This is a genomic window from Bariatricus sp. HCP28S3_A7 (assembly GCF_052066375.1).
Taxonomy (GTDB): Bacteria; Bacillota; Clostridia; order Lachnospirales; family Lachnospiraceae; genus Allocoprococcus.
The window spans coordinates 1-57,671 of record NZ_JBQHSG010000004.1 but is presented as its reverse complement, the minus strand read 5'-3'; the positions used below and the strand labels follow the sequence as shown (position 1 = coordinate 57,671).

Below are 57,671 nucleotides of genomic sequence, written 5' to 3'. Positions count from 1 at the left end.
TGCTTCAGCGACAGCAGGCTTCTGCGATCATCGATGCGAGAAAAATGATCGTTGACGGAGCCGTGGGCATGGTGGAGATGGCACTTGAAAGGCTGGAAGAGAAGGATACAATAGCATTAGACGATGAAAGAAAAGCTGCGATGGTATCTAATCTGCTGGTTGTGCTTTGTGGAAATCATGATGCACAGCCGATAGTAAATACAGGAAGTCTTTACTAATATGGCAGAAACGAAAAAACAGATACCGCTTCGGGTATCACCAAAACTGTACGATGCCCTCGCAGCCTGGGCTGAAGATGATTTCCGTTCACTGAACGGGCAGATTGAATTTTTACTGACTGAATGTGTGAAGCAGCATCGAAAGGATGGCAAATATATTTCGAAGGAATTGCATGTGCGTCCACAGATCGATCTTCCGGAGAAAGAAGAATAATACATAAAAAGGCGGTGATGAGCCGTCTTTTTATGTTATGTGCAGGAGTTGTCGCCCGGAGTGGTCCGGCCGAAATAGATGAACATGCAGCGATTGAATTTGGAATCGGGGAAAACGAAGAAGCAGGCTTTACATTTCAGGCGGTTTGTGATAAGGTATGTTCGTCAGGTTCAGACAGCATTAGCTGTCTGATTAAAAGGGAAACAGGTGGAAGTCCTGTACGAACTCGTCACTGTAAACGGGGAGTGCAAGGCCAGGAATGTCACTGAGCAATCGGGAAGGCGGCCTTGGATCTGGATCCGTAAGTCAGGAGACCTGCCTGCAAAAAACGGAGTGGGAAGAACCCACAGGCCACGAGTAACTGGTCGCAACCGATAAGAGTCATATTCCACATTCTCATCATCAGGCACCGGTGAAAGACCGGCTGTTTTGGAGAGAGTGCTGTTTGCGTATGTTATTATGAAGTGTGCCTTTTACCGACGATATGGGAAAGGCACCTCTTTTTTGTTGTACGCATTATCGGGAGAACGACATAATAAGAAGGAGGAGATTCAGAATGAAGAAAAGATTACTCACAATTCTACTGGCCGTTTCCGTAATCAGCACATTAACAATAGCAGGATGTTCTGGTGGAAATGGGGAAGAAAAAGAGGAGACCAAAGAAACAGAAGATGATCAGAAAGCAGCGAATGAGGTGGCAGATTTGATAGACGCAATCTATGTTCAGGAAAGAAACGATCAGACGGATGAAGCGTGTAAGGCTGCAAAAGAAGCATGGGATGAACTGACGGATGAGCAGAAGGAACTGGTAGAAGGAGAAAATGCGGACCCGGATTATTTTGGAAAAGATACCGGAGACGCATCCGCCGACGATCCAAGGAACCAGGATGGAATCGGAGAAAATGAACTTCTGGCAGTCAGCTTCGGAACATCTTACAATGACAGCCGCGTGGAAGATATTAAAGGAATAGAAGATGCCCTGCAGGAGGCATATCCTGACTGGTCCGTAAGAAGAGCATTTACATCGCAGATTATCATCAATCACATACAGGCGAGAGACGGAGAATGTATTGACAATATGGATCAGGCTCTGGAGCGTGCAGTGAAAAATAATGTGAAGAATCTGATCGTACAGCCGACCCACTTGATGCATGGAGCAGAATATGATGAACTGGTCAAAGCAGTGGAGCGTTACCAGGACAAATTTGAATCCGTAAAGGTTGCGGAACCGCTTCTGGGTGAAGTGGGAAGCGATGCTTCGGCAATCAATTCAGATAAAGAAGCTGTTGCAAAGGCAGTGACGGCACAGGCTGTTGAAACAGCAGGATATGACAGCCTCGATGCAGCGAAGGAAGATGGTACGGCATTTGTATTTATGGGACATGGCACCTCCCATACGGCAAAAGTTTCCTACAGCCAGATGCAGACACAGATGCAGGTACTCGGCTACGACAATGTATTTATCGGGACCGTCGAAGGGGAACCGGAAGAAACTTCCTGCGAGGCAATTATTGAAGCAGTAAAAAATGCGGGATATAAAAAGGTCATTCTCCGGCCGTTGATGGTTGTGGCGGGGGATCACGCAAATAATGATATGGCCGGAGAGGATGAAGATTCATGGAAGAGTCTGTTTGAGAATTCCGGATTTTTTGAACAAGTGGATGTGCAGATTGCAGGACTTGGTGGAATCGAGGCTATTCAGCAGATTTATGTTGATCACACTGCGGCAGTCATTGATAAATAATGGGAGGATCAGAAGTATGAAGAAGAAAATAGCAGCCATGCTTGGAATGGCAATACTGGCATCCGCGTTGATGCTCGGATGTGGAAAGAAAGAAGAAGCTGCAAAGACAGATACCGAGACACTTACGGAAAATACAGCTCAGAGTGAAGAAGCCGGGGAGGCTGAACTGGAAGACGGAATTTACAGTGCAGAATTCCAAACTGACAGCAGCATGTTTCATGTAAATGAAGCCTGTGACGGAAAAGGAACTCTGACGGTTAAGGATGGTCAGATGACGATTCACATTTCACTTACATCGAAAAATATTGTCAATCTCTATCCGGGACTTGCAGAGGCTGCCGTGAAAGAAGGAGCGGAGCTTCTGATTCCTACCGAAGATACGGTTACCTATAGTGATGGAACGACGGAAGAAGTGAATGGATTTGATGTTCCGGTTCCGGCGTTGGATGAAGAATTTGACCTTGCGCTGATTGGAACGAAAGGAAAATGGTATGATCATAAAGTCAGCGTATCGAATCCGGTTCGGGAAGAATAAAATGTCAGGGTGCTGTTAAGTTACAGCGAAATCGTTGGTGGAACGGAGATCGAACCTGGAAGAAACAAATAATGTGAATAACCGGACGGTACAATTGGCAGGATGAACAAAATTGTAACGTCTGGTTTTTTATTATAAGGGAAAATAATTGATGATTGACAATATTGTTTTCAAAAAAGTGATATACTGGATAAAATAGGTTAATGGAGGGAGAAGAGATGAGAATATATGATATTTCGCAGGAAGTGTTCGGATGCAATGTATTTCCCGGAGATTCGGCTCCTGAAAAAGAGATCTTATCCGTGATAGCAAAGGATTCGCCATGCAATTTATCGGCATTTCGAATGTGTGCCCACAACGGAACACATGTGGATGCTCCATATCATTTTTTCCAGAAAGGAAGAACAATCGACCAGGTAAAACTGGAAAAATTTATCGGAAATGCCTATGTAACAGAACACACTTCTGGGAGCGGAAATTGTGTTGCTGGAAGGAATCTGTCTGGATAGGGTTCCCGAAGGATGCTATTTCCTGAATGCGACACCGATCAATCTGGGAGACGGAGATGGGGCACCTTGCCGGGCGATACTGGTGGAATTGGACTGAGTTATTTTGAAAGAAGATAAGACTCCTGCCACGCGGTAAGTACGTCGAGGTGTATTTGAAAGTTACTTTATAAAAAGAATACGAAATTTACCCATTTTTGGATTTGTGTGTTATAATAATATAAGATTCTAAATATTACAAACAGTGAACAATTAGTATTTTTTATGGAGAGGTATAAAATGGCAAGAAAACAAACTACCAAAACTGCAGTAAAGAAAAGTACACCGGCAAAAGGGACTGCCAAAAAGGCAACGGTTGAAGCTTCTTTGACAACGGAGCCGGGAGAAGAAATCGTGAAAGAAGAGATTGCTAAGGAAACTGAGAAACCGGAAGGGGCAGATGCAGTAAAGGCGGAAGCACCTGAAGAAAAGAAAACTACGAAGAGGGCAGCAGCAAAGAAAACGACTGCGATAAAGAAAACAACGACAAGAAAAACTACCAGAAAAAAAGCAGAACCTGCAGAAAAAGAGGCGGAAGAAGTGAAAGCTGAAGAGCCAAAGGCAGAGGAAGTAAAAGAAGAGAAAACGGAAGAAGTTAAGGCGGAAGCGGTAGTAGAAGTAAAAGAAGAACCGGTAGTAGAAGAAGCACCGGTGGAAGAAACCAAAGAAGAACCGGCAGCAGAAGAAGCACCGGTGGAAGAAACCAAAGAAGAACCGGCAGCAGAAGAAGCACCGGTGGAAGAAACCAAAGAAGAACCGGCAGCAGAAGAAGCACCGGCAGAGGAAACCAAAGAGGAACCGGCAACAGAAGAAGCACCGGCAGAGGAAACCAAAGAAGCACCGGCAGAAGAGGTAAAAGAAGAACCGAAACAGGAGGTATATATGAGTCCAAGAAGAAGTATCGCATTTATCGGTTCAGAATGCTATCCATTCGTGAAGACCGGAGGTTTGGGTGATGTTATGTACGCGCTCCCGAAGGCATTAGTTAAACAGAATTGTGATGTGAAGGTAATTATCCCACTTTACAAATGTATACCGCAGAAATATCAGGAGAAGATGGTATACAAAGGATCCTTCCAGATGAATCTGTGTGCAGACGGCAGATCCTATTATGTAGGTATTATGGAATATGTATGGGATGGAGTTGTGTATGATTTTATTGATAATGAAGAATTTTTCAGCAGTGGAAATCCATATACGAATCTGATTGATGATATTCCGAAATACTGCTATTTCGCCAAGGCAGCACTTGCAGCACTGAATTATCTGAACTGGGTTCCGGATATCATTCATTGTCACGACTGGCAGGCAGCTCTGGTTCCGGTATATCTTAGAACTTTATTCGAAAATACAAAGCTGACTACTGCAAAGACGATCTTAACGATCCATAATCTGCGTTTCCAGGGTATTTACAATATTCCGACGATCCGCTACTGGTCAGGACTTCCGGATTACGTATTTAACAAAGATGCACTGAAAGTAAACTACAACGATGCGAATATGTTAAAAGGAGGACTGGCTTACGCTAATATTATTACAACTGTCAGCAATACATACGCCGGTGAGATTCAGACAGCATACTACGGAGAGAAACTGGATGCGCATCTGAGACATCACTGGAGAAAATTGAGAGGTATCGTCAACGGTATCGATTATGATATCTGGAACACCAGCACAGATTCCAGATTGTATGCAAACTATGACATCACGAATGTATTAGAGAAGAAGAGGGAAAACAAGCGGAAACTGCAGGAAGAGCTGGGACTTGTTCAGGATGACCATAAGTTTGTCATTGGTCTGATTTCGAGATTGACCGATCAGAAGGGACTGGATCTTGTCAATACCATTCTTCGTCAGGTTATGGATGAACATACCCAGTTCGTTGTACTTGGTACCGGAGATGATGTATATGAGAATTCTTTCCGTTATTATGAGAATGCATATAAGGGAAATGTATGCTCCAACATCATGTATGATGAAACAAGAGCTCACAGAATTTATGCGGGTGCAGATGCTTTACTGGTACCTTCGCAGTTTGAACCTTGCGGACTTACCCAGTTAATTGCTATGCATTATGGTACAATTCCAATTGTTCGTGAGACCGGTGGACTGAAGGACACTGTTGAACCATATAACATGTTTACGAATACAGGAAACGGATTTACATTCGACCGTTATGATGCAGGCTTGTTATTGGATGCTATTAACAGAGCAAAGACATTATTCTTTACAAATCGCTGGTGCTGGGATGAGATGGTTCAGAGAGATATGGACAAGAACTTTTCATGGGAGAATTCAGCAAAACAGTATAAGGAGCTGTATCTGGAATTGACAAGATAGTATTGTGATTTCTGATAAAAAATAATGGGATACCGGTGGTATCCCATTATTTTTAGCTGACAATATTGACAAGGAATATTGCACCGCCCAAGATGGTAAGTACAATTCCGGTGGAACGATTGAGTGTTGCTGCACTTGCCTTGTTTGCAAATTTGGCAGCAATGCGTGCCCATAACAGTGTTGAGAGAATACAGAGGATCAGAGGGAGCATTTCCGGCATACCGCCGATCATAAAGTGACTTCCCGCTCCGGTTAATGCTGTAAAGGTCATAATAAATACGCTGGTACCAACAGCGGTTTTTAGTTCGTAACCCAGAACACTGGTCAGGATCAGAAGCATCATCATTCCACCGCCGGCGCCGATGAAACCGCAGATAAAGCCTACGATCATACCACTTAATACCGATTGAACAAATCGTTTTTTCGGACTGACAGATGCCATTTTTTCTTTGGTTGTCATAACCGGCTTCACGATAAATTTGATGCCGACCAGAAGTGTCATACATGTGGAAAAGCTTCCCATGGTTGAATTTGGGACTTTACTTGCCACAAAGCTTCCAACGAACGTGAAGATCAGGACGGTGATCATCATGACAAGACCGTTTTTGATATCCAGATTCTTATTTTTGCCGTAAGTATAAGCACTGACAGCACTGGCAAGGACGTCACTTGCCAGTGCGATTCCAACTGCATCATATGCAGGCATGCCCAGAAATGTAATCAGCATGGGACTTATGACAGCGGCTGCACTCATTCCGGCAAATCCGGTTCCCAGTCCTGCGCCCATTCCTGCAATAAAACAAATGACAATTTTGTAGAGTATTTCCATCGTTAGTGTACCTCCTTGATCCCGAAACGGGCATATTGTCCCTCCTGGATAGTTTAAATTAGAACTATTATATCGCCTGAAAGAGGAATGTCAATTAAATTTCTATAAAACTGACACACTTCCCTGCATTCTGTCTCTATCCGGATGTAGGAAAATAAATTACAATAGTATCATAGGAGTGAGCGTATATGATTCGAATGGAAATAGCATTGTTTCTGGTCCTGACATTCGTGGCGTTTGTCTATTTCTCGGCAGGGCAGAAACACTCGAGGCTACATCAAACATTTTCGATTCTTCTGATTGCGGTACTGGTGGAAGAGGAGACTGGAAAACCTCGGCGGTTTGATCTGGTGGCAAAGATTTATCTGGCTGCTGTTTTGCCACTGGAACCAGATTGACGGAAAGAAGAAAAAGGCGATTGGTGCAGCTCTTGTGATCGAAGTATGTGTATCCTTGCTGCAGGCGGTGAATCCGACCTGGCTTATCAGCGGAATGGGTATGACTCTGATGACGATGGCTTTCTATCTGACGCTTGAGAATCCGGACATTCTGCGTGCAGAACTGACGGAACAGAAGATGTCCATGCTTTATTTGAAAAGTCAGGTGAATCCCCATTTCCTCTATAATACACTGGACACGATCCGGATTCAGGCCCAGTTAAATGATGATAAGAAAGTAGCAGATCTTCTGATGCGGCTGGTGGATGACGAAATTATGATACGAGAAGGATTTAAACGTCTGTTTGACTGGGAAGGGCATGACTGTGAAGTTCTTGGCGAAGCAGCCGATGGAATGGAAGCGCTGGCACGGATCGATACGTTTTGTCCGGACATTGTGATCATGGATATCAATATTCCGATCATGAACGGACTGAAGGTGATCCAGCTCAGCAGAATCAAACATCCGGGCATTGCTTTTGTTATTGTGTCCGGATATGATGATTTCTCGTATTGTCAGCAGGCGCTTCGTTTTCAGATCACGGATTATATTCTGAAACCGGTTGATTACGAAGAATTTGGAATTTGTATTGATAATCTGAAGATATTGTTGTATGAAAAGCGGGTGTCGGAGGAAGGAAAGGCAGGAGTGAAGAACGAGCGTGTGATTACCGGGATCACCAGATATATGCAGGAACATCTGGCCGAAGAAGTGAGTCTTTCCGTACTGTCGGAAGAATTTCATCTGAATCCGCAGTATATCAGCCAGTTATTTAAAAACGAGATCGGAGTAGGCTTCCTCTCTTATCTGACAAACATCCGTATGGAGAAAGCGAAGAAACTCCTTGTGTCTACGCAGCTTTCCATGGTGGAGATTGCAGAACAGACCGGATATGGAGATTATCGGGTATTTACCAAGGTATTTAAAAAGACAGAAGGAATCACACCGTCCCAGTATCGGCGGGAATTCCTGGAGGAACGGTAGAATTGAGGCAATATAACAGGAAAGTTCTGGACTTTATACAATGATTCTGATAGAATAGCTACAGATTTATGAGTAGAACGGCATCGGCAGGCAGGATGTAGGATTCCTTGTTCACCGGTGCTGTGTTATGTTATGAGGGGGACATTTTTCATGTATGAAATAATGAGTGCCGATGAGGCAATTCGACTGATCCGGGACGGAGATTGTATTTGTGTAAATTCGTTTGTAGGAATTGAAAATCCTGTAGCACTTCATGAGGCACTCTTTGACAGGTACCAGAGGATGCAGTCACCCAGACATCTGACGATTGTTTCCAGTGCCGGTTTCGGTGTGTGGGATGAAAACCGTAATGCGGAAGGGTATATTCGGGAAGGTGCTGTAGACCGACTGATCTGTGGGCATTTTGGTGCTATGATGAGTACGAAGAAGCTTGTGTTGGAGGATCGGTTTGAGGCATACAATCTGCCGCTGGGCTGCATTTCTCACGCAATCCGTGCACAGGCGGGCGGACTGCCGGGAGCACTTTCCAAGGTGGGGCTGGATATTTTCGTGGATCCGAGAATGGAAGGGCCTGGAATCAATCGGATTTCGATTGATGATTCTCTGGTCAAACATGTCGAAGTGGATGGGGAGGAATTTCTCTATTATAAGCTGCCGAAACTTACAGTTGCTCTGATCAAGGGAACGGCAGCAGACCGTAAAGGAAATATTTCTTTTGATGATATGTTTATGTCCGGTGACGCATTGTCCATCTGTCAGGCGGTTAAGGCGAATCATGGAAAGGTGATCGTGCAGGTTGACCGCCTTGTAAATACACCGTCTCGTCCTCGAAATGCGATCATTCCGGGATGTCTTGTGGATGCTATTGTTGTGGCAGAACCGGAAGAACGGAATGAAGCGTATACCGCTTTGACCGGAAGCTTTGAGATTCCTTATGAAGAGTGGAATATGTGGAATGAGAAGATCGATACGGTTTCTTCGAAAGCTTCGAAGAACAACACCGTCGGAAATATCATCGGCCGGAGGGCAGCAATGGAGCTGCGCCTGGATGACATTGTGAATATCGGGATCGGTATTCCGGAAATGGTTTCCAGACATGCAAGAAAGAACGGAATGCTGGATATGGTGACATTGACGGTTGAGTCCGGAGGAATCGGTGGATTCCCGGTATCCGGGGAGGCATTTGGCGCCATGATCGGTGCAGCATCAGTTTATGATATGGCCAACCAGTTTGACCTTTATGATAATGGCGGGCTGGATGTTTGCTTCATGGGAGCATTGGAAGTGGACGGACAGGGAAATGTCAACGCACACCGTGGCCCGGGGGCCTTTGCGGGAATCGGAGGATTTGCCAATATTACAGCTAAAACACCGACAGTTGTGTTCTGCCTGACGTTTAATACCAAGGGGCTCGAGGTTTCCCAGAAGAAAGGGGTCGTTACAATTGAAAAGGAAGGTACGATCCCGAAGTTTGTAGAGGAAGTAAAAAGCATTAGTTTCTCAGCTAAGCGGGCCATTGCCAACGGTCAGAAGGTACTGTATGTCACAGAACGGTGTGTATTCCGTCTGACACCAAAAGGTCTGAAGCTGATTGAAGTATATCCTGGAGTGGATGCCGAGAAAGATATCCTTTCACATCTGCCGTTTGAGGTGGAATTATAATGCGGTTTTCGAAGAGGTACGTCGAGGCGTACTTGAACAATGCCCGTGGATTTCTCCGTATGTGTGCGCCTGAAATCCACGGGCATTATTATTATTCATCCTATCAGTACTTTTTTACCTTGAAAAGTAAAGCCATAACAACGGATGTGATCCTCCATGATGCCGCGGGAGAGCAACTGCGCTGCATACTGCTTTTCCTGAATCTGACGCAGCGCGTCATTTACGGTATCTTTGAGAGAAGCCTCGTCTTCGGGATCGTGTACCTTAAACTCCAGTATAATGGGGTAGAAACGTTCCGGTTCCGGTGCTGGCTGAATCTTATGAAGTGAGCGAAGATGGAATGGTTTATACCTTCAAACTTCGTCAGGGCGTGAAGTTTCATAACGGCGAAGAAATGAAAGCAGATGACGTAGTTGCTTCTATGAACCGCTGGCTGGAGCTTTCTGCTAAAGCAAATACACTGATCGGTGGTTCTGTATTCGAGGAAGTAGACGATTATACCGTAAAGATGACAGCAAATTTGGCATGTATTCCGCATCTGGGCGTGGAGAAAGGCAGGCATCTTCCGGTTGTTCCGGGAACCGTACCTCCACTAACAAAAATTCCGGAAGGCTGCCATTTCTGTACCAGATGCAAGGATGCGGATGAGAGATGCAGAAAGACACAGCCGCCGCTCTGCGAGGCAGAGCCGGGACATCTTGTAAAATGCTGGAAATATGCGGATGCAAAGAAGCAGGAACAGGAGGGCTAGGTATGGGGAAACATTTGCTGGAAGTAAAGAATTTGAAAAAGACATATCCGCTGCGGGGGACCTCGAATAAGCTGTTTGCACCGAAAGAGCATATGATTGCTGTCAATGATATGTCCTTCTATATTGAAGAAGGAGAAATCTATGGGCTTGTGGGAGAATCAGGATGTGGAAAATCGTCCACCGGTCGCGCTATCGTAGGACTTAATAAGATGGACAGCGGGGAAATTCTGTATAACGGAAAAAATCTCTGTCAGTTGAGTGATCGGGAATTCAGACCACTGCGAAAAGATCTGCAGATGGTGTTTCAGGATACCTTGTCCGCACTCAATCCGAGAGGACGTATCGGAGATATTCTGGAAGAGACCTTGATCATTCACGGTATGGGTGATGCTGCGAAACGCAGGGAGACGGTGCTCGAAATCCTGCAGAAAGTGGGACTGTCGGAAGAACATTATTTTCGATATCCCCATGAACTTTCCGGCGGACAGGTACAGCGTCTGGGAATTGCAGGAGCCCTGATCATTCAGCCGAAGCTGATCGTGTGTGACGAGCCGGTCTCTGCACTGGACGTGTCTATTCAGGCCCAGATCCTGAATATGCTGATGGATCTGCAGAAAGAGCTTCGAATCAGTCTGCTGTTTATCTCACATGATATTGGGGTTGTGCGGTATATATCGGACAGAGTTGGAGTCATGTATCTAGGCTCCATGATGGAGGAAGCGGGAACGGAGGAATTATTTGAAAATCCGCTTCATCCTTATACGAAAGCGCTCTTTGCGGCGGCACCGGATCCGTATATACAGAGAAGAGAAGTGGCAGCGCTTAATGGGGAGCAGCCGGTGAGGACAGAGAAGTTTGCAGGATGTGCGTTTTGCACGCGGTGTCCGTATGCGACAGAAAAATGCAGGCAGGAGGAACCGGAGCTTAGAGAGGTGGCAAGTGGACATAAGGTGGCATGCCATCTGGCGGAATAGTCCATCTTAAAAGAATAAGAACAGGAGTGTGACGAAAGTTCCACTCCTGTTTTGGATATTGGAAAGTTATGAACTTTACAACTATGGGAAAGTCTGATTTAATAAATATGAAATGCAAACGAAAGAGGGACATTAGGTATGGAAATACAAGAACTTATGAATAAGATTCGTCTCCCGGAGGAAGCGCAAGAGACAGTAGTCAGATTTCTCCTGGAGGAGGAAATGTATAATGAAAAGAAAGATCTGTTTTACAAAGATACGAGAGCATTTCTGAGAGAATGGAAAGAAAGTGAGAATCATCTGCAGTGGCTTCTCTCTTTTTATTTGAAATTGGCATTGGAAGTATATGAAGAATATAAGAGACAGGGTATAGCAGAAAAAATATTTGTGGATACGTTTTATGATATTACGATCTGGTGTGAGGAATGCAAAAGAAAATACGGTGTCTACGGAATAAATGAAGCCGGATGGATTGCATTTTCTATTAAGATGAGGCTGTTCCGTCTGGGCAGAATCCAGTTTGAACCTATGACACTTCAGGAAGATATGACAGGAAAGAGCGAAAAGCTGGAAGCTGGTACGAAAGTGCTCAATGTACATATCCCGGCAGGTGAGAAACTGGATATTACAGAGTGCAGAAAATCGTTCCGGCAGGCTGAAGAATTCTTCGGAGAAAGCTATGAAGCATATGTTTGTGATTCCTGGCTTCTTGCACCGGCGCTTAAGGAGATACTGCCGGAAACAAGTAATATTATACAGTTCCAGAATCTGTTTGAAATTGTAAATATACATCATCGTTTTCCGCAGGCAGAACAGCGTATTTTTGCGGAGGTCAGGGAAGATAAAGAGAATTATCCGGAAGTCACCGTACTTCAGAAACGGGCAAAAGAATATATCCTTTCCGGAAAGGACATCGGAATCGGAGTCGGATTTTTCCGAAGAAAATCAAGGATGGAAATGGCAGAATGATAAATTAAGCATTGGAAAAAACAGATTGACCTGCTGTAAGAGAACGGTTATAATTAACTATGTGTTAAAAAAATAACAAAGAGGAGGGCGATGAAATGAGCCGATTAGAAGGAAAAGTAGCTATCATTACTGGAGGAAATTCCGGAGTAGGTGCTGCAACAGCAAAACTTTTTGCAAAAGAAGGAGCAAAAGTTGTGATCAGTGCCCGCAGAGAAGCGCAGCTTAAAGATGTTGCCGATGCAATCCGCGAAGCAGGAGGAGAAGTGCTTCCGGTCGTGACAGACATTTCCAAAAAAGGAGATGCGGACATGCTGGTAGCAAAAGCTGTTGAGGCATATGGAAAAGTAGATATCCTGATCAATAATGCAGGAGTTCTTGAAGAAGGCCTGAAGCCGATTGATCGATTCAAAGATGAAGATCTGGACCGGATCGTAGAGATCAATCAGAAAGGAACCATGTACTGCATGCGCGCCGCTACAGCAGAAATGTCAAAGACCGGTTACGGCTCTATCGTAAATGTGGCTTCTATTGCAGGTGTAATGGGATGCGGCGGAGCAGCTTACGTATCTTCCAAAGCAGCTGTGATTGGTGTGACACGCCATACAGCTCTCCGTTTTGCGGGAACCAATATCCGTTGTAATGCAGTGTGTCCGGGTACGATCGTGACACCTATGGTTGCAGGAACCGATCCGACAACTCTTGACCCGGATATGATGGGACAGATGGCAAAACACAGTGATCTTAGAGTTCAGCCGTGTATGCCGGATGATGTTGCAAATATTCTGTTGTTCCTTGCAAGCGATGAGTCACGCGCGATTACGGGTCAGGCAATCTGGACCGATTTCGGAGGAACATTATAATCAATCTCGGACAGAGAGGCGACGGGAAATCATGAACCCCGAATTAATCAGGAAAATGCAGGAGATATCTCCGGAAGAACAGAGCTATCTGGACGGAAATGCGACTGTCAACAAAGAACTTTATACCAGTGAAATTAAATTTGAAATTGATCGTAACCGTTTCCTGAAAGAGGGACGTCTGATTACGGTGCGCCTGCACAGCCGGTTTATCGATTTCCCGGCCCATCGGCATAATTACATTGAAATTATGTATGTGTGTCAGGGAACGATCACCCATTATCTGGTGTTCCGACTGGGAGAGAATCAGGCAATTGAGAACCTCATGGAAAATATGATCAGTTCCATGCTGAATGATGAGTAGAATGAAGACAGCATCAATCAATATTCCATGGGGATCGTTTTTCTGTATCTTCTGCGCCATGTTGATTGTCTGACACAGAGTTCCTCACAGAGCTATAAGGATGTGGTTGTGCAGTCAACGTTATCTTACATCGATACCTGGTATAAGACGGCAACGCTGTCGAAAATCGCAGAAGATTTTCACCAGTCGCTCTCGGTGCTGAGTAAAATGATTAAACAGACCACAGGATTTACATTTCAGGAGCTGCTGCAGCGCAAGAGATTCCAGAAGGCAGTCATGCTGCTGGTAGAATCGGATCTTCCGATTGAAGAGATTGCGGTAGCTGTAGGATATGAGAACCAAAGCTATTTTTACCGTCAGTTCAAAGAACGGTATGGAATGACGCCGAGAAAATACAGGCTGGAGCATAAGAACGATCGTACAATAAGAATTTAGCAAAAGATAAATAAACAGAATGGGTGACAGACACCGGTTCTGTTTATTTTTTTTGCTTTGCATAATGGAAAATAAGGACAGTTTTTTGGTTAAAACAGAATCTAAAATATCAAAATGATTTTTGATATATTTACCTTAACAGGAAGGGAAAAAGAAAGGAGAAAATGAAATGACCATCCGGGACGGGAAAAAGTTATGGGATGTCCGGAGATTGTTTTCGGAAATTGTGGCAGGAATGAAAAAGTGTAAAGAGATCGGGAAAATTCCGGTAAGTATGTCCATTGATACATGGGCGGTCGATTATGTACTGTTGGATGAAAATGATCAGATCCTTGGAGACACATATGGCTATCGGGACGGTCGGACAACAGGAATGGATACGGAAGTATACAAGACCATTCCGGAGCCGGAATTATATCAGAAGACCGGAATCCAGAAACAGATCTTTAATACCGTTTACCAGCTTATGGCTGTGAAACAGAACACACCGGAACTTTTGGAAAAAGCAAAGACATTTTTGATGCTGCCGGATTATTTCCAGTTCTTATTGACCGGAAATAAATTGTCGGAGTATACGAACGGAACATCGACACAACTTGTGAATCCATTTTATAAACAATGGGATGAAGCTTTCATCCAAAGTCTTGGATATCCTTCTGAGATGTTCCTTCCATTGTCTATGCCGGGAAAGAAAAAAATCAATGTGCATGCATGCTATGCAATTTTTGAAAACGGTGAATTTGCAGACCGTGACAAACTGGAACCAAAGCATTTCCAGAAATGGGTTGATTTCGCAAAAGAGAGAGGAATGGGATTAGACTTTAACCCGACGTTTTTCTCACATGATAAGGTGAAAGACGGCCTGACGTTGTCCAGCCCGGATGAAGAGACAAGAAGATTCTGGATCGAGCATGGAAAAGCATGCGTACGTATTTCCTCATATTTTGCAGAACAGACAGGCCTTCCATGTGTTATGAATATCTGGACAGGTGACGGCTATAAGGATATCCCAGCGGACCGTATGGGACCGAGAGTGCGCTATAAAGAATCAATTGATGAGATCCTTTCTGAACCATACGATCCAAAGATGTTAAAACCATGTGTAGAGTCTAAGGTGTTTGGTATCGGAGTCGAGGCTTATACGGTGGGATCCGCAGAATATGCACTCAGCTATGCAGCGGCAAATATTGATAAATGCCTGCCGCTTATGGATAACGGACATTATCATCCGACAGAAGTTGTCTCAGATAAAATTCCGGCATTACTTACATTTTTCCCGGAGATTGCTTTGCATGTGACACGGCCGATTCGCTGGGATTCCGACCATGTGGTTCTGTTTGATGATGAGACAAAAGAAATCGCAAAAGAAATTGTCCGCTGTGAAAGAGGTATGGAACGGACTTATATCGCACTGGATTACTTTGATGCCTCTATTAACCGTATTTCTGCATGGGTAACCGGATTCAGAAGTTTCCAGAAAGCACTCTTAAATGCCCTTTGCACACCAAACGAGATGCTTAAAGAACTTCAGGATACGAATCAGATGTCTAAGAAAATGGTGCTCCAGGAAGAAATCAAGACACTTCCGCTGGGAGATGTCTGGGAAGAATACTGCAGAAGATGTGGTGTGGCATCTGAAGGCTGGTTTGAAGAAGTAGAAAAATACGAAGCAGAAGTACTCAGCAAGAGAAACTAAATTTGGAAGGAGAAAAGATTAGGAGTATTATGGATGTAAAATTTGTACAGGGATTTATTCGTATGTGTAATGACGGATGGGAGCAGGGATGGCATGAGAGAAATGGCGGAAACCTGTCTTACCGCATGAAAGAGGAAGAGGTTGAAGAAGTAAAAGAATATCTCAGTCTTGACGGAGAATGGAAAGAAATCGGAACTTCTGTGCCTGAATTGGCAGGAGAATTCTTCATGGTAACAGGAAGCGGAAAATATTTCCGCAACGTCATCCTGGATCCGGAAGACAGCATCTGTATCATAGAATTGGATGAAAAAGGTGAAAATTACAGAATCTGCTGGGGCCTGGTAAACGGAGGAAGACCGACCAGTGAACTGCCTAGCTATCTTATGAATCATGAAGTGAAAAAGTTGGCAACCAATGGTGCGCACAGAGTCATTTACCATGCACATACAACGAACGTCATTGCACTTACCCTAAAGATAAAAAAGCTTTCCGGCAATTCAGTTCAAAATAACTTTCTCGCCGGTTGTTCCAAAATAACAGCATCCCTGATAGAGGTCATTTTCATATAATCTGACAAGAATCGTCCGCATCCGCAAATCGAGCCGGTGGTAGACGACGGAGCTTACCCAGGGAAGACCGAGGATATACTCTCTTTGATTTTCCTCCAGAACCTTGAGAGAGTCTGAGAATCCTGCAGGATCTTTCAAAAGCCGCAGACCGAAATCGCAGGATGCATAGGCATCTTCAGAATTTGCAGCATATTTTGCGGAAAGTAAGTCGGAAAGTGGACCATGTGTATCGGGATCATAAGTATAGGTAGTCCAATGAATCTCCGGCAGCGTAGTTTCACTGACAATAACCTGACGGAAGCTGGTTCTTCCGTAGCTGTCCCTATCCTGAATGTAGGAGATTTTTTTGTGAATGCCTGCATTTCCGGGCTCTTCCAGAAGAAGTATGCGGTTGTCCAGCATCGATTCCCATACGATTCGCTGAATCCGTTCATAAGGTGTGGGAAAATTAAGCTTTTTGGATATCTGGGGGACGGTATATCCGTGCCCGGCCAGATGGCGGATGGCACCGTCGCTTGCTACTTCAAATGTGAAATTGGATAGTGCTTTTTGAAAATAATTTTCTTTGGACATAGACAGCCCCCTGATTCTTAAATAGACTGTATGATGAATTCATTTCAGTGGTGCTTTGTATTATGATACAGTATAACATTTGCGGGAGGTACAGTCAATGTTCCCGCGGGTGGAATCCATAAGAATCAGGGGATACGACTGTATAGAAATTGGCGTTGTACGAGTGAAAAAAAGGTGATAAAATAACGGATAATATGAACCGTTATATGACGGGATACCGAGGAAGTATGAAAGGAGACTTGGCGTGTGAAGAATAGGAAATATAAATCATGGAAGCAGAGGGTGACGGCGTTTGTATTGGGATTTCTGGTATTGCCGGCAGTACTGATGCTTCAGTCGCTGATGAATATCATGTCATATCAGATTCTGGGAACAGCTCCGACACTTGCAGTTAATGCAGTGCCGATCACATTGATCTTGATCATGCTGATCGGAATCTGGTATCGGTTCGAGACAGGATACCGGTTTTCCCCGGTGCAGGATGTAGGGAAAGTTCGAAGAGCACCGCTTTACCTGGCGGCAGTCGGAATCGGGGTCCAGGGAATCAGCAGCCTTATGATGATTGCCATACAAATTCTCCTTCCAAAGGCGTTGGAAGATTATGAACAATTGCTCGGAAATTCGGGAATGGGAACGATGTCTCTTGCGATTATATTTTATACAGTTCTTCTGGCTCCGATTGTGGAGGAACTGATTTTCCGCGGACTGATCCACCATTATTTTGAAAAAGCAGGACTGGCGTTCTGGATTGCGAATCTTCTGCAGGCGGTACTGTTTGGTATTTATCATCTGAATCTGGCGCAGGGAATCTGTGCCGGAGTAATCGGATTATTGATCGGTTATGTGGTAAGAAAATATGATACATTAGCGGCAGGTATCGCACTTCATATCGTTTTTAATATGTGGGGATATGCACTGATGCTCTTTTCTGTCCCGGACAGGCTGAGCGGAATCCTTCTTATTCTGGAGCTGATGCTTGCAGGATATGGACTGGGGGGAATAATCCAGATGCAAAAAAAATGGTAAATGTGCTGTAGGTTTTATGCGATTTCGACATTTGCTTATGCATAATGTCGAAATCGTTATTTATTTAACAATGTGTATTGACAAAAGAAGCGGAATCCAATATAATAGCATCATAAGGATTGTTAATTAATTAACAATAAGCGAACTACTATGATTCCATTATTTCATTACAGGAGGATTCAAAATGGCAAATCAGGAAACCAACATCCCAACCATAATCGACAACCCGGAAGCGCTGGAAGCGAAAATGAAAGCGATGAAGGAAGCACAGAAAGTCTTTGCTACTTATACACAGGAGCAGGTAGACAAGATTTTCAAGGCTGCGGCTACAGCAGCAGATAAGGCCCGTATCCCACTTGCAAAAATGGCAGTTGCAGAGACCGGAATGGGTATCGTAGAAGACAAAGTAATCAAGAATCATTATGCATCAGAGTATATTTACAACGCTTATAAAAATACAAAGACCTGCGGTGTGATCGAAGAAGATCCGATATACGGAATTAAAAAAATTGCAGAACCGATCGGCCTTGTAGCCGCAGTTATTCCGACCACAAACCCGACTTCAACAGCAATCTTTAAGACATTGATCGCATTGAAGACAAGAAATGCAATCATTATCAGCCCGCATCCGCGTGCAAAAGCATCTACGATTGCTGCTGCAAAGCTTGTTCTGGAAGCGGCAGTAAAAGCAGGTGCACCGGAAGGAATCATCGGCTGGATCGACGTTCCGAGTCTGGAACTTACCAATATGGTTATGCGGGATGCTGATATCATTCTTGCTACAGGTGGTCCGGGAATGGTTAAGGCTGCTTACTCTTCAGGAAAACCGGCACTTGGTGTCGGAGCAGGAAATACTCCGGTTATTATTGATGAGACAGCAGATATCCGTCTGGCAGTGAACTCCATCATCCATTCCAAAACATTTGACAATGGTATGATCTGTGCTTCTGAGCAGTCAGTGACGGTACTGGAGAGCATTTACAAACAGGTCAGAGATGAGTTTGAATACAGAGGATGCTACTTCCTGAAAGGCGACGAGATCGAGAAGGTTAGAAAAACGATCATCATCAACGGCGCACTGAATGCGAAAATCGTTGGTCAGAAGGCTGCCAAGATTGCAGAGATGGCCGGCGTGACTGTTCCGGCAGAGACGAAGATCCTGATCGGTGAAGTGGAATCTGTAGATATCAGTGAAGAATTTGCACATGAAAAACTGTCTCCGGTACTTGCAATGTACAAGGCAAAAACATTTGACGAAGCACTTGCCAAGGCAGAACAGCTTGTTGCAGACGGCGGATATGGACATACATCTTCTCTGTACATTAATACGAACGAAAAAGAAAAAATGGCAAAACATGCTGCAGCAATGAAGACATGCCGTATTCTTGTGAATACTCCTTCTTCTCATGGCGGTATCGGAGACCTTTACAACTTCAAGCTGGCTCCATCTCTGACACTTGGATGTGGTTCATGGGGAGGAAACTCTGTTTCTGAAAACGTTGGAGTAAAACACTTAATCAATGTCAAGACCGTTGCTGAAAGGAGAGAAAACATGCTCTGGATGAGAACACCTGAAAAAGTTTACTTCAAGAAAGGATGTATGCCGGTTGCCCTGGATGAACTCGGAACCGTTATGGGCAAGAAACGCTGCTTCATCGTAACAGACTCTTTCCTTTACAAAAACGGATATACAAAACAGATTGAAGATAAATTAGACCAGATGGGAATTGTTCATACATGCTTCTCTGATGTAGAACCGGATCCGTCCCTTGCATCCGCTAAAGCCGGTGCAGCAGCAATGCGTGCATTTGAGCCGGACTGCATTATTGCACTTGGTGGTGGTTCCGCTATGGATGCCGGAAAAGTTATGTGGGTTCTTTATGAAAATCCGGATGCAGACTTCGACGATATGGCAATGGACTTCATGGACATCCGCAAGAGAATCTACACCTTCCCGAAGATGGGTAAAAAAGCATATTTCGTTGCGATCCCGACTTCTTCAGGTACCGGTTCAGAAGTAACACCATTTGCAATCATCACAGATAAAGAGACCGGAATCAAATGGCCGCTTGCTGACTACGAACTGATGCCGAACATGGCAATCGTTGACACAGACAATATGATGAGTGCTCCGAAAGGACTTACCTGTGCGTCCGGTATCGACGTAATGACACATGCAATCGAAGCTTATGTTTCTATTATGGCTTCCGATTATACAGACAGCCTTGCACTGAAGGCAATCAAGCTCGTGTTTGATTACCTGCCGCGCGCATACAAAGACGGAAATGATGTGGAAGCAAGAGATCATATGGCAAATGCATCCTGCATGGCCGGTATGGCATTTGCAAATGCATTCCTTGGTGTAAACCACTCACTTGCTCACAAATTAGGTGCATTCCATCACCTGCCGCATGGTATTGCAAATGCGCTGGTACTTACAGAAGTAATGCGTTATAATAGTGCTGAGGTACCGACAAAGATGGGTACATTCTCTCAGTATCAGTATCCGCACACACTGGCGCGTTATGCTGAAATCGGACGTTTTGTAGGTCTGACCGGAAAGAACGATCAGGAAGTATTTGAAAAACTTCTTGCTAAACTGGAAGACCTGATGAGAACGATCGAGATCAAACCGACGATCAAGGATTACGGTGTAGATGAGAAATATTTCCTGGATACTCTGGATGACATGGTAGAGCAGGCATTTAACGACCAGTGTACAGGTGCGAACCCGAGATACCCGCTGATGTCAGAGCTGAAAGAAATCTATCTGAAAGCTTACTATGGTACAGAAAACAAATAGGTAAATGCAGATATTTTTAGACGTATAAATCAGTTTAAAAGAAAGGATGTCTACCATGAATGTAATGAATAAAGATGTAGTTGTAACCCGTCCGTATAAGGTTGTTTATAGAGAAGGGGATCAGATCATAAAAGTGTTCACACCGGAACACGGAAAAGCAAATGTATTTAACGAAGCTCTGTGCCAGGCACGTGTGGAAGAAAGCGGACTGAACATTCCAAAGGTTCTGGAAGTAACCCAGATTGACGGAGAGTGGGCTCTTAAGATTGAATATGTAGAAGGAAAGACCATGGAAGAGATCATGGAAAATGATCCGGTCAATATGGAAAAATACATGGAGCAGTTTGTGGATCTTCAGCTTACCATGCATGCAAAAAAAGCTCCGCGTCTGACGCTTCAGAAGGATAAATTCGCACGTAAGATTGAAACTCTGAAAGAAACTGTTGATGCTACAACACGTTATGAGCTTCAGACCAGACTGGATTCTATGCCGAAGCATACCAAGCTCTGCCACGGCGATTTTAACCCGAGCAACGTAATTGTAGCAGAAGACGGAACCATGACCATCGTAGACTGGTCACATGCTACACAGGGAAATGCAAGTGGGGATGCTGCGATCACGTATCTGCAGTTTGCATTAAAGAATCAGAAACTTGCAGATCTGTATCTGGATCTGTTCTGCAAGAAGAGTGATACAGCAAAACAGTATGTACAGAAATGGCTTCCGATTGCGGCAGCAGTACAGCTTACGAAGGGAATTGAAGAAGAGAAAGCATTCCTTTCAAGATGGATCGATGTAATTGACTTCCAGTAGGAATTCTTGTTATATCAAAAAACGCTCAGACCATATGGTCTGGGCGTTTTTTTATAATGTAGAGAGGGAAATTCAAGTACGCCTCGGCTGCCTTCTTTGGAGTATTACATTTCTAAATCAGGATTGTAACTGCCGGAGCCTCTGGAGCATTTCCAGATCTTCGGCAGTTACTTTCAGGTTGGAAGCAAAGCTCTTACCGTCAGGGCAGGTGACCTGGATTTCCAGGATCGTACCCTCCTGGATGGCATTTTGGGATACGGCTTTTATAAAATTCGGAAACTTTGGATGACGGGCAGTGAACTCGTTCCAGAGTTTTTTAATTTGAAATAAATTCATAGGATTCATATGATTCATACTCCTTTAAACTGGTTTCATGTAATTTGCAGGATAAAGTATAGCACGGCTGAAAAAAGCTTACAACGAATTAATCATATTTTGTCAGCTGTTTTTCTCGATAGTCTTTCGGGGAGATTCCGTACTCTTTCTTAAATGCCCGGAAAAAGCTGGAGTAGTCCCCGAATCCGTAAGCCTGATAAACTTCAGAAATATTAGCATTTCCAAGGATGGCTTCCTTGCAGAGGGCAAGCCTTTTTTTCGTGATATACTGGTGGATCGACATGCCGATCCTGTCTTTGAAAACATGTGCGATATGATATTTACTTACATAAAACTCCTCAGCCAGCTTTTCAAGAGGCAGATCCTCATCCAGATGCTCTTCGATGTAGGCTGTGAGCTGCCGGTAAAGATCCCGCTCTTCACCCGGTGAGCTAGGAACATTTCTCGCATAGATCAGACGGTTGAGAAAAAGCACCAGATCGTTGACGCACAACGTAATCTGCGCAGCACGGCCGAACCGTTCGGAGTGCATTTCTTCGATCAGCCTGAGAATCAGCGACTGAATGGTGTTGAATGTAATCCGGTCGTTGTGGAAAAGATAAGTTTTGGAAGTTTCAACATATTGCATCAGATAGACATAGTCTGGTGAAAGCTGCAGCAGATGGCTGCAGTATTCCTGGCTGATCCAGAACACAAACCGCCGATAGGGAACTTTGTGGCTTTGGATGATCGGGCGGTGTGGAAGATGGGGCGGAATCAGCATAATATCGCCATATTTGATGGGAAATGTTTCCTGATCGATCTGGATACTGACATCTCCTTCCAGGAAAAAATAGAATTCATAATAATCGTGTGAGTGCAGGGCTACTTTTTCCAGGTTCTGGTCATTATAATAATAGATTTCAAAATCCTGTGCTACCATATACTGCCTGGTACTGAAAGCGGTCTGTAAATTCTTTCTCATGACAGTCTCCTTTCCGAATGAGAAGTACTGTATTTAGTCTAACATGAAACCGCAACTTTTGCAATGCATAGGGCAACCTCATCAATGGTATTTTGCGGAGAAAAAGATATAATAGAATCAACAGATAAAACACGATTCAGAAAAGGAAGGTATGAAAATTATGGAAATGACACTGAGATGGTACGGAAGCAAGTTTGACACGGTTACGCTTCAGCAGATCCGCCAGATTCCGGGTGTTACGGGCGTAATCACGACGCTTTACGATACGGCACCGGGGGAAGTGTGGAGCCGTGAGAGAATCCGTGCGATGAAAGAAGAAGTGGAAGATGCCGGACTTCATATTGCAGGAATTGAAAGTGTAAATATTCATGATGCAATTAAGACAGGTGCACCGGAAAGAGATCAGTACATTGCAAATTATATCGAGACGTTGGAGAATCTCGGAAAAGAAGATCTTCATCTGGTATGTTATAACTTCATGCCGGTATTTGACTGGACCAGAACCGAACTCGCAAGAGTACGTCCGGATGGTTCTACCGTGCTTGCCTACACACAGGAAGCAGTAGATGCACTGGATCCGGAGAAGATGTTTGAATCCATCGCAGGTGATATGAACGGAACTGTAATGCCGGGATGGGAACCGGAGAGAATGGAACATGTGAAAGAGCTGTTCGAACTTTACAAGGATGTAGACGATGAGAAATTATTTGAAAACCTGAAATATTTCCTGGAAAAGATCATGCCGGTGTGTGACAAATACGATATCAATATGGCAATTCATCCGGACGATCCGGCATGGAGTGTGTTCGGCCTTCCGCGTATCATCATCAACAAGAAGAATATCCTTCGCATGATGGAAATGGTTGATAATCCGCATAATGGTGTAACCTTCTGCTCAGGTTCTTACGGAACCAACCTTGAGAATGATCTGCCGGATATGATCCGCTCTCTGAAAGGAAGAATTCATTTTGCGCATGTCCGCAATTTGAAATTCATCACCCCGACCAACTTTGAAGAGGCAGCTCATCTTTCGAGCGACGGAACATTTGACATGTACGAAATCATGAAAGCTCTCTACGATATCGGATTTGACGGACCGATCCGCCCGGATCACGGACGTATGATCTGGGATGAAGTGGCAATGCCGGGATACGGACTTTATGACCGTGCACTTGGAGCAACTTATCTGAATGGTTTATGGGAAGCAATTGAGAAAGGAGCAAGAAAATAATGAGATTAAATGCAAATGGACTCTCTGACAGAAAACAGTGGGAAGAAAAGGGATATGCACTTCCGGAATTTGACCGTGAGAAAGTAACGGCAGCAACAAAGGAAAATCCATTCTGGATTCATTTCGGAGCAGGGAACATTTTTCGTGCATTTCAGGCAAATGTAGTACAGAATCTGCTTAATGAGGGTGCTTTGGACCGCGGACTTGTTGTGGCAGAAGGATTTGACTACGAAATCGTAGAAAAGATGAACCGCCCGCATGACGATTACAGCATCCTTGTTACACTGAAGGCTGACGGAAATGTGGATAAGACAGTGGTCGGAAGTGTAGTAGAGTCCCGCATACTGGATTCTGAAAATACTGCTGAGTATGAGCGCCTGAAAGAAATCTTCCGCAAAGATTCCCTTCAGATGGTTTCTTTCACAATTACAGAGAAGGGATACAGCCTTGTAAACGGAAAAGGAGAAATGCTTCCGGCAGTTGTAGAAGATTTTGAAAAAGGACCGGAAAAACCGATGAGCTATATCGGAAAAGTTGCATCGCTTCTGTACACCCGTTATCAGGCGGGTGAGAAACCGGTCGCTATGGTCAGCATGGATAACTGCTCTCACAACGGCGACAAGCTGTATGCGGCAGTCAATGCATTTGCAGAAGCGTGGACCAAAAACGGACTGGCAGAAGAGGGGTTCCTTGCGTATGTGAATTCAAAAGAGAAGGTAACCTTCCCGTGGTCCATGATCGATAAAATCACACCGAGACCGGATGCTTCTGTAGTAGAAATTCTGAAGAATGACGGTGTTGAGGAGTTGGATCCGGTCATCACTTCCAAGAACACGTATGTGGCACCTTTTGTAAATGCAGAAGAATGTGAATATCTGGTCATCGAAGATGCATTCCCGAACGGAAGACCGGAGCTTGAAAAAGGCGGTCTGATGTTTACCGAGAGAGAGACCGTTGATAAAGTAGAAAAGATGAAAGTCTGCACCTGTCTGAATCCGCTCCATACAGCACTTGCTGTTTACGGATGTGTGCTCGGTTATCAGAAGATTTCCGATGAAATGAAAGATGCAGAGCTTAAGAAACTGGTTGAGACCGTCGGATATGTAGAAGGTCTTCCGGTTGTTGTAAATCCGGGCGTCCTCGATCCGAAGGAGTTTATTGACACCGTACTGAATGTGCGTATCCCGAATCCGTTTATGCCGGATACCCCGCAGAGAATCGCAACCGATACTTCTCAGAAGCTGGCAATCCGTTTTGGAGAGACGATCAAGGCTTATCAGGCATCTGATGAACTGGATGTGAAATCTCTGAAGTTGATCCCGCTGGTATTTGCAGGATGGCTTCGTTACCTGATGGCGGTAGATGATGAAGGAAATAAATTTGAACTCAGCCCGGATCCGCTTCTGGATACCGTATGCCCATATGTTGCGGGACTGGAACTGAAAGAAGATCAGGATGTAGAAGCGAAAGTTGCACCGGTACTGAGGATGAAACAGATCTTTGGCGTGGATCTCTACGAAGCAGGTCTTGCAGATATGGTTGTCGGATATCTGAAGGAACTGACAGCGGGCAAGGGAGCGGTACGTGCGACTTTGAAAAAATATGTGTAAGGGCAGGTGCAAATAGTATGAAAGCATTTATGGATAAAGATTTCCTGCTTGAGACAGAAACAGCACAGAAATTATATCATGAATATGCGGCGAAAATGCCGATTCTCGATTATCACTGCCATATTAATCCGCAGGAGATCGCCGAGGACAGAAAGTTTGAGAATATCACACAGGTCTGGTTGGGAGCGGATCATTATAAATGGCGTCAGATGCGCTCCAACGGTGTGGAAGAAAAATATATTACCGGTGATGCTTCTGACCGCGAGAAATTCCAGAAATGGGCGGAAACACTGGAGAGCGCAATCGGTAATCCGCTCTATCACTGGAGTCATCTGGAACTTCAGAGATACTTTGGATATTATGGTGCCCTGAATGGTGAGACGGCTGAAGAAGTATGGAATCTCTGCAACGCAAAGCTTCAGGAAGACGGCATGAGCGCGAGAAATCTGATCCGTCAGTCGAATGTAACACTGGTATGTACGACCGACGATCCGGTAGATTCACTGGAATGGCATGAGAAAATTGCGGCAGATGAGAGTTTCGAAGTACGGGTACTGCCTGCATGGAGACCGGATAAAGCGATGAACCTGGAAAAAACGGATTATCTGGAATATCTGAAAAAACTTGAAGTAGTAAGCGGCGTGAAGATTGATAGTTTTGCATCTCTGATCGAAGCACTAAGAATCCGTATGGATTATTTCGCAGAGCATGGATGCTCCGTATCGGATCACGGTCTGGAATATGTGATGTATGCTCCTGCATCGGAAGAAGAAATCGAAGCAATTTTTGCGAAAAGACTTCGCGGGGAAGCAGTCAGCCGTGCAGATGAACTTCAGTTTAAGACCGCATATATGGTGGCACTCGGAAGAGAGTACCATAAGAAAAACTGGGCTATGCAGCTTCATTATGGAGTGAAACGTGACAATAACGGAATGATCTTCGGAAAACTGGGACCGGATGCAGGAATCGACTGCATCAATAACTATGCTCCGTCTTCTGAAATGGCAGATTATCTGAATGCACTTGCCATTACAGATGAATTACCGAAGACAATCCTGTATTCCTTAAATCCGACAGACAACGCAGCAATCGGAACAATCATTGGATGCTTCCAAAGCGAAGAGGCCCGCGGAAAAATCCAGCAGGGAAGCGCCTGGTGGTTCAATGATAATAAGCAGGGAATGATCGAGCAGATGACATCACTGGCAAATCTTGGACTTTTAGGGAACTTTATTGGCATGCTTACGGATTCCAGAAGTTTTCTGTCTTATACCAGACATGAATACTTCAGGAGAATTATGTGCAATTTGATCGGAGGCTGGGTAGAGAACGGAGAATACCCGGCAGACGAAAAAGTACTGGGACGCATGGTACAGGATATTTCTTATAATAATGCAGTAAGATATTTTGGGTTTTAGCTAATGACAGGGGGACAGATTCCTTGACTCACACGCATGTGAGTCAAGGAATCTGTCCCCCAATCTATTGCCCCATTTCCTGTAGAATTCGTTTTTTTGTATCTAAGATCATTGGTTTGAATCTTTTTAAATCTTCGTCCGTCATCCGGTCTTTTGGTGCAGATATGCTGATCGCATATTTGGGTTTACCCTGAAAACTTCTGAGGGAGACCGCGATACATCGTACACCCAATTCATTTTCTTCATTATCCAGAGAATACCCGTTTTTACGGATTTCCTGAATCAAATGCATAAATTCGTTGAAATCGGTAATGGTATATTCTGTCAGTTTGTGAATATCACTTTGTTCCCAGATACTCTTTATTTTCTCGTCGGACATATCGGCCATCAATGCTTTGCCAACTCCGGAACAGAAAAGCGGAATTGTTTTTCCGACCATGGAGACAAGGCGTACAACATTCTGAGAAGCTTCCACTTTATCAATATAAACAGCATTCATGCCGTCGATTTCCACAAGATGGACAGTCTCGCCGGTCTGCTCTGCAAGTGACTTGATATAAGGACGTGCCAGATCGATGATATTGTTCTGAGAAAGGACCTGGTTAGCAATTCCGCAGAACTTAAAACTAAGGCTGTATTTTAAAGTTTCAGGATCCTGTTTTACATAATTCATGCAAATCAGTGAGTTCAAGATGCGATGAACCGTTGTTTTGTTCAGATTTAACCCTTTGCTCAGTTCCAGAAGTCCCATGGGGCCGTATTGCGCTAGGTATTCTATAGTATTGAAGATACGTTCTGATACCTGGATAGGATTCTTTTCTTCCATGAAAGATTCACTCCGTTTCTTGTACTTGGGGTGCTGCATATTCTGCGCATCAAATTGTACTAAGTGGAATTGTAGCACGATTGTCAGGGAGAGTAAACAGGAAAATATCGTATTTTTTTTGAAATGTTTTTTGGGAAAAATCTGAAAATCCTGGAATGGACTGAAACGAAAAAAAATTGAATAAAAAGTGCTGTTAACGCTTGACAATAGGAAGAAAGAGAGTATAATCATAGACACGAAAAGTTCATATTATGAAATAGAGTTTCATAATATGAAACATAGGCCGAAAGAATATAAATGGGAATAGGTCAATCTGGAAGGCAACAAGAATCGAAGTAAGAAAAGGAGAATCAAGATGAATGAAGTATTAGAAAAAATTCAGGAAATCGGTATCGTACCGGTCGTAGTACTTGACGATGCCAAAGATGCAGCACCACTTGCGAAAGCATTATGTGAAGGCGGACTTCCATGCGCAGAGGTTACATTCCGTACCGCAGCAGCAGAAGAGTCCATCCGTATTATGAGTGAGCAGTTTCCGGAAATGCTGGTAGGCGCAGGCACTGTGCTTACAACAGAGCAGGTTGACCGTGCAGTTGCAGCAGGAGCGAAATTTATCGTAAGCCCTGGAATGAATCCGAGAATCGTTAAATATTGTGTAGAAAAAGGAATTCTGATCACTCCGGGATGTGCGAATCCAAGTGATATCGAACAGGCTCTGGAAAATGGACTTGATGTTGTAAAATTCTTCCCGGCAGAACCGGCAGGCGGTCTTAAGATGATCAAAGCTATGGCAGCTCCGTATGTAGGAGTGAAATTCATGCCGACCGGCGGAATCAACCAGAACAACGTAAGAGATTACCTTGCATACGACAGAATTCTTGCCTGTGGCGGAAGCTGGATGGTAAAGGGAGATTTGGTAGCGGCAGGAGAATTTGACAAGATTAAAGAACTGGTAGCAGAAGCAGTAGAAATCGTAAAAGAAAGCAGAGGGAAATAAGAGATGAGTAAGAAAGTTATCACATTTGGAGAATTAATGTTAAGACTGGCACCGGAAGGATATTATCGTTTTGTACAGGCTGACAAGCTTGGCGCAACATTCGGAGGCGGAGAAGCAAATGTAGCTGTTTCCCTTGCAAACTATGGATTTGACGCAGCATTTGTTTCAAAACTGCCGACTCACGAGATTGGACAGGCAGCGGTAAACTCACTTAGAAGATACGGTGTAGATACATCTTACATCGCACGCGGCGGAGATCGTGTAGGAATCTACTATCTTGAAAAAGGTGCTTCTCAGAGACCTTCCAAAGTTATTTATGACCGTGCAGGTTCTTCTATTTATACAGCTTCTCCGGAAGATTTTGACTGGAAGAAGATTTTCGAAGGTGCAGAATGGTTCCATTTCACAGGCATTACACCGGCACTGAACGACGGTGTGGAAGCAATCTGCCTGGAAGCATGCAAAGCAGCGAAAGAAATGGGCGTGAAAGTTTCCTGCGACCTGAACTACAGAAATAAACTGTGGAACAAAGCAAAAGCAGGCGAAGTTATGGGCGAGCTTTGCAAATATGTTGATGTATGTATCGCAAATGAAGAAGATGCGGCAGATGTATTTGGAATTAAAGCAGCAAATACAGACGTAACAGCAGGTACTGTAAACCATGAAGGTTACAAGGATGTTGCAAAACAGCTTGCTGACCGCTTCGGATTCGAGAAGGTAGCAATCACACTTCGTGAGTCTGTCTCTGCAAACGACAACAACTGGTCCGCTATGTTATACGACGGAACAGATTACTATTTCAGCAAAAAGTACAAGATGCATATCGTTGACCGTGTAGGCGGCGGAGACAGCTTCGGAGGCGGTCTGATCGCAGCATGCCTGAGCGGATACGATGCACAGGCAACGATCGAATTTGCAGTTGCAGCATCTTGTCTGAAACACTCCATCGAGGGTGATTACAATATGGTCTCAATGGACGAAGTTGCCAAATTAGCCGGAGGAGATGCTTCCGGACGTGTCCAGAGATAATATAAACCCATTTTTGTCATGATTTGAAAAGGGGCGTATCTTTGAAAGAGGATACGCCCTTTTTCAAAAAGGAAGAGTATGGAAAAGTGAAGGAGAGCGCGTTATGGAGAAAAAAGAATTTGATTTATTATCTTTAGGGGAAATATTACTGAGACTGTCACCGCCGAATAATGAGAGAATTGTGCGTGGCGATATGTTTGAGAAACAGGTAGGAGGTGCGGAACTGAATGTGGCTTCCGGTGTGTCACTTCTCGGACTCCGTTCCGGAATCATTTCCAGAATTCCGGAAAGCAGTATCGGACTATTTGCAAAGAATAAGATTCGTTTCTGCGGAGTCAGTGATGATTACCTGGTTTACGATGACAGCCGCGATGCAAGACTTGGAGTGTATTATTATGAAAATGGCGCATATCCAAGAAAGCCGGGCGTTGTATATGACAGACAGCATTCCTCTATGACAAGACTGGATATCAATGAATTTGACGAGAAAATCTTCCGCTCGACCAGATGCTTCCACACCTCAGGTATTACACTGGCACTCAGCGATGCATGCCGCAAAACAGGAGTGGAGATGATTCGCCGCTTCAAAGAAGCAGGGGCGCTGATTTCCTTTGACGTAAATTTCCGACTGAATCTCTGGTCCGGAGAAGAAGCAAGAAAATGCATTGAAGGAATTCTTCCGTATGTAGACATTTTCTTCTGCTCAGAAGATACAGCCAGACTAACTTTCGGAAAAGAAGGCAATCTATATGAAATCATGAAGAGTTTCGCAAAAGAATACCCGATTTCAGTCATGGCATCTACCCAGAGAACAGTACACAGTCCGAAGGTACATAGCTTTTCCTCCGTAATCTATGACGCGAAAGCCGATAAATTCTATGAAGAAAAACCATACGAAAATATCGAAGTCGTTGACCGGATCGGAAGCGGAGACGCATATTGCTCCGGTGCACTGTACGGCCTTCTGATGGAAGGCGGATGTTGCGAAAACGCATTAAAATACGGCAATGCATACAGTGCTGCGAAGAATACAATTCCGGGGGATATGCCGTCACTTAACAGGGATGAGATTGAAAATATTATACGGGATCATAATACGACGGGGTATCATAGTGAGATGAACCGGTAGGTTGTCTGCAGGGACGCTGCTTTTGTCCCTCCAGCTCAAGCAAGGCTTTTTTCACATCCAATCCTCCGCCATAACCAACCAGTTTCCCGTTTTTCCCGATTACGCGGTGGCAGGGAATGAGAATCATGATCGGATTTCGGTTGTTTGCCATTCCGACTGCTCGGCATCCTTTGGGATTGCCAACGGCGATGGCAATTTCTTCGTAGGATCTGGTTTCACCGTAAGGAATGGTAAGGAGTGCATCCCAGACTTTGCGTTGAAAATCAGTTCCTTTGGGGGCGAGCGGAAGGGTAAAATTCGTTCGTTTTCCATCCAGATATTCCAGAATCTGTTTTTCTGTCTCAAATGCCAGAGCCGGAAGATCTGTATTTTTTATAGTGATATCTTTGGTGTTTAGACTCAGCATGACAATAGAAGATGCTGTACAGCCGACGGTCATATTTCCCAGTCTAGTATGAAATGTATAATAAAATACGGACTCTTTTTCCATGTGAAATTCTCCTTTCCTTTCAAAATGGCGTTACCTTTAGAAAAAAAGGTCTTTCCCGAATTGATGAGAGAAAAAAACTGTGCTATGATTAAGTATATCAGAAAAATATTATGAGGTGAAGCAGAATGAAGATTATTATGTTTGGAACGAATGCGTGTAAAGATTGTCTGGAAGCTGTAAAGGCTTTGGATGAAAGAAATGCAGACTATATGTATCTGGAATTTTCGGAGAGCACGGCGAATCTGAAACGTTTTCTGAAATTGCGGGATACAGAGCCTTTGTTTGAGGAGGTTAAGAAAAAAGGTGCGATTGGAGTGCCATGTTTCAAGCTTGATGATGGAACCCTGACGCTTGATCTGCAGGAGGTATTGGATAAGCTGTAGATTGAAACGGAAAATCAGAGAAATAGATCAGGATGCAGTGAACCATTGGAACGCTGCATCCTTTACTATACTGTAAATGATTGAGTTTCTTAATTAACGTCGGTAAGCAAAATATGGAAGTCCGTCTTTCATCGGAACTTCTACATTACCCTGAACGAGTGGTCTTGCGTAAGCAATGAATTCGCCTCCGATATCGGAGCCGTTTTCGGTGATCCATTTCTGCGGAACCGGTTTTTCCATGTTGCAGATGATGTTGACATCTGCAGTGCCGAATTCCAGTTCATACGGCTCAGAGCTCTTGCGGATAAAGGTAATCATCTTTCCGGTCTCGCCGTCGATTGCCGCTTTCACTGCAAATCTGCCGGATTCAACAGCTTCATTTAAATCGGTAGCAGACAGGCAGGATGAAGAGCATCTCTGACAAACGTTCAATTCAACGGAACGAACTTTTACGCCAAGTTTTTCTTTTACCAGATTCTCAAGATATTTTCCGGAACCGGTCAGCATCTTATGTCCGAAATTATCTACGCCTACATCGCTTGCAAGTTCGCAGACGAAGGTGCTGTTTCCATCGTTGATTCCTTCGGAAATGCAGACAACCAGGTTGGAGGTGGTCTGAAGTTTTTCTTTTACTTTTTCGATAAATGCATCGGTGTCAAATGCAACTTCCGGAAGATAGATGAGTACCGGATTATCCCCTTCGAATTTGCGGGCAAGTACGCTTGCAGCGGTGAGCCAGCCTGCGTGGCGCCCCATGATTTCAACAATTGTAACAGATTGTTTATTATCGTATACAGAGGCATCGATGGCGATTTCACGTACGGTGGAAGCTACGTATTTCGCCGCGCTTCCGAAGCCCGGAGTGTGATCTGTCTCGACAAGGTCGTTGTCGATCGTTTTCGGCACACCGATGATGCGGATCTTATTTCCTACGGAAGCCGCGTAGCGGGAAAGTTTGCTGACGGTGTCCATGGAATCATTGCCCCCGATATAGAAGAAATAGCCTATTTCAAATTCTTCAAATTTCTTAAATAATTCAGGATACACCGGATCTGACAGATCTTCCGGGAGTTTGTAGCGGCAGGAACCGAGGAAGGACCCGGGTGTCGTTCGGATTCTTTCCAGTTCTCCATTTTCTGCGAGAGGTGCCATCTCCATCGTACGTCCCGCCAGAAAACCTTCGATTCCGTTCACCATACCGATGACTTTGCCGATTGCAGGATTGGAAAGCCCTTCAGAAACTACGCCGTAAAGACTTCCGTTGATAACGGCGGTAGGTCCGCCTGACTGTCCGACCAATAAATTGTTGCTCATAACATATTCCTCCTTTAATACGTTTTCGTATCTTATTTAACTATATCTGATAATTATTAATTTTACAATATTTCTTGGAAAAGATGATAAAATGAGCTATACTAAGTCGGAAGAGGTTAAAAAGAAATCAAGAGGAGAAAACAAGATGAAGTACATTTCTTTTGCAATTCCGTGTTACAATTCCGCAGCGTATATGGAGCGCGCAGTGGAATCAATCCTGAAGGGTGGGGAAGATGTAGAGATTATTATTGTAAATGATGGATCGAAGGATGCAACTTCGGAGATTGCGCATAGATATGAAGAGCAGTATCCGGGAATCATCAAGGCAGTCGATAAAGAGAACGGCGGACATGGTGATGCAGTGAATTTCGGTCTTGCGAATGCCAGCGGAAAATATTTTAAAGTTGTGGACAGTGATGACTGGGTAGATGAAGAGGCGCTTAAGAAAATTCTGAAAGTACTTAAGGATTTTGAAGCGGATGAGCAGCAGGTAGATATGCTGATTTCCAATTATGTATATGAAAAGGAAGGAATGACACATAAGAAAGTCATTGAATACAAGAATGTACTTCCTGAGAATCAGATTTTTGGGTGGGATGATATTAAGCGTTTTCATCTGGGACAGTACATATTGATGCATTCTGTGATCTATAGAACGGATTTCCTGAAGCTCTGTCAGCTTGAACTGCCGAAACATACATTTTATGTGGATAACATTTATGTATATTATCCGCTCCCGCATGTGCGCAAGATTTATTATCTGGACGTGGACTTTTACCGCTATTATATCGGAAGAGAAGACCAGTCTGTAAATGAAAAAGTGATGATCAGCCGGGTGGATCAGCAGATCTTTGTTACAAAGAGAATGATCGACATGTATGAAATGCGGATGGTAACGAATAAAAAGCTTCGTCAGTACATGACGAATTATCTGGCAATCATGATGACAGTGTCCTCTATTCTTCTGATTCGCTCAAAATCAAAGGAAAATCTGGAGAAAAAGCATGAGCTTTGGCAGTATTTAAAGAAGAGAGATTATAAAACTTACTGGAAGATCCGGTATGGTATTCTTGGACAGACGATGAATCTTCCGGGAAGATCAGGAAGAAAGATTTCTTCTCTGGCATATATTGTGGCGAGAAGGATTGTTGGATTTAACTAAATATCAGGATTTTAATTGAAGAAGATAAATAAGGGTATTTTGTATCAATTGGTACAAAGTATCCTTTTTATTTTATAAAGAAATCTTACTTAAAATTTACATAGATATTGCTCGTTTTTGACAATAACATACTATAATTTTCCAGACTATGAAGATCACATGATTTTGAAAGGAATAATTCAGATGAAGAAAGCAGAGAAAAAGACAGAGAAAAATGCGAGCATACCTTATATGATGAACAGAGAGTTGTCATGGCTGAAATTTAATGAGAGGGTGTTAAATGAAGCTGGAAATCCGCGTGTACCGCTGGCAGAACGTTTGACATTTGCTTCCATTTATCAGTCAAATCTTGATGAATTTTATCGGGTAAGAGTCGGTACTTTGATGGATCAGATGGAATCTTCGGAGGTCGTACGTGAGAATAAGACCAATATGACCAGTGAAGAACAGGTGAAAGCCATCCTTAAGGCTACCAGAGAACTGGATCAGAAAAAAGCAGTAATTTATGAGCAGCTTATGGGAGAATTAGAGCCAAAAGGGATTCGTTTAATTAATTTCAACAAATTGTCCGCTGAAGAAGGAAAGCTTTTGGAAACTTATTTTGATCAGGAAATTGCACCATACTTGTCAGCAAATATAGTAAGTAAACAGCAGCCATTTCCATTCCTTAAAAACAAAGATATTTATGCAGTGGCGCTTTTGGCAACGAAGAGTGGAAAAACAAAAACTGCAATTATTCCATGCAGCAATAACGTCTTTAAACGACTGATTGATATTCCGACAAGAAAAGGAACTTTTATGTTATCAGAGGAACTGATTCTTCATTTCCTTCCCAAAATGTTTAAGAAATATGAAGTGAAAGAGAAGTCATTGATTCGTATTACCAGAAATGCAGATATTGATACTGAGACGATCTATGACGAAGACCTGGATTACCGTGAGGCAATGGAGAAACTGATCAAACAGAGGAGAAGAATGAATCCGGTAAGAATGGAACTTTCCAGAGAATTGAATAAGAAAATGATCAGTTCTTTATGCAAAGAGCTTAATGTGGAAAAAGATCATGTCTTTTTGTCCCGGGTTCCACTTGATATGTCTTTCGTGTTTGCGATTCAGAGTTATTTGAAAAATACAGCTCAGGAGGATCTGTTCTACCAGAGACGTACACCGAGGAAAACACCGGAACTGGATGACAGAAGTGATTTGATTCCGCAGATCCTGGAGAAAGATGTGTTACTGTCTTATCCATTTGAAAGTATCAAACCATTTATCAGTCTTTTGAATGAAGCTGCCAAAGATGAGTCTGTTGTTTCGATTAAGATGACATTATATCGTCTTGCAAATAAGAGTCAGATTGTGGATGCGCTTGTTGAAGCTGCTGAAAACGGAAAAGAAGTGGTCGTTCTGGTGGAACTTCGTGCCCGTTTTGATGAGGAGAGCAATATTGAATATTCAAGAAAACTGGAAGAAGCGGGATGCCGCGTCATCTATGGATTGAATGGATATAAAGTTCATTCCAAACTCTGCCTGATTTCAAGAAAAACAGAAGACGGGGTTTCTTATATTACACAAATCGGAACCGGTAATTATAATGAAAAGACTTCTGCATTGTACACCGATTTGTCGTTGATTACAGCAAATCAGGAAATCGGAAAAGAAGCGGCAGAAGTATTTGCTGCCCTGTTAAGAGGCGAAACGGTAGAAGAGACCAATTGCCTTCTGGTAGCACCAAAATGTCTTCAGAACAAAGTGCTGGCAATGATCGATGAGGAGATTGAACACGTGAAACAAGGCGAGGAAGGATATGTCGGTATTAAGATCAATTCTTTGACGGATAAGGTGATTATCAATAAACTGATCGAAGCTTCCCAGGCGGGAGTAAAAATAGAAATGATCGTCAGAGGTATCTGCTGTCTGGTTCCGGGTGTGGAAGGGTATACAGATAATATTAAGGTTGTCAGCATTGTGGGACGTTACCTTGAACATTCCAGAATCTATCGTTTCGGAACAAAGGAGCGTGAAAAAGTATATATCGCTTCGGCTGATTTTATGACAAGAAATACGGTTCGCCGTGTCGAAGTGGCAACACCGATTTTGGATGAGAAACTGAAAGAGCGTCTGGACTGGATGTTTGATAATATGATGAATGACGATGAAAAAGGAAAAGCTCTGACCGCAAAAGGAATTTATGTTGATCGCAATCTAAACGATGTAAAACTAAATTCTCAGGAAATGTTCTATGCAATGGCTTACAGTAATGCAGAAAAGGCTTCCAAAGAAAATGGTATGTAGTAAGAAAGGAAGTTGATACGATGAATAAAAAGAGCATGATAATAGCAGTTGCTATTGCAAGCATGATGTTTCTTCTGGGAGGATGCAGTATGTCAGGACAAAGCAAGTCCGGAGAGCGGCAGCAAGTAGAAGGACTAAAAGAATTTGGAACAATTCAGGTCATTTCCAGAGAAGAAGGTTCCGGTACCAGAAGTACATTTGCACAGATGGCGGATTTTCAGGCAGATAGCAGCAGCGGAAAGACGGATCTTACAACAGAGGACGCTTTGACAGCAAATGATGCAGAAGAAGTGATTCATAATGTAGAAAACAACCGGTCGGCGATCGGTTATGTGTCAGAAGCTGCACTTAAGGGCAGTGAAAAAGTCAAAGTATTGAATATAGAAGGAAGAAAACCTGAAGAAAACGAGAAATATCCGTTAAGCCGGGATTTCTATCTGGCATATTCCGGAAAACTGAATGAACTGGAACAGGATTTCCTGACTTATATCCATGGTGCCGGGCAGGAAATTGTTGGGCAAGACTATGTTCAGGTGGCAAAGAGCAGTTCTTTTCTGTCTAATAAGGCTACAGGTGAGATAACAATAGAGGGCTCCACTTCCGTAGCGCCGCTTATGGAACAGCTGGCAGAGGCTTATGAAAAAATCAATACAAATGCTAAGATTACTGTAACTGCAACAGACTCTTCAAAGGGACTGACTAAAGCAATGTCAGGAGAATGTGATTTTGGCATGTCTTCCAGAAATCTGAAAGATTACGAGAAGGAATTGTTGGATTATGAAACGATAGCAAGAGATAATATTGTCGTTATTGTAGAAGCAAACAATCCGCTGGATGACATTACATTAGAAGAGTTACGGCTCATTTATACAGGAAAAATGAGTAATTGGAATGATCTGAACCAATAGAAAACCGGCAGGAGGATAAAGCGATGAATAGTTCTTTGGAAGTGATTTTTGGATTACTGGGAGGATTGGCGGTATTTATTTTCGGAATGAATATGATGAGCGACTGTCTGCAAAAAGCAGCCGGGGAAAGAATGAAAGGCATTCTGGCATTATTAACCAAAAATCCGATTTTGGGAGTGATTGCAGGCGCCCTTACTACCGCGGTTTTACAGAGCAGCAGTGCGACAACAGTTATGGCGATTGGCTTTGTCAGCGCAGGGCTTATGAATCTGCCCCAGGCAATCAGCATAATTCTGGGTGCCAATATCGGTACAACAATGACGGCACAGATTATTGCGTTTAAGTTAAGTGATTACATTTATATAATTATATTTATTGGATTTATCGTAAATTTTGTGACGAAATCGGAGAAGGCAAAGAATATCGGACAGACTATTTTTGCATTCGGTCTTTTGTTTCTTGGAATTGAGACAATGGGAAGCGTTATGAAGCCATTGGCTTCCAGCCCTGTATTTACTGATCTGATTGCCAAGGTGGCGGATATCCCGATATTGGGTGTTGCTGTAGGTACATTTATGACTCTTGTAGTACAGAGCAGCAGCGCGACTATCGCGGTTCTTCAGAATTTCGCGGCACAGCCGGGGCCGGATGGAGTAAGCAGTATGCTGGGGCTCGCCGGGGCAATTCCGATTCTTTTAGGTGATAATATCGGAACAACAATCACAGCATTATTGGCATGCATCGGTCAGTCCAAAGATGCAAAGAGAACAGCTGTAGCACATTGTATTTTTAATATCTCAGGATGTTTATTATTTATTTGGTTTGTAAATCCTTATGCGGCACTGATTCGTTACATATCTCCGAAAGGACCTGAAATCGAGGTGATTTCAAGACAAATTGCAAATGCACATACATTTTTCAATATTACTATGACATTGATCTGGATTCCATTGATCTGGCTGATGGTGAAAATTGTTACAAAAATCATTCCGGATGGGAAAACGGTGGTTTACTCCAATTCAGAGCCGATGTATCTGGATTCTAAGCTTATTGGCCAGCCGACAGCAGCACTTCAGCTGGTAGCAAAAGAAATCGTAAGATGTACGGAATTGGTGGAGGGAAATCTGATTGCGTTAATCTCGTCGTTGAAGAAAAATGACATTGCAAAAATCAGTGAAGTAATTGAAAATGCAGAAGATACCAGAAGTCTGTATGATAAAATTACGGAATATCTGGCGGAATTATTTGCCTCAGGGGGTCTTACGGAAGAGCAGGCAACACAGACAGCTGGTATCATGTATGTACTGAGTGATGTGGATCGTATGGGTGCTTTATGCAGAGAAATAGGATTATCCATGAAAGATAAAGAAGAAAAGAAATATAAGTATTCCGGAAAGGCAATGGATGATTTGGAGGAAAGTCTTCAATTGATTCAGAAAATGTTTGTGCAGTCGGCAGATATGATGATTACCGGGAACACAGAGAGTGTCAAGAAGATATTGAAGCAAAAAGAACAGATAATGGATTTAGGTATTAAGATGCGTAAGTCACATGTACAGCGTGTTGGAAAAGGGAAATGTTCTGCAAAATTGACTGAGCCATTTAATAAAATCATTCATTCGGTAGACCGAATGGGAAACTGTTGTATCAATATGGCAGATGCAGTACAGGGACAGGTAGGACTACGATATTTTCTTGAATATGAGGAAGACTAGGAAAATTGAAATATAAAGATATCTTAAGAAAGCGAGCTTCGATAAACATGACCGTGTTAATTATGCAGTGACCAGTGCAACAGTGAAAGTGAATGCACAGAAAAATCTTATTACGTTAAATCTACAGATCGATGAAGAAATCTGTACAATGTATGAATACTTTGAAATATTTCTTGGAAGGATGATGATGTGCAGGAAGGCTGCAGAATTATTAGGAGCCAGATTCAAACTTACGGCAAACGGAAGTAAAGTATTATAAAATTAGAATCTTCAGGTGGAAAAATGTTGGATGATCAGATTTTACAAACAGAACAAAATAATGAGACTGTGAAAACTGAAAAGAGTATAGGGTTTGAACCGATCATTACAGATTCACATCGTGCGGCAAGAGTCCTTGAAGAAAATGGGATTGTATATGAAGGGGACATTGAGCTCGGTAATATCGGATTTTGTAAGATCGAAGCACAGCAGGGCTGCCTGACAGGTTCCTTTTGTATCCCGAAGCTTCTCGATGTACAGGGAAGCCGTTATCGAATTCTGTTTTTTATTACAAGTGATAAGGTAGTATTGGTTGCTGATGATGGATTTTCAAAAAGACTTGTTTCCAGAATCAAACGCAGAAAGAGCACCAGATATAAGACGAAAGAAATATTCTTGTTTAATTTTATCGCAGAGTTTATGAATCGAGATCTGGAATATCTGGTACAGTTCGAGAAAAAACTGATGGAATTAGAAGAAGCGGTTCATCGGGATCATACTGAAAATTTTCAATCCAGCATTGCCACTATTCGTCGCGAACTTCTGATCCTGCGGGGATACTATGATGAAATCATGGACGTAGGGAAGGCCTTGGAAGAGAACGAAAATCACTATTTTGCCAAAAAGCACTTAAAGTATTTTGGGACGATTTCTGACAGAGCAGAGCGGCTGATGAATAAAACGTCCCATCTTCTGGAGTATGCCGGGCAGGTGAATGATGCCTATCAGGCTAAAGTGGATGCAAAACAGAACAGTAATATGCAGTTTTTGACGATCATATCTACTGTCTTTTTCCCGCTTACATTGATTACCGGGTGGTATGGAATGAACTTTCAAAATATGCCGGAACTGGAGAGTGGCTATCCCGGTGTGATTCTTTTGAGCGTTATCGTGGTGGTCGCCTGTATTATCATTTTTAAAATTAAGAAGATTTTTTAGGAATAGAAATAGAATATTGCTATCTTATCACAAGTATTGGAAAAATGGAAACCTAAAAACCTTGCAATCTCCTGCCGCATAAGCTATACTGCCATTAGTAATGCGGAGGACAGAAAATCATGCATGTAACTGACAAATTAACAAGGCCACTTACGGAGGCGAAGTACTTAAATGCGGATAATGTTGACCGATACCGGAGCATTATGCGCATTTTTTATGAGAATTATGAAAAACTGAAATACTGGATGTACCAGGAGGATGTCTATGCCCAGATGATACAGGATCCGTATTTTTCTGAATATCGGATGGAGCAGTGCCAGCAGGATCTGGCTGCGCTGGTGGAATGGAAGAATCTGACTACGATTCAGGATACCAGAAAGGTTTCTTCCATTGAAGAGTTCAAGAATAAGAAGTTCCGTTATCAGATGTCGGAGTATAGTGTGGAAATTGAACGTCTGGTACTCAGGCTGGAGAATCTCTTCATCGAAGGAGCGTCTTTGGAACCGACCCTTCTGGAGCGGATCCGGCGCAGTGTTGCGAGATTTCCGGAAATGGGCGGGGCGGATTTGAATACAGTTTATACATGGTGGCAGGATTTGAACAATGATTTTATCCGGCTGAACCAGAATTACCAGGACTACATTCGCGATTTGAACAGTGTGAAAGCAGAAGAAATGATGCGGACGAAGGAATTCCTGGTATTTAAGGATAAACTGGTGGAGTATCTGAGAAATTTCATCAAGGGATTGCAGAGAAATGTGGGCGTAATCGAAGAGAATCTGCGGATGTTGGATCCGGAACTGCTTCATCAAGTGCTGGACAAGGTGAACCAGTATGAATTGTCGATTCCGAGGATAGATGTGGAAGTATCTCCGGAGCTCATTGAAGAGAAGACGAAAGGGCGCTATCAGAGCATCCGTAACTGGTTTGTGGCGGAGAATGGGCAGGAAAATGAAGCCGGGAAATTGTTTGATGCAACGAATGAGATTATCCGCAGGATTACACGGTATGCGGCGCAGCTGAGCGAGAAAAATGCACTGGGAGCGAACCGCAGGGAAGAATACCGAAAGGTGGCGGAACTGTTCCTGAAGTGTGAAGATGTACAGGAAGCACACAAAATGTCGGCAATGGTTTTCGGACTGGAGAAACCATTTCATTTAAAAGGGGACAGCCCGAGAGAGACGGACAGTATGAACAAAGGTGTATATGAGGAGCCGGCATTGGAGCTGTTGCTGAAACCCAGAGTGAGAACATACCGTGAGAAAACGAGGAGAAGTTCTATCAGAGACAGCCGAAGGGAAAAGGAAGAGACCAGAAAGCAGATGCTGGAGCAGCTTCGGGAGGACAGGAGGAAGATTGAAATGCTGGAGCGGGATGGGCGGATCGATTTCGCATCCCTTCCGGTTATTGAGCCGAGAGTGCGGGAAATCCTGCTGAAATGGCTGTCGGATGCGCTGGAGGATGCAGATTATACGGCACGGACGGATGACGGAAGACTGTATGTACTGGATACAAGAGAGGCAAAAGAGAGCTGTGTGGTGCATTGTGAGGACGGAAACTTTACGATGCCGAAGCTTGCGATCGTATTTCAAGAGGAAACGGGAGAATGAAAGAGTTAGAGGCATTACTGGAAAAGCGCTGGATTCTGAAAACGGAGGACAAAGAACTGTATTATAAAGTCAGAGATTCGATTGGTGAAATCCGGCGTTTTGCAACAGATAAGATGGGATGTCAAGTCATAGAAAATTCACTTCTTGTAAAAATGGAGAAGATTCCGGCGATACCGGAAAGTTTTATGGGAATCGAAGAATTTACATCAAGAGAGGAATATGCATTTCTTTGTATTTTGCTGATGTTTCTGGAGGATAAGGATGCGGAGGAGCAGTTCATCCTCTCGCAGCTTACAGAGTATGTTTCCGCCAATATGCCGGGACAGCCGGTGGACTGGACCTTATATACCAGCCGGAGGAGAATGGTGAAGGTGCTTCGGTATGCAGTGGCACAGGGGATTGTGAAGGTGACGGATGGAAGCGACGATGTGTTCATGGACGAAGAGTCCGGGGAAGTGCTGTATGAAAATACAGGAGCATCCAGATATTTTATGAGAAATTTTTCAAGGGATATCATGGAATATACAAGACCCGAGGACTTCCGTGAGAGTGACTGGTTCGAAATGAATGAGGATCGTGGAATCGCAAGAAGACACCGCGTTTACAAACGGCTGCTGTTTTCGGTTGGGATGTATCGGAACGCCGGAGCAGAGGAGGATTTTGAATACTTAAAATACTACGGCCGCAGACTTGCGGAGGATTTGGAACAGAATTTTGATTGTCAGGTGCATATTCACAAGGGAAGTGCATTTCTTCTGGCAGGGGAAGACTGCCATATCGGAACGACATTTCCCGGGAACAATGCGCTGTCGGATATTCTGCTCCTGTGCTGCGCAAAAATCCGCGAGAAAGTGGAGAGCGGAGCATGGAAAACCGGGAATGATGATACCGTTCGTGTTGAAGAGATCGAGTTTGAGCAGATGTTAAGAGAAGTAAAGGCTGAGTCGGGATCCGGATTCACAAAGAATTACCGGGAGATGCCGGAAGGGGAGTTTGTGCGTGAGATCACGGAGAATCTGGAGCGGTGGACCTTTATCAAATGTGAGGAGAAGGAGCATCAGGTGATCATATATCCGTCGGCGGGAAAGATGACGGGATGTTATCCGGACGATTATGCGGGAGGAAATACGAATGAACAGTAGATGGCAGGCAAATAAAATCGGTCTTATTAATTTCTGGTACTATGATGAGCAGGAGTTCCCTTTCGTAAAAGGAAGAATGCTGCTGCGTGGATCGAACGGTTCGGGAAAATCTGTCACTATGCAGAGTGTGGTTCCCCTCCTTCTGGACGGAAATATGAGCCCGGAGCGACTGGATCCCTTTGGTTCCCGGGACAGAAAGATGAGCAGTTATCTCCTGGAGGAGGACGATGGAAGGGACGAACGCACGGGATATCTGTATCTGGAATTCAGGCGGAAGGAAAGTGATACCTATCTCACCATTGGGATGGGAATCCGTGCAAGGAGAGGAAAACCGCTGGATAAATGGTATTTTGGCCTGACTGACGGGAGAAGAATCGGAAAGGATTTTTTCCTGTACAAGGAGACAGATGAGAAGGTAACACTCTCCCGTAAGGAATTGGAAAATCGCATTCAGGGTGGCGGTCAGGTATTTGACCGTCAGATAGAATACATGGAATTTGTAAACCGTCAGGTATTCGGTTTTGAGACGATGGAAGAGTATAAAGAAATGATCGATCTTTTGATCCAGCTTCGTACACCGAAGTTGTCAAAGGATTTTAAACCTTCTGTCATCAATGATATTCTGAGTGATTCGCTGCAGCCGCTGTCGGATGAGGATCTTCGTCCGATGTCTGAGGCGATTGAAAATATGGATACTATGAACCTGAACCTGAAAGCCAGACAGGAGGGAAAGCAGGCGGCAGAGAAGATTAACCGGGTACTGGATAAGTATAACCGGCTTGTTCTGTTTGAAAAAGCAGAAAATTTTGAGGAAAATCAAAAGAAGCTGGAATCTTTAGAAAAGGAAGAGAACGACAGAAAACGGCAGATTCGTGAGTGTGAAACCCGGGTGCAGGAGCTGGAAAAGAATAGGATGGATCTGGATGCCGGGAAGATTGCCATGGAAAAAGAACGTGACTCTCTGAGTAAAAGTGATGCGGTAGGGCTGAAACAGAAGGAAACAGAGCTTGCAGACCGGATTGCAGAAAAGGAAAAGACGCTGAGGGAGAAGGAGAAGCAGCTCGCAGACAAAGAGGAGCAGTATGTCGAATTCGAGAACAGAAAGAAGGCAGAGCAGGACAGGATATGGCAGAAGGAGCAGGAACTGAACCGGCTTCTGGAGGAAATGCAGGAAGAGGCCGATGAGATGGCATTTCAGGAGCATGCATTCATGAACATGGAACTGAAAGAGAACTTCCGCACGGCATATGCATTTGATACGCATGAAAAGCAGTTTTTACAGACACAGAAGCATATTTCAGAAGGACTCCATGTTTTGCGTGAGGTGGATGCACAGCAGAGGCAGGTGGAAGAGTTGCTACAGAAGCGAGAGAAGCATCAGAGGGAGACGGATGCGGCGTGTCGGAAGGTGAGTGAGCTGGAAGCCGTGTTTGTGCAGGTGCAGAACGAATGGAAGGAAGCACTTTATAGCTGGAACGGGCGCAATCAGGAGCTTGTTCTGTCCGGCGAGATGCTGAAACAACTGGCGCAGTTCGCAGAGACCTATGATGAGAAGGCAGATTTTGGCAGTGTTCGCCAGATGGTGGCAGATGTAAAGATTGGGAAAAAATCAGAACTGGATGCAACTCTTTGGAAGAACCGGGCGAGAGTGAAGGAGCTTCAGGCAGAGTACGAGGAACGAAAAACACAGCTCCATGAGTGGGAGAACCATAAAGAGCCGGAGCCGGAGCGCAGTGAGGCGGTCTTAAGAAACAGAAAACGCCTGCAGGAAATGCAGATCCCATATCAGGAATTTTACAAGGTCATTGAATTCGGAACAGCGCTTGACAAAGCATCCTGTGACCGACTGGAAGAAGCTTTGTACTATATGGGTATTCTGGATGCGCTTGTAATCGAAGAACAGTACAAAGAAAAGGTACTGTCTATGGAACGTGGCTGCAGCGATAAATACTTGTTTGTCCAGAAGCAGCGGGTGGAAAAAAGTATTCTGGATGTGTTGGAACTGAATGATTCGGTAAATGATATCTTCTTTAATCAACGGATTACCGGCATCCTTGGAAATATTGCCTATGACGGGGAGGGAATCACATCTATTTCATCACAGGGAACTTACCAGATCGGTGTTCTGACAGGAACCGTGACTGGAGAATATGAAGCCGGATTTCTCGGAACCAGAGCGAGAGAGCAGAATCGTCAGGCGAAGATCGCAGCATGTATTGCGGCGATGGAACTGTTGGAAAAGGAGCTGGCGGGACTTCAAAAAGAGGCAGAAGAGCTGCAGGAACGCATTGATCTCCTTACTAAAGAATACGAAGCATTTCCGGGGGATGTGGATCTTAAGGAGGCGTACCGGATGATGGCGGATGCCGCAAGGTATGCAGACCGAATGAAGGAAGAAGGACTTCTCATGGAAGAAAAGCTTCGTGAAATGACGGAGATCTTAAGAGAGAAAAAGAAGGAAGCTTTACAGATTGCGGAAAAGCTGTATCTGACCTGCAGCTACGAGGTGTTCCTGAGAGCGGATGAGGCGGCTCGCGGATACGGACAGCATTTCTATCAGTTGAAATCCGGTCATGAACTGTTTGTACAGATGGTGTCTCATTTGCGTGAACTTGGTGAACGTATGGAAGATCTGGATGCAGATATGGATCAGATTCGGTATGATGCCGGAAATACAGAAAAAGCGCTGCGAGCAGATCGTGCAGAATATGCTTCCGTGCAGGAGCAGCTGAAGTTAACGGATTATGAAGAAATCAAAGAGCGGCTGGATGCCTGTGTGAAATGGCTGAACGAGTATCCGCAAAGACTGCAGGATTGTGTGGAGGAGAAAACTCAGAAAAGTGAGCAGGCAAAGAATCTGAAGGATCAGATGGAGGCAGGAGCCGAGAATATCAGAGAGCGAAGAAGAAGGGGAGAGTATCTCCGAAAATGCTATGAAGCAGAAATGGCTCTTTCTTATGTAGCGATTCCGGAAGAACTGGTGCAGGAAGTGGGTAAGGTATGCGGGTATCTTGCCACAGACTGCCGTGAACTCCAGAAAGAGAAGATCATTCGGGATCTGAACGAGGTTTATTTTGCAAACAAGGGATTTCTGAATGATTATCAGCTCATGCAGACGGAACTGTTTGGTGAACTGGATGAATTTGCCAGAAAGGGAGACCCGGCGGCGAAACGTATGGACATTCTGGCAAGATATCAGGGAGTAAAGATTCCGTTTTCTAAGTTACTTGACCATCTGGAAGAAGAGATTGCAGAGCTTGTGGAACTGATCAAAGACGGAGACAGGGAGCTGTTCGAGGATATTCTGGCAAATACAGTGAGCCGGAAAATCCGTGGAAAAATCAACAGTTCCAATGCGTGGGTCGATAAGATGAACGCACTGATGGGAGCCATGAACACCTCAAGCGGTCTGAAACTGAGCCTGCGCTGGCGAAGCAAAACGGCGGAGACAGAGGATCAGCTCGATACGAAAGAACTGGTGGAACTTCTGAAAAAAGACTATCGTCTGATGCGGGAGGATGAGGCGGCCAAGCTGTCACTCCACTTCCGTTCCAAGGTGGAAGAGGCTAGACGGCACGCAAAGGACAGTGAAGGCATGGTCTCTTTCTATCAGGTGATGAAGGAAACACTGGATTATCGGAAATGGTTCGAATTCCAGCTCTTTTCACAGAAGAGCGGTGAGCGTCAGAAAGAACTGACGAACAGTGTCTTCGGAACCTTCAGCGGCGGTGAGAAAGCAATGTCCATGTATGTACCGCTGTTCTCGGCGGTCGTGGCCAAATACCAGGGAGGACGGGCGGATGCTCCGCGGCTGATTTCTCTGGACGAAGCATTTGCCGGTGTGGACAATAAGAATATTCGGGATATGTTCCGGCTGATGACGGAATTCCAGTTTGATTTTATCATCAATTCACAGGTGCTCTGGGGGGATTGTGATACGCTTGATGCGCTGGCAATTTACCAGCTCCTCAGACCGGAAAATGCAAAATTTGTGACCGTAATGCCTTATCTGTGGAACGGTAAGGCGAAGGAGATGGTGGACGATGAAGAAAAGATGGAACAACGGGCTCTCCAGTTCGCTGACTAGAGAATGTGCAGACTATTTCCGGGAGAGGCCGGTATTTGACCGGCTTCTGCGCGGATTCCGGGAAAAATATATGTCCTATGGATCCTTCTCCGGTACGGTAACTGTGCGTAATTTATCCGAAGAGGACATAGAGGATCTGGAAGGATTTTTTCAGAAAAATTTCCATGGACAAAAAAGTGTATCTATTTCTGCGGCCAGGTTTGAAAAGGCACTGAAGAACAGCAGATTTGACGGCTGCCAGCCAAAAGAGATTCTGGAACAATATTTTGGGGAAGAAATGGCGGGGAAGAAAGAGCTGCAAAAGGAAGAGGAACAGAAGTGGTTTCTGGAACTGGAGCATGCGAAAAGATCGTGTATCGGAACTTTGGCGCAGCAGTGGGTGGATGAACTGATTCAGAAGAAAAGTGAGACATCACTTTATCTGGCAAAGCGTTACCGAGAATCCGGTAAAAACATAGAAGAAGTAAGGGCACTGCTGCATTTGGGAATCCGGATCCTCAATGCATTTCCATATCATCAGGAGAAAACGGAATATCTGGCAGTATTTGCCGCGATGATGACCGGGAATCCACATGCTTTTGATGACGGCATGAAGGATGGACAGTTTTTGCGGCTTCTGGCAGAATGGGATACAGTGCACAGGGGGCTGAATGTCGAAAAATCGGAACTGTTCCCGGCATTACAGAAGCAGAGGATTTATTTGGCGGTTGGGATACTAAGAGACGATGTTTCCAATTGTGTGATGCTTTCGGGAATCCGGGCATGGAATCGGAATGGAAAAGCGCATGCAGGAATGGAAGGATTCCGGGACGAGGGTGACCCTGTGCAGGTGCCGCTGGCGGTGCTTGCCGGATGGGAGCGGGTTGAATGCCCGGCTCAGGAAATCTATATTGTGGAAAATCCATCCGTATATGCTATGTTATGCGGAACATGGAGAGGGCGAAAAGCATGTATGTGCATGAACGGGCAGCCCAGACTCAGTGCAGTGATGATGCTGGACCTGCTTGAAAAGGCGGGGATTAAGGTGTACTACGCGGGAGACTTTGATCCGGAAGGATTGCTGATTGCCCAGAAAATCCGACGCTATTATAAGGGAGAGATGGAGTACTGGCATATGTCGGCTAAAGACTATGAGAAAAGCCGATCCAGGGAGAATATTTCCGTAAGAAGGCTGAAGATGCTGGATAGGATTGAAGATACGGAACTCGTGGAACTTGCGAAGGCGATTCGTAAGGAAGGTGTAGCGGGATATCAGGAATCAATTTGGGAAGTGTATCTGGATGGAGTTGATCCTTGTGAAGCTTACAGAAAATGCTTCTGCTCCCGGTACTCGGTTGGAGTAAAATTGTAGCGTTTTTTGAATATTTTGCAAAAGTATTCCACGTTATGAAATCCAGTCTCAGAAGAAATGAGGTGGATTTTCTTTTCGGTTTTTGAAAGTAACTGACTGGCCTGCTTTAAACGATAGTTAATCAGATAGTTTACAGGTGTAATATGTAAATACTTTCGAAACAGATTTAAAGCAGTGCTCTTGCTGACCATCGCTTCTCTTGCTATGTCATCCAATGAGATGTTTTGTGAATAATTCAGGTGGATAAACTGCATCATGAGCTGTAACCGGGCCTGAGAAGAAGAGGAATGATCCTTATGTTCTTCCGGGGAAGGGATGTCTGCATTTTCAAATATTTCCTGCCAGAGATTCTGAAGGAGGGAGACGGTGATGAGTTCTTTGGATGCAGCCGAATCCTGGGCAGAAATAATTTGTTGCATGACGGTTAAAGCCCTGGCCTGCCAGCATACTTCTTTATGAAATATCAGAAATGACAAGGAAGAAGAAATAACGGGCAGAATATATTTCTGATAAATAAAGCTGTCGCATGCGGCAATAAAAGAAGGCATAAATACGAAATTGGGAATGAGAGCTTTTGATGGAGAATAAAGGCGATGGAGTACTTTTGTATTAATGAAGATTCCATCTCCTTCGCTTAATTTAAACTGGTCTTCTCCAATCCAGAAAGTAACAGTCCCGGATTCAATATAAATAAACTCTAATTCTGTATGCCAGTGCCATTCAATACAGTTGAAATCAAAAACTGACAAATCCTCATAATAAAACTGGAAAGGATAGCTGCTGTTGCCGTGCTGAACGGTCTCCATCAGATTTTCATCTGTAAGGATTTTGGTATAATTCGTATTTATATTCATTGTACGCTCCTTTTTTGAAATGCATTTTACGATATTATACAATAAATATCAGAAATAAATCAATGAAAATCAAATAATTATGTTATATAATTCAATGCGAATGCAGCGGAAACAGATCATACCGCGTGAGAATAAAATATATTGCAGAATACAAAAAAAGGAGTGATGATTATGCCTGATTATCGGAAAACAAAAAGAGCCTGTTATATGGGATTTATTACACAGGCAATTGCAGCTAATTTTGCCCCGCTGTTATTTTTAAAATTTCATTATGATTATCAGATTACACTTGGAAAAATTGCATTGATTTCTACCTGCTTTTTCTTTACACAGTTGCTGGTAGACCTGTTTTGCGCAAAGTTTGTGGACAAAATAGGGTATCGAATCTGTATTGTTGCTTCTGAGGTTTGTTCGGCAGCGGGACTCATTGGTCTGGCGTTTTTGCCGGATCTTTTGCCGGAACCGTTTGTCGGAATGATCCTGAGTGTTATTGTGTATGCAGTCGGAAGCGGTCTGATTGAAGTGCTTTGCAGTCCGATTGTAGAGGCATGTCCATTTGACAACAAAGAGGCGACGATGAGCCTGCTTCACTCTTTTTATTGTTGGGGAGCGGTAGGAACAATTGTAATCTCTACACTGTTTTTTGCGGTGTTTGGCATGGACAGATGGAAATGGCTGGCTGTCTTATGGGCACTTGTTCCGGCCATAAATATCTATAATTTTGCTACTTGTCCGATCGAACATCTGGTAGATGACGGGAAAGGAATGGGAATAAAAGAACTGTTTCGAAAACCTCTTTTCTGGATCGCAATATGCTTAATGATATGCTCCGGCGCATCAGAACTGGCAATGGCACAATGGGCATCGGCTTATGCTGAGGCGGCTCTGGGGCTGTCAAAGACAGTTGGAGATCTGGCAGGTCCCTGCATGTTTGCTGTTACAATGGGGATCAGTCGTGTGATCTTTGGAAAATATGGTGACAAAATGGATCTGATGAAATTTATGACAGGATCTGGAATACTATGTGTGATATGTTACCTGCTTGCTTCTGTATCGTCGAATCCGATAGCCGGTTTGATCGGATGTATTATCTGCGGCTTTTCTGTCGGGATTATGTGGCCCGGCACGATCAGTATTTCATCAGAAAGATTTCCGGCAGGCGGAACAGCGATGTTTGCGTTGCTTGCTATGGCAGGGGATCTGGGCGGAAGCATAGGCCCGGGGATTGTCGGGCGTGTGACTCAAAGTGCAGGAGACAATATTCGTGTGGGTATGGGAGTAGGACTTTTGTTCCCTATTACCTTATTAATCATGCTTTTTATTCTTGCAAGGCAAAAGAAACATTAATAAAAGTCTGAATCAAGTCCGTTTTACGAAAGATGTACAATCCTGCCGGCACAGGATGTAGAGAAGATCGTATGAATTAGAGGATAAAATGATGACACGAAAAATGTAAGCAGTAAAGATTCTAGAAAGTCATCATATATTGTAAAAAGCAAAATGATAGGATTTCTTGAAATGACGGAACAGAATCTGGAAAATATGTTGAATCTCGCATTGGACGCGACGGAAGAAGAGCGGGAAAAATCTCTGAATCTGGATGTGGGGTATTATCCGATTGAAAAAGAATGGGAGTTGATTGTAAAGTATTCCGGCTCCCTGGATGCGGTGCGGGAGTTCGCCGTGCAGGTGACCAAACTGAAAAATGAGTATGCGATCGTCGTTGTACGGGAATCAGACATACAGAGACTTGCGGATCTGCCGCAGGTGGAGTATATTGAAAAGCCAAAAAGATTATATTTTCAGGTGGAAAACGGAAGACGGGTATCTTGTATCAATTCGGTACAAGATACCCGTCTTTTTATTCCTGGCAGACCGGAAGGCACAGAAGGACTCTTCGGAAAAGGAGTGCTGGTTGCGATTCTGGATTCAGGGATTGATTATGCAAACATGGATTTTCGGAATCCGGACGGCACGACGAGGATTGTCAGTATCTGGGATCAGACAACTCCCGGCACGCCACCGGCAGGGTATGCGCTGGGGGCTGAGTATAGCAGACAGCAGATTGATGACGCGCTTCTTAAGAATGATCCGTTGGAAATGCGCAGACTGGTTCCCGTAACGGATACGTCCGGACACGGTACGGCGGTGGCTGGAATTGCGGCGGGAAATGGACTTGGGAGTGGAAATCGGTATCGCGGTGTGGCCAGTGAAAGTGAATTGATTGTTGTGAAACTTGGAAGGCCGAGGGAAGAAGGCTTCCCAAGGACGACAGAATTGATGATGGGACTGAATTATGTGGTGGAGAAGGCACTTGAGACAGGGAAACCGGTGGCAGTGAATATCAGTATTGGGAATACGTATGGGTCACATGACGGCACCTCTCTTCTGGAGCGTTTTATTGATGATATTTCGAATTTCTGGAAAAGTGTGATCTGTATCGGAATGGGAAATGAGGCTGCAAGCGCCGGGCATATCTCCGGAATATTGCAGGAAGGGGAAGAAAAGCGCATTCAGCTTGCCGTTCAGGAGAATCAGCCTACCCTGAATGCTCAGATCTGGAAATCTTATGTTGACGAGGTGGAAATATCTCTCAGAACGTCGGCAGGAACAATTGTCGGTCCAATCCGGGAGGTGCTGGGACCACAACGTTTCCGCGTAGGGGAGACGGAAATCCTTCTTTATTACGGGGAACCGAATCCATACAGTACGGCACAGGAAATCTACTTGGATTTTCTCCCGGTCGGAACGTATATCACTTCCGGAATATGGGAGATTGTACTTACTCCAGAGAAAATTGTGGAAGGAAATTATGAAATGTGGCTTCCCAGTGAAAATGTGCTGAATAAAGGAACCGGATTTTTGTTCCCACAGGAAAATGTTTCCCTCACGATCCCATCGACTGCAGAACGTGTGATCTCGGTTGGAGCCTATGATGCATGGACACTTACCTATGCAAATTTCTCCGGTCGGGGCTACCTGCTCGGCGGCGGAAGAGTGAAACCGGATCTTGTGGCTCCGGGAGTGAACGTGACGACGACACGGGCAGGGGGAGGAACGGTTACAGCAAGCGGGACTTCTTTTGCTACGCCCTTTGTGACCGGAGGGGCGGCACTTCTGATGGAGTGGGGGATTGTATGGGGGAATGACCCGTTTTTGTATGGGGAGAAGGTGAAAGCTTACTTAAGAAGAGGAGCCAGAGCGCTCCCGGGATTTGAAGAATATCCGAATTCACAGGTGGGGTATGGGGCTTTATGCGTGAGCGAAAGCCTGCCTAAGAGATGAAGTTAAAAAGAAACGAAAAATTACAAAATGCTGTTGACGGGACAAAGTTTTAATAAAAAATGAAATTGTACAATAAATTAAAAATATTGAAAAGGATATTGACATGTATTATAATTTTAATACGAAGATCAAAGATGTTAGCAATTAAATAAAAAATGAACAAAAATAAAATTAATAAATAAATTGATAAAATAGAACAAAGGAGACAGAGTGGAATGAGAATATCAACACTGAGATTAAAATGCTAATAAAAGAATGTGTTAGGCAGGGGGGAATGTACACTGCACCAGATTTTAAAGAGTATATAGTAGCAAATAGTGGGAAAGATGTTACACGTGGTCAAATATCTGGAGCTGTGTCTCAGTTAGTTGATACGAAAGAGATTGTAAGAGTTGGGCGCGGTTTATATGCAAAGGATATGAAGGTGACCGCAAATAAAAAGAAAAGCAATGATGATGAAGTAAAGGATACATTAAAAATACAAATTTATAATACATTGATTAAAGTGGAGAAAGAGTTGGCAACAACAATTAGCTCAGTTGATATTTGGAAATTAAATGGTGAAAATTTTGAAATTGTGACAAAAATGCGTGAATTGAAAGATTCTATAGAAGAGATAAAAACGCAATGCAAATAAGAAGGGGATATAGAGGTGGTAATGAAGTGAAACATAATATTCTTGATTCAATATTATCAAATACAGTTTTAGGTTAGGAAGAAAAGGAAAAGTCAATTAACGTTGCTCTTTCTGAAATTGCAACAAATATTAAGTAAAGGGAGGTAGAATTTGTGATGCAGGATGGAAAAATAAAAAATTCCAGTGAGTTGGAGTTTGTCGTGTTTTGCATTGAAAATGTGGCGGCAAAACTGGGTGTAGATGCAGAGTATGTCTATCAGGCATTTACTGAAAAGAGCGACATTCTGAACGGATATATCGTGCCGGAATATGAAGTGCTGCATACTCAGAGCCGGGAATATATCGTAGACGACCTTCTTGATGTGATGAAAGAAAGGGGTGTGAAAGTATGATTCTCTATCATGGTTCTTTTTTAGAGATTGCAAAGCCGGATTTGGTTCATTCCCGTCCTAATGTTGACTTCGGACGTGGCTTCTATGTCACGCCACTGCATGAGCAGGCTGAAAAGTGGTGCGGAAAGTTCAAACGTCGTGGAAAAGATGGTGTTATTTCTCGATATGAGTATGATGAAAGTCGGAAAGTTGAACTGAAAATATTGAAATTCGATTCGTATTCCGAAGAATGGCTGGACTTTATTCTGAACTGCCGTAGCGGAAAAGATTCGACAAATTATGACCTTGTTGTGGGCGGTGTTGCCAATGATAAGGTATTCAATACGGTGGAACTGTTTTTTGACGGATTGATTGATAAGATGGAAGCCATCAACCGTCTGCGATATGAAAAGCCGAACCTGCAAATTTGTTTTCGCACAGAGAAGGCATTGTCTTTGCTACATTTTGAAGGGAGTGAAATATTATGACAGCTAATCCGATTTTACTTCAGAAAAAATACAGCCGTGTCATTGAGTGTTTTGCTAAACAGCAGGGACTTTCACTGGATGCGGCATTGGATTTTTTTTACCATTCCGAGGTCTATCAGCTGATTCGTGACGGTGTATCGGATATGCACTGCATGAGCGATGCATATCTGGCAGAGGAACTGGAACAGGAATATGCTGAGAAAAAGCAGTTGGAAAAAGGGGGATTTTGACATACAGTGGTAAATTGATTATTCCGGCCCCTTTGGGTTCTTCCGCAACTGCCCGTTTTCTACTTCCAATGAAATTATTTCTGTGATAAAACATTGGTATCAAGTAAAGGCTGAGATCGTAAAAGACGGAATCACAGATGACGCATGGAGTGCATACCTTGATAAAATGGATGCTATGGGACTTTCCGAACTGCTGGAACTGAAGCAGAAAGGTTTCGATATGTTCTATGAACTGACCAATTATTAATTGGGTGTCACGGTACTTGATGAAGTAATGTGCGAGGGCTGCCGTATTGGCGGCCCTTTTGCAAATGAATGATTTGAAAAAAGACAGGAGGAAGAGCAATGGATCTGTTTTACTCACCGGAGTATGCAAAAACAGGAGATGTCATCCCATATTACAATGAAGAAACAAAACGGTTTGAAGGTTATTATTTAAAGAACTGGAATCCGGATGCGCCGAAGGATATGGTCGTGTACGGATGGCATCATATTGTTTCGGAGGACAACCGGAATTTTATAGAAACGCCCACCAACATTCACGGAGGGACAGGTTCCATTCTGAAAGTGAACGGATTGTATCACATGTTTTACTGCACGTTTGATCAGGAACCGCAGGCCCAGTGGGCAAGACATGCGACCAGCACCGATCTGGTACACTGGACAGATATACCGGAAGAGAAATTTACAGCTGACGGAGAAATCTACAGGATGTCGGACTGGAGAGATCCATTTGTATTCTGGAATGAGGAAGAGCAGAAATGGTGGATGCTGCTTGCTGCACGGGAAAATGGTGCAACTGAGAGAAATGGCTGTGTAGCGCTCTGTGTCTCAGATGACCTGGCTCACTGGGAATACAGAAGACCGCTTTACGCACCGCGAACCCATCAGGGAGCTTATGAGTGTCCGGACTTCTTTAAGATGGGAGACTGGTATTATCTGGTTTATTCCAGTTATACGGACGGATTCAGTACCTATTATCGTATGAGTCGGTCCCCAAAAGGACCATGGCTCAAACCCAGAGTGGATACCTTTGACGGAAGAGCTTTTTATGCGGCTAAGACAGGGACGGATGGAAAGGATCGTTTTATTTATGGATGGAATCCGACCCGGGGAGAGAACGGATGGGGATTTGATCCGGGGAACGATTTTGGAAAGGACTATCAGACCTGGAACTGGGGCGGTTCCATTGTAGTACACAAGATCCTGCAGCATGAGGACGGGACGCTGGGGGTATGCCCGGTGGACAGTGTAGCCAATGCGTTTGTCAGGTCGGAAGAAATACATGCAGAAGGGCTGACAGGAACATGGACGAAAGATCATAACAGCCTCAGCTGCTGCTCGGAATACGGTTATTCGGCTGCGCTTGCGCAGAAAATCCCGGAACAGTGCTGTATCCGTGCAACTTTGAAATATACAGGAGAACCGTCCCGGTTTGGCCTTGCTTTGCAGGTGGACGAGAAATTTGACTTCGGATATTATCTGATGTTTGAGCCGGATTTCAACAGAATTCAGTTCCGTTCCGGACTTAGAATGTATGAACAGGGAGGACAGATGTTCCCGTATGCGGTAGAGATGGAGCGTCCGCTTACTCTGGAGACGGACAAAGAATACGAACTTGCACTCTATATACAGGATACGATCGCTGTACTCTATGTAAACAACGATGTGGCTTTTGGTTTCAGAATGTATAATTATCAGGGACGCAGTCTCGGGTTCTTTGTCTCTGAGGGAAATCTGGAAGTAAAAGATGCAGTGATTATGACGGAAAGGAGAGAAGCATTTATCTTGAAAGAAGATAAGACTCCCACCTCTATAGGTGGTGAGTTGTGACAAATATGTCTTGGTGGGAGTCCAATTTCCTTCCAAGATAAAGCCTCCGGCGGATTGCAGAGGTGCGCAGATGTATTGTGTCATGCAAAGCATGACGCGCACCTCGCAGCAAGTACGCCGAGGCGTACTTGAACTAGGGAGATAATTGACATAATAAATTTTCAGGAATATAATAGCAAGCTAACGATAATGAAAAATATGAATTTGAGGAGTGTTGAAAATGGATCAAAAAGAAAGAATGCTTGCAGAACTTCCCTACATTGCATCTGATGAAGTATTGAGCAGGGAACGCCTGGAATGTAAAAGAAGGATTTATGAACTGAACCAAGTCCATCCGGATCAGTATAACAGGATTCCGGAGCTGCTAAAGGAATTGTTTGGAAAAACCGGCGAAGCTGTTTTTGTAGAGCCTCCATTTCATTGCGATTATGGTTATAACATAGAGGTCGGAGATAATTTCTTTGCAAACTATAACTGTACAGTTTTGGATGTTGCAAAGGTGACAATAGGGAAAAATGTCATGCTGGGACCAAATGTGTCTTTTTATACTGCCGGACATCCGTTACATCATGAATCCAGAAACTCCGGCTATGAATACGGTATCTCAATTACTGTCGGAGATAATGTGTGGATAGGCGGGAGTGTCGTGATTATCGCGGGAGTGTCGATTGGGAATAATGTAGTGATTGGCGGCGGTAGTGTTGTGACCAGAGACATTCCGGACGGGGTGGTTGCTGCGGGTAATCCCTGCAGGGTGATCCGCGAGATCACGGAAGAAGACCGGAAATACTATTTTAAGAAGAGAGTTTTTGATGTGGAAATCTAACAGGTATTTGGGAAGCGGTTGTAAATATAGAACCGGCTTGTCATATTATCGGGATGGAAATGGGTGGAAATGCAGTCATCCTTACCATCGGGGCGGCAGTTGTGCTGACTGCGGCGGGGGAACTTGTGGCGTCGCCGATGCTGGCGCTTTTGAAAACACCGGAAAATATTGTTGCAGGTTCTCTGACATATCTGCGGGTTATGATAGGCGGGCTTACGGTCATCACGTTTTATAATCTTGAAGCCTCTCTTTTAAGGGCATTAGGGGATGGACGGTCTCCTTTGATAGCCATGGTGATTGCTTCCTGCACGAATATAGGTTTGGATCTGCTGTTTGTGATGGGATTCCGTTTGGGTATTGCCGGTGCTGCTGTGGCAACGCTGATGGCACAGGGGATTTCATGTATCTATTGTTTTGTTGTCCTGCGCAGAGTGTTGGACAGCGAATTGAGGGAGACGCAAACGACAAATTATTTTTCCGTCCTTTAAAGAATCGACCGCGCAGTCTGGGAGCTAATGGCAGATTGACAGCGATAATACGGCACATTATTGGAGAGTATTGAAAGATCACGGAGCCCCATAGAGCTCCGTGATCTCAGTGTTATTAATCTGTGTAT

56 protein-coding genes, 2 pseudogenes and 1 riboswitch (1 of these 59 running past the window's edge) are annotated in these 57,671 nt (G+C 44.0%); of the genes and pseudogenes, 49 read left to right on the top strand and 9 right to left on the bottom strand.

The features are described from left to right. The 7 genes from ACTNA4_RS03975 to ACTNA4_RS03945 form a co-directional block, all read left to right on the top strand. Positions 1-218: the final stretch of an SPFH domain-containing protein gene (locus tag ACTNA4_RS03975; protein ID WP_441028647.1), read on the top strand. The gene continues 790 nt to the left of window position 1, outside the view; only the last 218 of its 1,008 coding nucleotides appear in the window; its start codon lies off the left edge, out of view; the stop codon is at positions 216-218. A 1-nt stretch (position 219) separates the two neighbouring features. Continuing rightward, entirely contained in the window at positions 220-432 is a 213-nt protein-coding gene (locus ACTNA4_RS03970; protein ID WP_427818924.1) for a PTS ascorbate transporter subunit IIC, read from the top strand. Positions 433-581: 149 nt separating this feature from the next. Beyond that, positions 582-769, top strand: a riboswitch (cobalamin riboswitch). A gap of 219 nt (positions 770-988) precedes the next feature. Further along, positions 989-2,176, top strand: coding sequence for a sirohydrochlorin cobaltochelatase (locus ACTNA4_RS03965; protein ID WP_441028645.1), 1,188 nt, complete (start codon positions 989-991; stop codon positions 2,174-2,176). A 16-nt stretch (positions 2,177-2,192) separates the two neighbouring features. Next, positions 2,193-2,711, top strand: coding sequence for a hypothetical protein (locus tag ACTNA4_RS03960; protein ID WP_441028643.1), 519 nt, complete (start codon positions 2,193-2,195; stop codon positions 2,709-2,711). Between the two features lie 218 nt (positions 2,712-2,929). After that, complete coding sequence (locus ACTNA4_RS03955) at positions 2,930-3,220, top strand: cyclase family protein (RefSeq protein WP_441028641.1); 291 nt, start codon at positions 2,930-2,932, stop codon at positions 3,218-3,220. Beyond that, entirely contained in the window at positions 3,192-3,317 is a 126-nt protein-coding gene (locus ACTNA4_RS03950) for a hypothetical protein (RefSeq protein ID WP_427808807.1), read from the top strand. The genes ACTNA4_RS03955 and ACTNA4_RS03950 overlap by 29 nt, the downstream gene beginning before the upstream one ends. Positions 3,318-3,496: 179 nt before the next feature. Next, positions 3,497-5,596 (top strand): glycogen/starch synthase, encoded by a 2,100-nt coding sequence (locus ACTNA4_RS03945; RefSeq protein WP_441028639.1) that lies wholly within the window; start codon positions 3,497-3,499, stop codon positions 5,594-5,596. A 52-nt stretch (positions 5,597-5,648) separates the two neighbouring features. Here ACTNA4_RS03945 and ACTNA4_RS03940 read toward each other — a convergent pair whose 3' ends face one another. Next, positions 5,649-6,425 carry a sulfite exporter TauE/SafE family protein gene (locus ACTNA4_RS03940; RefSeq protein WP_427808805.1) on the bottom strand — a complete coding sequence of 259 codons (777 nt, stop codon included), beginning with the start codon at positions 6,423-6,425 and terminating at the stop codon, positions 5,649-5,651. 188 nt (positions 6,426-6,613) lie between these two features. Between ACTNA4_RS03940 and ACTNA4_RS03935 the strand changes: the two genes are divergently transcribed. The 3 genes from ACTNA4_RS03935 to ACTNA4_RS03925 all read left to right on the top strand — a co-directional run bounded on the left by ACTNA4_RS03935 (position 6,614) and on the right by ACTNA4_RS03925 (position 9,509). Next, positions 6,614-6,823 carry a hypothetical protein gene (locus ACTNA4_RS03935; protein WP_427808804.1) on the top strand — a complete coding sequence of 70 codons (210 nt, stop codon included), beginning with the start codon at positions 6,614-6,616 and terminating at the stop codon, positions 6,821-6,823. Next, positions 6,768-7,847: a helix-turn-helix domain-containing protein gene (locus tag ACTNA4_RS03930; protein ID WP_441028637.1), complete on the top strand. Its 1,080-nt coding sequence runs from the start codon at positions 6,768-6,770 to the stop codon at positions 7,845-7,847. Before ACTNA4_RS03935 ends, ACTNA4_RS03930 begins: the two co-directional genes overlap by 56 nt. Before the next feature lie 150 nt (positions 7,848-7,997). Further along, positions 7,998-9,509 carry a CoA-transferase gene (locus tag ACTNA4_RS03925; protein ID WP_427818932.1) on the top strand — a complete coding sequence of 504 codons (1,512 nt, stop codon included), beginning with the start codon at positions 7,998-8,000 and terminating at the stop codon, positions 9,507-9,509. Positions 9,510-9,604: 95 nt separating this feature from the next. On the opposite strand, the gene ACTNA4_RS03920 is transcribed toward ACTNA4_RS03925, so the two are convergent. Next, entirely contained in the window at positions 9,605-9,784 is a 180-nt protein-coding gene (locus ACTNA4_RS03920) for a PD-(D/E)XK nuclease domain-containing protein (protein WP_427808813.1), read from the bottom strand. Between the two features lie 20 nt (positions 9,785-9,804). Between ACTNA4_RS03920 and ACTNA4_RS03915 the strand changes: the two are divergent. The 9 genes and pseudogenes from ACTNA4_RS03915 to ACTNA4_RS03875 form a co-directional block, all read left to right on the top strand. Continuing rightward, positions 9,805-10,023, top strand: a pseudogene (locus tag ACTNA4_RS03915) (ABC transporter substrate-binding protein); the annotation flags it as partial. After that, on the top strand, positions 10,018-10,260 hold the full coding sequence (locus tag ACTNA4_RS03910; RefSeq protein WP_441028781.1) for an oligopeptide/dipeptide ABC transporter ATP-binding protein: 243 nt from the start codon (positions 10,018-10,020) through the stop codon (positions 10,258-10,260). The pseudogene ACTNA4_RS03915 and the gene ACTNA4_RS03910, both read left to right, overlap by 6 nt. Positions 10,261-10,262: 2 nt before the next feature. Further along, positions 10,263-11,234, top strand: a complete 972-nt coding sequence (locus ACTNA4_RS03905; RefSeq protein ID WP_441028635.1) for an ABC transporter ATP-binding protein — start codon at positions 10,263-10,265, stop codon at positions 11,232-11,234. Between the two features lie 138 nt (positions 11,235-11,372). Continuing rightward, positions 11,373-12,203: an acyltransferase domain-containing protein gene (locus ACTNA4_RS03900; RefSeq protein ID WP_427808222.1), complete on the top strand. Its 831-nt coding sequence runs from the start codon at positions 11,373-11,375 to the stop codon at positions 12,201-12,203. 95 nt (positions 12,204-12,298) lie between these two features. Continuing rightward, positions 12,299-13,063, top strand: coding sequence for an SDR family NAD(P)-dependent oxidoreductase (locus ACTNA4_RS03895; protein WP_427808220.1), 765 nt, complete (start codon positions 12,299-12,301; stop codon positions 13,061-13,063). Between the two features lie 31 nt (positions 13,064-13,094). Beyond that, the gene (locus ACTNA4_RS03890) at positions 13,095-13,424 is read left to right on the top strand and encodes a hypothetical protein (protein ID WP_441016514.1); all 330 of its coding nucleotides are present in this window, start codon (positions 13,095-13,097) and stop codon (positions 13,422-13,424) included. 108 nt (positions 13,425-13,532) lie between these two features. Next, entirely contained in the window at positions 13,533-13,859 is a 327-nt protein-coding gene (locus ACTNA4_RS03885; protein ID WP_441028633.1) for a helix-turn-helix domain-containing protein, read from the top strand. A 169-nt stretch (positions 13,860-14,028) separates the two neighbouring features. Beyond that, complete coding sequence (locus ACTNA4_RS03880) at positions 14,029-15,555, top strand: L-rhamnose isomerase (protein ID WP_441028631.1); 1,527 nt, start codon at positions 14,029-14,031, stop codon at positions 15,553-15,555. Positions 15,556-15,584: 29 nt separating this feature from the next. Next, on the top strand, positions 15,585-16,124 hold the full coding sequence (locus tag ACTNA4_RS03875) for a class II aldolase/adducin family protein (protein ID WP_441028629.1): 540 nt from the start codon (positions 15,585-15,587) through the stop codon (positions 16,122-16,124). Here ACTNA4_RS03875 and ACTNA4_RS03870 read toward each other — a convergent pair. Next, the gene (locus ACTNA4_RS03870; protein ID WP_441028627.1) at positions 16,053-16,697 is read right to left on the bottom strand and encodes a hypothetical protein; all 645 of its coding nucleotides are present in this window, start codon (positions 16,695-16,697) and stop codon (positions 16,053-16,055) included. The two genes, ACTNA4_RS03875 and ACTNA4_RS03870, sit on opposite strands and share 72 nt — an antisense overlap. Positions 16,698-16,943: 246 nt before the next feature. Here ACTNA4_RS03870 and ACTNA4_RS03865 point away from each other — a divergent pair, with 246 nt between their 5' ends. The 3 genes from ACTNA4_RS03865 (at position 16,944) to ACTNA4_RS03855 (ending at position 21,340) form a co-directional block, all read left to right on the top strand. Continuing rightward, entirely contained in the window at positions 16,944-17,723 is a 780-nt protein-coding gene (locus ACTNA4_RS03865) for a lysostaphin resistance A-like protein (RefSeq protein ID WP_441028625.1), read from the top strand. A 184-nt stretch (positions 17,724-17,907) separates the two neighbouring features. Then, positions 17,908-20,526 (top strand): bifunctional acetaldehyde-CoA/alcohol dehydrogenase, encoded by a 2,619-nt coding sequence (adhE, locus tag ACTNA4_RS03860; RefSeq protein WP_441028624.1) that lies wholly within the window; start codon positions 17,908-17,910, stop codon positions 20,524-20,526. A 55-nt stretch (positions 20,527-20,581) separates the two neighbouring features. After that, a complete protein-coding gene (locus tag ACTNA4_RS03855; RefSeq protein WP_427808200.1) occupies positions 20,582-21,340 on the top strand; it encodes a phosphotransferase in 759 nt (252 codons plus the stop codon). Between the two features lie 117 nt (positions 21,341-21,457). Here the strand turns inward: ACTNA4_RS03855 and ACTNA4_RS03850 are convergent, their stop codons facing one another. Beyond that, the gene (locus ACTNA4_RS03850) at positions 21,458-21,685 is read right to left on the bottom strand and encodes a hypothetical protein (protein WP_441028622.1); all 228 of its coding nucleotides are present in this window, start codon (positions 21,683-21,685) and stop codon (positions 21,458-21,460) included. Positions 21,686-21,764: 79 nt separating this feature from the next. Beyond that, on the bottom strand, positions 21,765-22,640 hold the full coding sequence (locus ACTNA4_RS03845; RefSeq protein WP_441028620.1) for a helix-turn-helix domain-containing protein: 876 nt from the start codon (positions 22,638-22,640) through the stop codon (positions 21,765-21,767). Between the two features lie 160 nt (positions 22,641-22,800). On the opposite strand from ACTNA4_RS03845, the gene uxuA reads away from it, so the two are divergent. From uxuA to uxaC, 3 genes are read left to right on the top strand one after another with little or no spacing between them, the layout of a single operon-like run. After that, positions 22,801-23,871 (top strand): mannonate dehydratase, encoded by a 1,071-nt coding sequence (gene uxuA / locus ACTNA4_RS03840; protein WP_441028779.1) that lies wholly within the window; start codon positions 22,801-22,803, stop codon positions 23,869-23,871. Next, on the top strand, positions 23,871-25,481 hold the full coding sequence (locus ACTNA4_RS03835) for a mannitol dehydrogenase family protein (protein WP_441028618.1): 1,611 nt from the start codon (positions 23,871-23,873) through the stop codon (positions 25,479-25,481). Before uxuA ends, ACTNA4_RS03835 begins: the two co-directional genes overlap by 1 nt. Positions 25,482-25,498: 17 nt before the next feature. Continuing rightward, complete coding sequence (gene uxaC, locus ACTNA4_RS03830) at positions 25,499-26,899, top strand: glucuronate isomerase (protein ID WP_441028616.1); 1,401 nt, start codon at positions 25,499-25,501, stop codon at positions 26,897-26,899. Positions 26,900-26,963: 64 nt separating this feature from the next. On the opposite strand, the gene ACTNA4_RS03825 is transcribed toward uxaC, so the two are convergent. Continuing rightward, positions 26,964-27,725 (bottom strand): IclR family transcriptional regulator, encoded by a 762-nt coding sequence (locus ACTNA4_RS03825; protein WP_441028615.1) that lies wholly within the window; start codon positions 27,723-27,725, stop codon positions 26,964-26,966. A gap of 355 nt (positions 27,726-28,080) precedes the next feature. On the opposite strand from ACTNA4_RS03825, the pseudogene ACTNA4_RS03820 reads away from it, so the two are divergent. The 3 genes and pseudogenes from ACTNA4_RS03820 to ACTNA4_RS03810 all read left to right on the top strand — a co-directional run. After that, a pseudogene (locus tag ACTNA4_RS03820) lies at positions 28,081-28,692 on the top strand (bifunctional 4-hydroxy-2-oxoglutarate aldolase/2-dehydro-3-deoxy-phosphogluconate aldolase); the annotation flags it as partial. A 33-nt stretch (positions 28,693-28,725) separates the two neighbouring features. Beyond that, a complete protein-coding gene (locus ACTNA4_RS03815) occupies positions 28,726-29,751 on the top strand; it encodes a PfkB family carbohydrate kinase (RefSeq protein WP_441028614.1) in 1,026 nt (341 codons plus the stop codon). Between the two features lie 103 nt (positions 29,752-29,854). Beyond that, complete coding sequence (locus ACTNA4_RS03810) at positions 29,855-30,880, top strand: sugar kinase (RefSeq protein WP_441028613.1); 1,026 nt, start codon at positions 29,855-29,857, stop codon at positions 30,878-30,880. Here ACTNA4_RS03810 and ACTNA4_RS03805 read toward each other — a convergent pair. Then, entirely contained in the window at positions 30,831-31,370 is a 540-nt protein-coding gene (locus tag ACTNA4_RS03805; protein ID WP_441028612.1) for a methylated-DNA--[protein]-cysteine S-methyltransferase, read from the bottom strand. The genes ACTNA4_RS03810 and ACTNA4_RS03805 overlap by 50 nt on opposite strands. A gap of 125 nt (positions 31,371-31,495) precedes the next feature. Between ACTNA4_RS03805 and ACTNA4_RS03800 the strand changes: the two genes are divergently transcribed. Then, positions 31,496-31,753, top strand: a complete 258-nt coding sequence (locus ACTNA4_RS03800) for a hypothetical protein (RefSeq protein WP_441028611.1) — start codon at positions 31,496-31,498, stop codon at positions 31,751-31,753. 93 nt (positions 31,754-31,846) lie between these two features. Here ACTNA4_RS03800 and ACTNA4_RS03795 read toward each other — a convergent pair whose 3' ends face one another. Then, complete coding sequence (locus ACTNA4_RS03795) at positions 31,847-33,067, bottom strand: 6-phosphofructokinase (protein WP_441028609.1); 1,221 nt, start codon at positions 33,065-33,067, stop codon at positions 31,847-31,849. A gap of 145 nt (positions 33,068-33,212) precedes the next feature. On the opposite strand from ACTNA4_RS03795, the gene ACTNA4_RS03790 reads away from it, so the two are divergent. The 10 genes from ACTNA4_RS03790 (at position 33,213) to ACTNA4_RS03745 (ending at position 48,531) form a co-directional block, all read left to right on the top strand. Further along, complete coding sequence (locus ACTNA4_RS03790; RefSeq protein ID WP_427818957.1) at positions 33,213-34,229, top strand: glycosyltransferase family 2 protein; 1,017 nt, start codon at positions 33,213-33,215, stop codon at positions 34,227-34,229. 183 nt (positions 34,230-34,412) lie between these two features. Next, positions 34,413-36,521, top strand: a complete 2,109-nt coding sequence (ppk1, locus tag ACTNA4_RS03785; RefSeq protein WP_441028607.1) for a polyphosphate kinase 1 — start codon at positions 34,413-34,415, stop codon at positions 36,519-36,521. Positions 36,522-36,541: 20 nt separating this feature from the next. After that, positions 36,542-37,429, top strand: coding sequence for a substrate-binding domain-containing protein (locus ACTNA4_RS03780; protein WP_441028605.1), 888 nt, complete (start codon positions 36,542-36,544; stop codon positions 37,427-37,429). A 23-nt stretch (positions 37,430-37,452) separates the two neighbouring features. Then, positions 37,453-39,144 carry a Na/Pi cotransporter family protein gene (locus ACTNA4_RS03775; RefSeq protein WP_441028604.1) on the top strand — a complete coding sequence of 564 codons (1,692 nt, stop codon included), beginning with the start codon at positions 37,453-37,455 and terminating at the stop codon, positions 39,142-39,144. A gap of 67 nt (positions 39,145-39,211) precedes the next feature. Beyond that, positions 39,212-39,403: a hypothetical protein gene (locus ACTNA4_RS03770; RefSeq protein ID WP_441028603.1), complete on the top strand. Its 192-nt coding sequence runs from the start codon at positions 39,212-39,214 to the stop codon at positions 39,401-39,403. A gap of 23 nt (positions 39,404-39,426) precedes the next feature. After that, positions 39,427-40,341, top strand: a complete 915-nt coding sequence (locus ACTNA4_RS03765) for a magnesium transporter CorA family protein (protein WP_441028602.1) — start codon at positions 39,427-39,429, stop codon at positions 40,339-40,341. 119 nt (positions 40,342-40,460) lie between these two features. Then, a complete protein-coding gene (locus ACTNA4_RS03760) occupies positions 40,461-41,951 on the top strand; it encodes a TIGR02677 family protein (RefSeq protein ID WP_441028601.1) in 1,491 nt (496 codons plus the stop codon). Then, positions 41,948-43,093: a TIGR02678 family protein gene (locus ACTNA4_RS03755; protein ID WP_441028600.1), complete on the top strand. Its 1,146-nt coding sequence runs from the start codon at positions 41,948-41,950 to the stop codon at positions 43,091-43,093. Before ACTNA4_RS03760 ends, ACTNA4_RS03755 begins: the two co-directional genes overlap by 4 nt. Beyond that, entirely contained in the window at positions 43,083-47,180 is a 4,098-nt protein-coding gene (locus tag ACTNA4_RS03750) for a TIGR02680 family protein (protein ID WP_441028599.1), read from the top strand. The genes ACTNA4_RS03755 and ACTNA4_RS03750 overlap by 11 nt, the downstream gene beginning before the upstream one ends. Next, positions 47,137-48,531, top strand: coding sequence for a TIGR02679 domain-containing protein (locus ACTNA4_RS03745; protein ID WP_441028598.1), 1,395 nt, complete (start codon positions 47,137-47,139; stop codon positions 48,529-48,531). Before ACTNA4_RS03750 ends, ACTNA4_RS03745 begins: the two co-directional genes overlap by 44 nt. Here ACTNA4_RS03745 and ACTNA4_RS03740 read toward each other — a convergent pair. Then, a complete protein-coding gene (locus tag ACTNA4_RS03740) occupies positions 48,483-49,385 on the bottom strand; it encodes an AraC family transcriptional regulator (RefSeq protein ID WP_427808140.1) in 903 nt (300 codons plus the stop codon). The two genes, ACTNA4_RS03745 and ACTNA4_RS03740, sit on opposite strands and share 49 nt — an antisense overlap. A gap of 171 nt (positions 49,386-49,556) precedes the next feature. Here ACTNA4_RS03740 and ACTNA4_RS03735 point away from each other — a divergent pair, with 171 nt between their 5' ends. From ACTNA4_RS03735 to ACTNA4_RS03690, 10 genes are all read left to right on the top strand, one after another. Continuing rightward, positions 49,557-50,732 carry an MFS transporter gene (locus ACTNA4_RS03735; protein WP_441028597.1) on the top strand — a complete coding sequence of 392 codons (1,176 nt, stop codon included), beginning with the start codon at positions 49,557-49,559 and terminating at the stop codon, positions 50,730-50,732. 171 nt (positions 50,733-50,903) lie between these two features. Beyond that, complete coding sequence (locus ACTNA4_RS03730) at positions 50,904-52,670, top strand: S8 family peptidase (RefSeq protein WP_441028595.1); 1,767 nt, start codon at positions 50,904-50,906, stop codon at positions 52,668-52,670. Between the two features lie 241 nt (positions 52,671-52,911). Then, the gene (locus ACTNA4_RS03725; RefSeq protein WP_441028594.1) at positions 52,912-53,307 is read left to right on the top strand and encodes a hypothetical protein; all 396 of its coding nucleotides are present in this window, start codon (positions 52,912-52,914) and stop codon (positions 53,305-53,307) included. A gap of 155 nt (positions 53,308-53,462) precedes the next feature. After that, the gene (locus ACTNA4_RS03720) at positions 53,463-53,699 is read left to right on the top strand and encodes a DUF3791 domain-containing protein (protein ID WP_427806818.1); all 237 of its coding nucleotides are present in this window, start codon (positions 53,463-53,465) and stop codon (positions 53,697-53,699) included. Beyond that, positions 53,696-54,166, top strand: a complete 471-nt coding sequence (locus ACTNA4_RS03715) for a DUF3990 domain-containing protein (protein WP_427806750.1) — start codon at positions 53,696-53,698, stop codon at positions 54,164-54,166. The genes ACTNA4_RS03720 and ACTNA4_RS03715 overlap by 4 nt, the downstream gene beginning before the upstream one ends. Beyond that, complete coding sequence (locus tag ACTNA4_RS03710; protein WP_441018910.1) at positions 54,163-54,396, top strand: DUF3791 domain-containing protein; 234 nt, start codon at positions 54,163-54,165, stop codon at positions 54,394-54,396. Before ACTNA4_RS03715 ends, ACTNA4_RS03710 begins: the two co-directional genes overlap by 4 nt. Before the next feature lie 82 nt (positions 54,397-54,478). Further along, positions 54,479-54,643: a hypothetical protein gene (locus ACTNA4_RS03705; RefSeq protein ID WP_441028592.1), complete on the top strand. Its 165-nt coding sequence runs from the start codon at positions 54,479-54,481 to the stop codon at positions 54,641-54,643. A gap of 98 nt (positions 54,644-54,741) precedes the next feature. Continuing rightward, positions 54,742-56,229 carry a family 43 glycosylhydrolase gene (locus ACTNA4_RS03700; RefSeq protein ID WP_441028590.1) on the top strand — a complete coding sequence of 496 codons (1,488 nt, stop codon included), beginning with the start codon at positions 54,742-54,744 and terminating at the stop codon, positions 56,227-56,229. A 220-nt stretch (positions 56,230-56,449) separates the two neighbouring features. Continuing rightward, complete coding sequence (locus ACTNA4_RS03695; RefSeq protein WP_441028588.1) at positions 56,450-57,055, top strand: sugar O-acetyltransferase; 606 nt, start codon at positions 56,450-56,452, stop codon at positions 57,053-57,055. 59 nt (positions 57,056-57,114) lie between these two features. After that, positions 57,115-57,543, top strand: coding sequence for an MATE family efflux transporter (locus tag ACTNA4_RS03690; protein WP_441028586.1), 429 nt, complete (start codon positions 57,115-57,117; stop codon positions 57,541-57,543). The last annotated feature ends 128 nt before the right edge of the window (positions 57,544-57,671 follow it).

Bases quoted from the DNA above. Each gene is read 5' to 3' on its own strand.
- ACTNA4_RS03790 (WP_427818957.1), top strand. From the start codon at position 33,213: ATGAAGTACATTTCTTTTGCAATTCCGTGTTACAATTCCGCAGCGTAT.
- ACTNA4_RS03880 (WP_441028631.1), top strand. From the start codon at position 14,029: ATGACCATCCGGGACGGGAAAAAGTTATGGGATGTCCGGAGATTGTTT.
- ACTNA4_RS03725 (WP_441028594.1), top strand. From the start codon at position 52,912: ATGCTAATAAAAGAATGTGTTAGGCAGGGGGGAATGTACACTGCACCA.
- ACTNA4_RS03735 (WP_441028597.1), top strand. From the start codon at position 49,557: ATGCCTGATTATCGGAAAACAAAAAGAGCCTGTTATATGGGATTTATT.
- adhE (WP_441028624.1), top strand. From the start codon at position 17,908: ATGGCAAATCAGGAAACCAACATCCCAACCATAATCGACAACCCGGAA.
- ACTNA4_RS03775 (WP_441028604.1), top strand. From the start codon at position 37,453: ATGAATAGTTCTTTGGAAGTGATTTTTGGATTACTGGGAGGATTGGCG.
- ACTNA4_RS03875 (WP_441028629.1), top strand. From the start codon at position 15,585: ATGGATGTAAAATTTGTACAGGGATTTATTCGTATGTGTAATGACGGA.
- ACTNA4_RS03795 (WP_441028609.1), bottom strand. From the start codon at position 33,067: ATGAGCAACAATTTATTGGTCGGACAGTCAGGCGGACCTACCGCCGTT.
- ACTNA4_RS03745 (WP_441028598.1), top strand. From the start codon at position 47,137: ATGAAGAAAAGATGGAACAACGGGCTCTCCAGTTCGCTGACTAGAGAA.
- ACTNA4_RS03850 (WP_441028622.1), bottom strand. From the start codon at position 21,685: ATGAATCCTATGAATTTATTTCAAATTAAAAAACTCTGGAACGAGTTC.
- ACTNA4_RS03925 (WP_427818932.1), top strand. From the start codon at position 7,998: ATGTATGAAATAATGAGTGCCGATGAGGCAATTCGACTGATCCGGGAC.
- ACTNA4_RS03890 (WP_441016514.1), top strand. From the start codon at position 13,095: ATGAACCCCGAATTAATCAGGAAAATGCAGGAGATATCTCCGGAAGAA.
- ACTNA4_RS03845 (WP_441028620.1), bottom strand. From the start codon at position 22,640: ATGAGAAAGAATTTACAGACCGCTTTCAGTACCAGGCAGTATATGGTA.
- ACTNA4_RS03760 (WP_441028601.1), top strand. From the start codon at position 40,461: ATGCATGTAACTGACAAATTAACAAGGCCACTTACGGAGGCGAAGTAC.
- ACTNA4_RS03805 (WP_441028612.1), bottom strand. From the start codon at position 31,370: ATGGAAAAAGAGTCCGTATTTTATTATACATTTCATACTAGACTGGGA.
- ACTNA4_RS03945 (WP_441028639.1), top strand. From the start codon at position 3,497: ATGGCAAGAAAACAAACTACCAAAACTGCAGTAAAGAAAAGTACACCG.
- ACTNA4_RS03905 (WP_441028635.1), top strand. From the start codon at position 10,263: ATGGGGAAACATTTGCTGGAAGTAAAGAATTTGAAAAAGACATATCCG.
- ACTNA4_RS03900 (WP_427808222.1), top strand. From the start codon at position 11,373: ATGGAAATACAAGAACTTATGAATAAGATTCGTCTCCCGGAGGAAGCG.
- ACTNA4_RS03855 (WP_427808200.1), top strand. From the start codon at position 20,582: ATGAATGTAATGAATAAAGATGTAGTTGTAACCCGTCCGTATAAGGTT.
- ACTNA4_RS03810 (WP_441028613.1), top strand. From the start codon at position 29,855: ATGGAGAAAAAAGAATTTGATTTATTATCTTTAGGGGAAATATTACTG.
- ACTNA4_RS03800 (WP_441028611.1), top strand. From the start codon at position 31,496: ATGAAGATTATTATGTTTGGAACGAATGCGTGTAAAGATTGTCTGGAA.
- ppk1 (WP_441028607.1), top strand. From the start codon at position 34,413: ATGAAGAAAGCAGAGAAAAAGACAGAGAAAAATGCGAGCATACCTTAT.
- ACTNA4_RS03870 (WP_441028627.1), bottom strand. From the start codon at position 16,697: ATGTCCAAAGAAAATTATTTTCAAAAAGCACTATCCAATTTCACATTT.
- ACTNA4_RS03755 (WP_441028600.1), top strand. From the start codon at position 41,948: ATGAAAGAGTTAGAGGCATTACTGGAAAAGCGCTGGATTCTGAAAACG.
- ACTNA4_RS03970 (WP_427818924.1), top strand. From the start codon at position 220: ATGGCAGAAACGAAAAAACAGATACCGCTTCGGGTATCACCAAAACTG.
- ACTNA4_RS03825 (WP_441028615.1), bottom strand. From the start codon at position 27,725: ATGGAAGAAAAGAATCCTATCCAGGTATCAGAACGTATCTTCAATACT.
- ACTNA4_RS03780 (WP_441028605.1), top strand. From the start codon at position 36,542: ATGAATAAAAAGAGCATGATAATAGCAGTTGCTATTGCAAGCATGATG.
- ACTNA4_RS03910 (WP_441028781.1), top strand. From the start codon at position 10,018: ATGACAGCAAATTTGGCATGTATTCCGCATCTGGGCGTGGAGAAAGGC.
- ACTNA4_RS03730 (WP_441028595.1), top strand. From the start codon at position 50,904: ATGACGGAACAGAATCTGGAAAATATGTTGAATCTCGCATTGGACGCG.
- ACTNA4_RS03815 (WP_441028614.1), top strand. From the start codon at position 28,726: ATGAGTAAGAAAGTTATCACATTTGGAGAATTAATGTTAAGACTGGCA.
- ACTNA4_RS03740 (WP_427808140.1), bottom strand. From the start codon at position 49,385: ATGAATATAAATACGAATTATACCAAAATCCTTACAGATGAAAATCTG.
- ACTNA4_RS03695 (WP_441028588.1), top strand. From the start codon at position 56,450: ATGGATCAAAAAGAAAGAATGCTTGCAGAACTTCCCTACATTGCATCT.
- ACTNA4_RS03955 (WP_441028641.1), top strand. From the start codon at position 2,930: ATGAGAATATATGATATTTCGCAGGAAGTGTTCGGATGCAATGTATTT.
- ACTNA4_RS03720 (WP_427806818.1), top strand. From the start codon at position 53,463: ATGCAGGATGGAAAAATAAAAAATTCCAGTGAGTTGGAGTTTGTCGTG.
- ACTNA4_RS03690 (WP_441028586.1), top strand. From the start codon at position 57,115: ATGGGTGGAAATGCAGTCATCCTTACCATCGGGGCGGCAGTTGTGCTG.
- ACTNA4_RS03700 (WP_441028590.1), top strand. From the start codon at position 54,742: ATGGATCTGTTTTACTCACCGGAGTATGCAAAAACAGGAGATGTCATC.
- ACTNA4_RS03965 (WP_441028645.1), top strand. From the start codon at position 989: ATGAAGAAAAGATTACTCACAATTCTACTGGCCGTTTCCGTAATCAGC.
- ACTNA4_RS03895 (WP_427808220.1), top strand. From the start codon at position 12,299: ATGAGCCGATTAGAAGGAAAAGTAGCTATCATTACTGGAGGAAATTCC.
- ACTNA4_RS03710 (WP_441018910.1), top strand. From the start codon at position 54,163: ATGACAGCTAATCCGATTTTACTTCAGAAAAAATACAGCCGTGTCATT.
- ACTNA4_RS03960 (WP_441028643.1), top strand. From the start codon at position 2,193: ATGAAGAAGAAAATAGCAGCCATGCTTGGAATGGCAATACTGGCATCC.
- ACTNA4_RS03750 (WP_441028599.1), top strand. From the start codon at position 43,083: ATGAACAGTAGATGGCAGGCAAATAAAATCGGTCTTATTAATTTCTGG.
- ACTNA4_RS03935 (WP_427808804.1), top strand. From the start codon at position 6,614: ATGATTCGAATGGAAATAGCATTGTTTCTGGTCCTGACATTCGTGGCG.
- ACTNA4_RS03835 (WP_441028618.1), top strand. From the start codon at position 23,871: ATGAGATTAAATGCAAATGGACTCTCTGACAGAAAACAGTGGGAAGAA.
- uxuA (WP_441028779.1), top strand. From the start codon at position 22,801: ATGGAAATGACACTGAGATGGTACGGAAGCAAGTTTGACACGGTTACG.
- ACTNA4_RS03765 (WP_441028602.1), top strand. From the start codon at position 39,427: ATGTTGGATGATCAGATTTTACAAACAGAACAAAATAATGAGACTGTG.
- uxaC (WP_441028616.1), top strand. From the start codon at position 25,499: ATGAAAGCATTTATGGATAAAGATTTCCTGCTTGAGACAGAAACAGCA.
- ACTNA4_RS03940 (WP_427808805.1), bottom strand. From the start codon at position 6,425: ATGGAAATACTCTACAAAATTGTCATTTGTTTTATTGCAGGAATGGGC.
- ACTNA4_RS03715 (WP_427806750.1), top strand. From the start codon at position 53,696: ATGATTCTCTATCATGGTTCTTTTTTAGAGATTGCAAAGCCGGATTTG.